This is a genomic window from Polynucleobacter sinensis (assembly GCF_001595985.1).
Classification (GTDB): Bacteria; Pseudomonadota; Gammaproteobacteria; order Burkholderiales; family Burkholderiaceae; genus Polynucleobacter; species Polynucleobacter sinensis.
The window spans coordinates 173,015-229,039 of sequence record NZ_LOJJ01000018.1 but is presented as its reverse complement, the minus strand read 5'-3'; the positions used below and the strand labels follow the sequence as shown (position 1 = coordinate 229,039).

64 protein-coding genes (2 of these 64 only partly in view) are annotated in these 56,025 nt (G+C 46.0%); 19 read left to right on the top strand and 45 right to left on the bottom strand.

Translation table 11 applies throughout. The features are described 5' to 3' along the window. From AOB49_RS11085 to AOB49_RS11070, 4 genes are all read right to left on the bottom strand, one after another. Positions 1-240, bottom strand: partial view of a Bug family tripartite tricarboxylate transporter substrate binding protein gene (locus AOB49_RS11085; protein WP_062311062.1) — the beginning only. Its footprint begins 735 nt before the window's first position; the window shows 240 of its 975 coding nt (coding positions 1-240); the start codon lies at positions 238-240; the stop codon falls past the left edge of the window. A gap of 2 nt (positions 241-242) precedes the next feature. After that, the gene (locus AOB49_RS11080; RefSeq protein ID WP_062311060.1) at positions 243-1,157 is read right to left on the bottom strand and encodes an alpha/beta fold hydrolase; all 915 of its coding nucleotides are present in this window, start codon (positions 1,155-1,157) and stop codon (positions 243-245) included. A 46-nt stretch (positions 1,158-1,203) separates the two neighbouring features. Then, positions 1,204-2,100 carry a fumarylacetoacetate hydrolase family protein gene (locus AOB49_RS11075; RefSeq protein WP_062311058.1) on the bottom strand — a complete coding sequence of 299 codons (897 nt, stop codon included), beginning with the start codon at positions 2,098-2,100 and terminating at the stop codon, positions 1,204-1,206. 167 nt (positions 2,101-2,267) lie between these two features. Continuing rightward, a complete protein-coding gene (locus AOB49_RS11070; RefSeq protein WP_062311056.1) occupies positions 2,268-4,019 on the bottom strand; it encodes an IlvD/Edd family dehydratase in 1,752 nt (583 codons plus the stop codon). Positions 4,020-4,189: 170 nt separating this feature from the next. Here AOB49_RS11070 and AOB49_RS11065 point away from each other — a divergent pair, with 170 nt between their 5' ends. Beyond that, the gene (locus AOB49_RS11065; protein ID WP_062311054.1) at positions 4,190-4,612 is read left to right on the top strand and encodes a VOC family protein; all 423 of its coding nucleotides are present in this window, start codon (positions 4,190-4,192) and stop codon (positions 4,610-4,612) included. A gap of 2 nt (positions 4,613-4,614) precedes the next feature. On the opposite strand, the gene AOB49_RS11060 is transcribed toward AOB49_RS11065, so the two are convergent. Together AOB49_RS11060 and AOB49_RS11055 are read right to left on the bottom strand one after the other, a co-directional pair. Then, entirely contained in the window at positions 4,615-5,808 is a 1,194-nt protein-coding gene (locus AOB49_RS11060; RefSeq protein ID WP_062311052.1) for a 50S ribosomal protein L11 methyltransferase, read from the bottom strand. Between the two features lie 3 nt (positions 5,809-5,811). Next, positions 5,812-6,363, bottom strand: a complete 552-nt coding sequence (locus AOB49_RS11055) for a carboxymuconolactone decarboxylase family protein (RefSeq protein ID WP_062311050.1) — start codon at positions 6,361-6,363, stop codon at positions 5,812-5,814. Between the two features lie 110 nt (positions 6,364-6,473). On the opposite strand from AOB49_RS11055, the gene AOB49_RS11050 reads away from it, so the two are divergent. Then, entirely contained in the window at positions 6,474-7,241 is a 768-nt protein-coding gene (locus tag AOB49_RS11050) for a sulfurtransferase (protein WP_062311048.1), read from the top strand. Here AOB49_RS11050 and AOB49_RS11045 read toward each other — a convergent pair. Next, complete coding sequence (locus AOB49_RS11045) at positions 7,238-7,540, bottom strand: antibiotic biosynthesis monooxygenase family protein (RefSeq protein WP_062311046.1); 303 nt, start codon at positions 7,538-7,540, stop codon at positions 7,238-7,240. The two genes, AOB49_RS11050 and AOB49_RS11045, sit on opposite strands and share 4 nt — an antisense overlap. Positions 7,541-7,702: 162 nt before the next feature. Here AOB49_RS11045 and AOB49_RS11040 point away from each other — a divergent pair, with 162 nt between their 5' ends. From AOB49_RS11040 to AOB49_RS11020, 5 genes are read left to right on the top strand one after another with little or no spacing between them, the layout of a single operon-like run. Continuing rightward, a complete protein-coding gene (locus AOB49_RS11040; protein WP_062311341.1) occupies positions 7,703-8,635 on the top strand; it encodes a Bug family tripartite tricarboxylate transporter substrate binding protein in 933 nt (310 codons plus the stop codon). 60 nt (positions 8,636-8,695) lie between these two features. Continuing rightward, a complete protein-coding gene (locus AOB49_RS11035; protein WP_062311044.1) occupies positions 8,696-10,069 on the top strand; it encodes an MmgE/PrpD family protein in 1,374 nt (457 codons plus the stop codon). A 21-nt stretch (positions 10,070-10,090) separates the two neighbouring features. After that, on the top strand, positions 10,091-11,068 hold the full coding sequence (locus tag AOB49_RS11030; protein WP_062311042.1) for a D-2-hydroxyacid dehydrogenase family protein: 978 nt from the start codon (positions 10,091-10,093) through the stop codon (positions 11,066-11,068). 19 nt (positions 11,069-11,087) lie between these two features. Next, positions 11,088-11,627 carry a chromate transporter gene (locus AOB49_RS11025; protein ID WP_062311040.1) on the top strand — a complete coding sequence of 180 codons (540 nt, stop codon included), beginning with the start codon at positions 11,088-11,090 and terminating at the stop codon, positions 11,625-11,627. Beyond that, entirely contained in the window at positions 11,624-12,145 is a 522-nt protein-coding gene (locus tag AOB49_RS11020; protein WP_062311038.1) for a chromate transporter, read from the top strand. The genes AOB49_RS11025 and AOB49_RS11020 overlap by 4 nt, the downstream gene beginning before the upstream one ends. Here the strand turns inward: AOB49_RS11020 and AOB49_RS11015 are convergent. From AOB49_RS11015 to AOB49_RS12110, 7 genes are all read right to left on the bottom strand, one after another. Beyond that, on the bottom strand, positions 12,142-13,641 hold the full coding sequence (locus AOB49_RS11015) for a tripartite tricarboxylate transporter permease (protein ID WP_062311036.1): 1,500 nt from the start codon (positions 13,639-13,641) through the stop codon (positions 12,142-12,144). The two genes, AOB49_RS11020 and AOB49_RS11015, sit on opposite strands and share 4 nt — an antisense overlap. A gap of 12 nt (positions 13,642-13,653) precedes the next feature. After that, a complete protein-coding gene (locus AOB49_RS11010) occupies positions 13,654-14,118 on the bottom strand; it encodes a tripartite tricarboxylate transporter TctB family protein (RefSeq protein WP_062311034.1) in 465 nt (154 codons plus the stop codon). After that, positions 14,115-15,095 carry a Bug family tripartite tricarboxylate transporter substrate binding protein gene (locus tag AOB49_RS11005; RefSeq protein WP_062311032.1) on the bottom strand — a complete coding sequence of 327 codons (981 nt, stop codon included), beginning with the start codon at positions 15,093-15,095 and terminating at the stop codon, positions 14,115-14,117. Before AOB49_RS11005 ends, AOB49_RS11010 begins: the two co-directional genes overlap by 4 nt. An 89-nt stretch (positions 15,096-15,184) precedes the next feature. Next, positions 15,185-15,562, bottom strand: coding sequence for a fluoride efflux transporter CrcB (crcB, locus tag AOB49_RS11000; RefSeq protein ID WP_062311030.1), 378 nt, complete (start codon positions 15,560-15,562; stop codon positions 15,185-15,187). A gap of 11 nt (positions 15,563-15,573) precedes the next feature. Continuing rightward, positions 15,574-16,350, bottom strand: coding sequence for a 4,5-DOPA-extradiol-dioxygenase (gene ygiD / locus AOB49_RS10995; RefSeq protein ID WP_062311028.1), 777 nt, complete (start codon positions 16,348-16,350; stop codon positions 15,574-15,576). A gap of 9 nt (positions 16,351-16,359) precedes the next feature. After that, a complete protein-coding gene (locus AOB49_RS12190; protein WP_172793433.1) occupies positions 16,360-16,497 on the bottom strand; it encodes a hypothetical protein in 138 nt (45 codons plus the stop codon). A gap of 44 nt (positions 16,498-16,541) precedes the next feature. Beyond that, the gene (locus AOB49_RS12110; protein ID WP_156471415.1) at positions 16,542-16,709 is read right to left on the bottom strand and encodes a hypothetical protein; all 168 of its coding nucleotides are present in this window, start codon (positions 16,707-16,709) and stop codon (positions 16,542-16,544) included. A gap of 28 nt (positions 16,710-16,737) precedes the next feature. On the opposite strand from AOB49_RS12110, the gene AOB49_RS10990 reads away from it, so the two are divergent. Together AOB49_RS10990 and AOB49_RS10985 are read left to right on the top strand one after the other, a co-directional pair. After that, entirely contained in the window at positions 16,738-17,400 is a 663-nt protein-coding gene (locus tag AOB49_RS10990; protein WP_062311026.1) for a site-2 protease family protein, read from the top strand. Between the two features lie 93 nt (positions 17,401-17,493). Further along, complete coding sequence (locus AOB49_RS10985) at positions 17,494-17,943, top strand: c-type cytochrome (protein WP_062311024.1); 450 nt, start codon at positions 17,494-17,496, stop codon at positions 17,941-17,943. Positions 17,944-17,953: 10 nt separating this feature from the next. Here AOB49_RS10985 and AOB49_RS10980 read toward each other — a convergent pair whose 3' ends face one another. Next, on the bottom strand, positions 17,954-18,637 hold the full coding sequence (locus tag AOB49_RS10980) for a cytochrome b/b6 domain-containing protein (RefSeq protein WP_062311022.1): 684 nt from the start codon (positions 18,635-18,637) through the stop codon (positions 17,954-17,956). A 42-nt stretch (positions 18,638-18,679) separates the two neighbouring features. Between AOB49_RS10980 and AOB49_RS10975 the strand changes: the two genes are divergently transcribed. Then, positions 18,680-19,885: an MFS transporter gene (locus tag AOB49_RS10975; protein WP_062311020.1), complete on the top strand. Its 1,206-nt coding sequence runs from the start codon at positions 18,680-18,682 to the stop codon at positions 19,883-19,885. Between the two features lie 7 nt (positions 19,886-19,892). Here AOB49_RS10975 and AOB49_RS10970 read toward each other — a convergent pair whose 3' ends face one another. Further along, positions 19,893-20,834, bottom strand: a complete 942-nt coding sequence (locus AOB49_RS10970; RefSeq protein ID WP_062311018.1) for a 3-hydroxyacyl-CoA dehydrogenase family protein — start codon at positions 20,832-20,834, stop codon at positions 19,893-19,895. 209 nt (positions 20,835-21,043) lie between these two features. Between AOB49_RS10970 and AOB49_RS10965 the strand changes: the two genes are divergently transcribed. From AOB49_RS10965 to AOB49_RS10950, 4 genes are all read left to right on the top strand, one after another. Beyond that, entirely contained in the window at positions 21,044-21,847 is an 804-nt protein-coding gene (locus AOB49_RS10965; protein WP_245640676.1) for a 2-hydroxyacid dehydrogenase, read from the top strand. 12 nt (positions 21,848-21,859) lie between these two features. Next, a complete protein-coding gene (locus AOB49_RS10960) occupies positions 21,860-22,786 on the top strand; it encodes a dihydrodipicolinate synthase family protein (protein ID WP_062311014.1) in 927 nt (308 codons plus the stop codon). A gap of 33 nt (positions 22,787-22,819) precedes the next feature. After that, complete coding sequence (locus AOB49_RS10955; protein ID WP_062311011.1) at positions 22,820-23,770, top strand: TAXI family TRAP transporter solute-binding subunit; 951 nt, start codon at positions 22,820-22,822, stop codon at positions 23,768-23,770. Between the two features lie 77 nt (positions 23,771-23,847). Next, positions 23,848-25,860 (top strand): TRAP transporter permease, encoded by a 2,013-nt coding sequence (locus tag AOB49_RS10950; RefSeq protein WP_062311009.1) that lies wholly within the window; start codon positions 23,848-23,850, stop codon positions 25,858-25,860. A 99-nt stretch (positions 25,861-25,959) separates the two neighbouring features. Here AOB49_RS10950 and AOB49_RS10945 read toward each other — a convergent pair whose 3' ends face one another. Beyond that, positions 25,960-27,093: a mandelate racemase/muconate lactonizing enzyme family protein gene (locus AOB49_RS10945; protein ID WP_062311007.1), complete on the bottom strand. Its 1,134-nt coding sequence runs from the start codon at positions 27,091-27,093 to the stop codon at positions 25,960-25,962. A gap of 199 nt (positions 27,094-27,292) precedes the next feature. Here AOB49_RS10945 and AOB49_RS10940 point away from each other — a divergent pair, with 199 nt between their 5' ends. Then, complete coding sequence (locus AOB49_RS10940) at positions 27,293-28,735, top strand: M23 family metallopeptidase (protein WP_245640675.1); 1,443 nt, start codon at positions 27,293-27,295, stop codon at positions 28,733-28,735. A gap of 44 nt (positions 28,736-28,779) precedes the next feature. Here AOB49_RS10940 and AOB49_RS10935 read toward each other — a convergent pair whose 3' ends face one another. Continuing rightward, positions 28,780-29,220, bottom strand: a complete 441-nt coding sequence (locus AOB49_RS10935; protein WP_062311005.1) for a universal stress protein — start codon at positions 29,218-29,220, stop codon at positions 28,780-28,782. 195 nt (positions 29,221-29,415) lie between these two features. Between AOB49_RS10935 and AOB49_RS10930 the strand changes: the two genes are divergently transcribed. Then, positions 29,416-31,053: a SulP family inorganic anion transporter gene (locus AOB49_RS10930; protein ID WP_062311003.1), complete on the top strand. Its 1,638-nt coding sequence runs from the start codon at positions 29,416-29,418 to the stop codon at positions 31,051-31,053. On the opposite strand, the gene AOB49_RS10925 is transcribed toward AOB49_RS10930, so the two are convergent. Then, positions 31,050-31,781: a sulfite exporter TauE/SafE family protein gene (locus tag AOB49_RS10925; protein ID WP_062311001.1), complete on the bottom strand. Its 732-nt coding sequence runs from the start codon at positions 31,779-31,781 to the stop codon at positions 31,050-31,052. The genes AOB49_RS10930 and AOB49_RS10925 overlap by 4 nt on opposite strands. Positions 31,782-31,861: 80 nt before the next feature. Here AOB49_RS10925 and AOB49_RS10920 point away from each other — a divergent pair, with 80 nt between their 5' ends. After that, positions 31,862-32,611, top strand: a complete 750-nt coding sequence (locus AOB49_RS10920) for a helix-turn-helix domain-containing protein (protein ID WP_062311000.1) — start codon at positions 31,862-31,864, stop codon at positions 32,609-32,611. 12 nt (positions 32,612-32,623) lie between these two features. On the opposite strand, the gene AOB49_RS10915 is transcribed toward AOB49_RS10920, so the two are convergent. The 10 genes from AOB49_RS10915 to AOB49_RS10870 form a co-directional block, all read right to left on the bottom strand. Further along, positions 32,624-32,884, bottom strand: coding sequence for a hypothetical protein (locus AOB49_RS10915; protein WP_062310998.1), 261 nt, complete (start codon positions 32,882-32,884; stop codon positions 32,624-32,626). Then, positions 32,881-33,084, bottom strand: a complete 204-nt coding sequence (locus AOB49_RS10910) for a FixH family protein (protein ID WP_062311337.1) — start codon at positions 33,082-33,084, stop codon at positions 32,881-32,883. The genes AOB49_RS10915 and AOB49_RS10910 overlap by 4 nt, the downstream gene beginning before the upstream one ends. A gap of 30 nt (positions 33,085-33,114) precedes the next feature. Beyond that, a complete protein-coding gene (ccoG, locus tag AOB49_RS10905) occupies positions 33,115-34,572 on the bottom strand; it encodes a cytochrome c oxidase accessory protein CcoG (protein WP_062310996.1) in 1,458 nt (485 codons plus the stop codon). Between the two features lie 3 nt (positions 34,573-34,575). After that, on the bottom strand, positions 34,576-35,499 hold the full coding sequence (gene ccoP / locus AOB49_RS10900) for a cytochrome-c oxidase, cbb3-type subunit III (RefSeq protein WP_062310995.1): 924 nt from the start codon (positions 35,497-35,499) through the stop codon (positions 34,576-34,578). Next, on the bottom strand, positions 35,496-35,663 hold the full coding sequence (locus tag AOB49_RS10895) for a cbb3-type cytochrome oxidase subunit 3 (RefSeq protein ID WP_062310993.1): 168 nt from the start codon (positions 35,661-35,663) through the stop codon (positions 35,496-35,498). The genes ccoP and AOB49_RS10895 overlap by 4 nt, the downstream gene beginning before the upstream one ends. A 19-nt stretch (positions 35,664-35,682) precedes the next feature. Continuing rightward, positions 35,683-36,330, bottom strand: coding sequence for a cytochrome-c oxidase, cbb3-type subunit II (gene ccoO / locus AOB49_RS10890; RefSeq protein ID WP_062310991.1), 648 nt, complete (start codon positions 36,328-36,330; stop codon positions 35,683-35,685). A 10-nt stretch (positions 36,331-36,340) separates the two neighbouring features. Next, positions 36,341-37,783, bottom strand: coding sequence for a cytochrome-c oxidase, cbb3-type subunit I (gene ccoN / locus AOB49_RS10885; RefSeq protein ID WP_062310989.1), 1,443 nt, complete (start codon positions 37,781-37,783; stop codon positions 36,341-36,343). Between the two features lie 168 nt (positions 37,784-37,951). Next, the gene (ccoS, locus tag AOB49_RS10880) at positions 37,952-38,131 is read right to left on the bottom strand and encodes a cbb3-type cytochrome oxidase assembly protein CcoS (protein ID WP_062310987.1); all 180 of its coding nucleotides are present in this window, start codon (positions 38,129-38,131) and stop codon (positions 37,952-37,954) included. 9 nt (positions 38,132-38,140) lie between these two features. Next, positions 38,141-40,564, bottom strand: coding sequence for a heavy metal translocating P-type ATPase (locus AOB49_RS10875; RefSeq protein ID WP_062310985.1), 2,424 nt, complete (start codon positions 40,562-40,564; stop codon positions 38,141-38,143). A 21-nt stretch (positions 40,565-40,585) separates the two neighbouring features. Continuing rightward, positions 40,586-41,830 carry an MFS transporter gene (locus tag AOB49_RS10870; protein WP_062310983.1) on the bottom strand — a complete coding sequence of 415 codons (1,245 nt, stop codon included), beginning with the start codon at positions 41,828-41,830 and terminating at the stop codon, positions 40,586-40,588. An 83-nt stretch (positions 41,831-41,913) separates the two neighbouring features. Here AOB49_RS10870 and AOB49_RS10865 point away from each other — a divergent pair, with 83 nt between their 5' ends. Then, a complete protein-coding gene (locus AOB49_RS10865; RefSeq protein WP_062310981.1) occupies positions 41,914-42,897 on the top strand; it encodes a Bug family tripartite tricarboxylate transporter substrate binding protein in 984 nt (327 codons plus the stop codon). An 8-nt stretch (positions 42,898-42,905) separates the two neighbouring features. On the opposite strand, the gene AOB49_RS10860 is transcribed toward AOB49_RS10865, so the two are convergent. Genes AOB49_RS10860 through AOB49_RS10840 form a run of 5 tightly spaced genes read right to left on the bottom strand, consistent with a single transcriptional unit; the run spans position 42,906 to position 47,672 of the window. Then, positions 42,906-43,232 carry an AtuA-related protein gene (locus tag AOB49_RS10860; protein WP_062310979.1) on the bottom strand — a complete coding sequence of 109 codons (327 nt, stop codon included), beginning with the start codon at positions 43,230-43,232 and terminating at the stop codon, positions 42,906-42,908. Beyond that, positions 43,229-44,596, bottom strand: coding sequence for an acyclic terpene utilization AtuA family protein (locus tag AOB49_RS10855; RefSeq protein WP_062310977.1), 1,368 nt, complete (start codon positions 44,594-44,596; stop codon positions 43,229-43,231). The genes AOB49_RS10860 and AOB49_RS10855 overlap by 4 nt, the downstream gene beginning before the upstream one ends. Positions 44,597-44,612: 16 nt before the next feature. Next, on the bottom strand, positions 44,613-45,368 hold the full coding sequence (locus tag AOB49_RS10850; protein WP_062310975.1) for a 2OG-Fe dioxygenase family protein: 756 nt from the start codon (positions 45,366-45,368) through the stop codon (positions 44,613-44,615). A 25-nt stretch (positions 45,369-45,393) separates the two neighbouring features. Next, on the bottom strand, positions 45,394-46,362 hold the full coding sequence (locus AOB49_RS10845; protein ID WP_062310973.1) for a Bug family tripartite tricarboxylate transporter substrate binding protein: 969 nt from the start codon (positions 46,360-46,362) through the stop codon (positions 45,394-45,396). Next, a complete protein-coding gene (locus tag AOB49_RS10840; RefSeq protein ID WP_062310971.1) occupies positions 46,359-47,672 on the bottom strand; it encodes a TAXI family TRAP transporter solute-binding subunit in 1,314 nt (437 codons plus the stop codon). The genes AOB49_RS10845 and AOB49_RS10840 overlap by 4 nt, the downstream gene beginning before the upstream one ends. A gap of 115 nt (positions 47,673-47,787) precedes the next feature. Between AOB49_RS10840 and AOB49_RS10835 the strand changes: the two genes are divergently transcribed. Continuing rightward, positions 47,788-48,549: an SDR family oxidoreductase gene (locus tag AOB49_RS10835; protein WP_062310969.1), complete on the top strand. Its 762-nt coding sequence runs from the start codon at positions 47,788-47,790 to the stop codon at positions 48,547-48,549. On the opposite strand, the gene ccmI is transcribed toward AOB49_RS10835, so the two are convergent. From ccmI to AOB49_RS10780, 11 genes are all read right to left on the bottom strand, one after another. Beyond that, complete coding sequence (gene ccmI / locus AOB49_RS10830) at positions 48,550-49,740, bottom strand: c-type cytochrome biogenesis protein CcmI (protein WP_062310967.1); 1,191 nt, start codon at positions 49,738-49,740, stop codon at positions 48,550-48,552. Next, entirely contained in the window at positions 49,733-50,236 is a 504-nt protein-coding gene (locus AOB49_RS10825) for a cytochrome c-type biogenesis protein CcmH (RefSeq protein WP_082784155.1), read from the bottom strand. Before AOB49_RS10825 ends, ccmI begins: the two co-directional genes overlap by 8 nt. Further along, a complete protein-coding gene (locus AOB49_RS10820; protein WP_062310965.1) occupies positions 50,233-50,757 on the bottom strand; it encodes a DsbE family thiol:disulfide interchange protein in 525 nt (174 codons plus the stop codon). Before AOB49_RS10820 ends, AOB49_RS10825 begins: the two co-directional genes overlap by 4 nt. Further along, positions 50,754-52,673 (bottom strand): heme lyase CcmF/NrfE family subunit, encoded by a 1,920-nt coding sequence (locus AOB49_RS10815; protein WP_062310964.1) that lies wholly within the window; start codon positions 52,671-52,673, stop codon positions 50,754-50,756. The genes AOB49_RS10820 and AOB49_RS10815 overlap by 4 nt, the downstream gene beginning before the upstream one ends. After that, the gene (gene ccmE, locus AOB49_RS10810) at positions 52,673-53,104 is read right to left on the bottom strand and encodes a cytochrome c maturation protein CcmE (protein ID WP_062310962.1); all 432 of its coding nucleotides are present in this window, start codon (positions 53,102-53,104) and stop codon (positions 52,673-52,675) included. Before ccmE ends, AOB49_RS10815 begins: the two co-directional genes overlap by 1 nt. After that, positions 53,104-53,259 (bottom strand): heme exporter protein CcmD, encoded by a 156-nt coding sequence (ccmD, locus tag AOB49_RS10805; protein ID WP_245640684.1) that lies wholly within the window; start codon positions 53,257-53,259, stop codon positions 53,104-53,106. The genes ccmE and ccmD overlap by 1 nt, the downstream gene beginning before the upstream one ends. 29 nt (positions 53,260-53,288) lie before the next feature. Further along, positions 53,289-54,059 carry a heme ABC transporter permease CcmC gene (gene ccmC / locus AOB49_RS10800; RefSeq protein ID WP_062310958.1) on the bottom strand — a complete coding sequence of 257 codons (771 nt, stop codon included), beginning with the start codon at positions 54,057-54,059 and terminating at the stop codon, positions 53,289-53,291. Beyond that, complete coding sequence (ccmB, locus tag AOB49_RS10795; RefSeq protein WP_062310956.1) at positions 54,056-54,721, bottom strand: heme exporter protein CcmB; 666 nt, start codon at positions 54,719-54,721, stop codon at positions 54,056-54,058. The genes ccmC and ccmB overlap by 4 nt, the downstream gene beginning before the upstream one ends. After that, positions 54,718-55,365, bottom strand: a complete 648-nt coding sequence (ccmA, locus tag AOB49_RS10790) for a cytochrome c biogenesis heme-transporting ATPase CcmA (RefSeq protein WP_062311333.1) — start codon at positions 55,363-55,365, stop codon at positions 54,718-54,720. The genes ccmB and ccmA overlap by 4 nt, the downstream gene beginning before the upstream one ends. 149 nt (positions 55,366-55,514) lie before the next feature. Next, complete coding sequence (locus tag AOB49_RS10785; protein ID WP_062310954.1) at positions 55,515-55,925, bottom strand: carboxypeptidase-like regulatory domain-containing protein; 411 nt, start codon at positions 55,923-55,925, stop codon at positions 55,515-55,517. A gap of 32 nt (positions 55,926-55,957) precedes the next feature. Further along, on the bottom strand, positions 55,958-56,025 hold the end of the coding sequence (locus AOB49_RS10780; protein WP_062310953.1) for a linear amide C-N hydrolase. Its footprint extends 1,042 nt past the window's final position; only the last 68 of its 1,110 coding nucleotides appear in the window; its start codon lies beyond the right edge, outside the window — the gene reads right to left on this strand; its stop codon occupies positions 55,958-55,960.

Genomic DNA, 56,025 nt, shown 5'->3' with positions numbered 1-56,025 from the left:
AGAATCCGTACCAATGGTTGAGCCTGCACCCGGCTTGTTTTCTACAACAAACTGCTGCCCCAAGGCGACTGACAGTTTTTGCCCCAAGATACGAGCAACAACATCAGTAAACCCTCCGGGACCAAAGGGAACAATCAATTTCACCGGCCGATCTGGGTAGTTAACTTGAGCGGATACTGGAGCGGCAATAAACCCAGCGATTGCCAAAACGCTAACGGCCCACTTCACAAATTTTTTCATGATTACCCCCTATAAACAGGCGCAGGCATTGTGAAGTAGCTATACAGAATCTGATAGACCATCATGTAGTTTTTTTGTTGAAAACTAGCATGGGAGATTCCAGCCATCACACTGAATTGCTTGTCTGAGTTTGGCAACAATTTATAAAAATCAATTAAGTCATCCATACCCGCAATACCGTCATACTCACCGCGCAAAATAATGGTTGGTACAGGGATTTTTTTAGGATCAACCAATGGCAACTTTGAGCACATATCCACATAAGTACCTGTTGGCATTGAATCATCTAGAGTCAAAATAGCATCAGCGAAAGACTCAATAGTAGCTTCATCAGCAGTACCAGGATGATCGCGATCAAAAATACTATGCACAAAAGCACGATCAATTGGACGACGATTTTTAGCAATGAACTCTGGTAATTTTTTCTTACGCTGCTCTAGAGTATGACTCCCCTCTCCAGTCCACACAAAAGCGTCTAAGGCTAACTTAGCAACTCGCTCAGGCTTGCGCTGTGTAAATAACGCTGCCTTCAAAGCGCCTGAGGAGATGCCGTACATCAGCAATGATTTAGAGCTGGTGTGATCAAGAATGTATTCACTTCCAGCGACCAAATCATCAGCACCGTTGCTGATATCAAAGTTGATATCGCGGTTTTTGTCTGAACGCCCATAACCCTCGTTATCCATGGTCCAGGTTTCAAAACCCTGATCCGCAAACCAATCCATCGCCGAAGAGAATGGGCGACCTGGAACATGAAGGTCAAACGTAGGCTGCGATGCCATGGATGATCCATGCACAAAGAAAATGGTTCCTAAAAACGGTTTATTGGGATTGGCCTTTTTTTGCCATAGAAATAAATTGATATCTCCACGTTTAATCCAATGCTCAGTACCACCAGTCCAAGTTACAGCCGTCATGAATATCTCCTAAATTGTTACTGTGTATATTGTTGTAATGATTAAATTATTCGCCTAAGACCATGGTGTTCTCCAGAACACCAACTCCATCTACCTCAAGGCGAACAACATCGCCAGCCTTGAGATATTTTGGCGGCTTAAATCCTAGACCCACTCCAGCCGGGGTGCCAGTAGCAATAATGTCGCCAGGATAAAGCGTAATACCCGCTGAAATAGTTTCAATCAACTTTGGAATATTAAATATCAAATCCTTGGAGTTAGAACTTTGTCTTAACTCTCCGTTAACAAAACATTTCACAGGAATATTCTGATGATCTAACTCGTCCGCAGTAACAACCCATGGACCCATTGGGCAGAACGTATCAAAACTCTTACCTAAAAACCACTGCTTATGTCTTTGCTGCCAATCACGTGCAGTAACATCATTGATGATCGTGTAAGCCCATACATGCTTCATTGCGTCTGCCTGGGAAATTCCCTTGCCGCCCTTACCAATGACGATAGTCAACTCAACCTCATAGTCGATATCCACTGAAACCTTTTTCGGGATGACAACCTTATCTTGAGTTCCAATGACGGACTCTGGGGGTTTGGTAAAAATAATCGGATCCTTAGGGATCTCATCACCGGGCTTAGATGTGCTGCTGTCATACCCGCTAGTGCCAAATTCTTTTGCATGCTCAAAATAATTTTTACCAACGCAGAAGATGTTTCTTCTTGGTCTAGGAATTGGAGCCAAAAGACGAATAGCAGAAATTTCATGAGTCGCAGATGCTTGAGTCGGCAACTTTCCGGCCAACTCTAAGCGCAAGAGTGCAACCACTCCATCCTCAGAAAGATCTGTATCCAACTGATATTCGTTGACACTTTTGCCATCAGCAGAAATCGCGCCGACCCGAGTCTTACTAGGGTCATTCAATAATTTAAATGCTGCATATTTCATAAAAAACAATCTCCACTCAGATGTAGTTATTTTGAGTTATGCGGACAAGATCATGTCCGCCTGCCAATTTTGGCAACACGGCAAACTTTACACCAAAACTTTATATTTGACCGTGACCCAGGCAAGAGGCCAAGTTGAACAGCGGTAGCCCTTTATCGGCCCTTTAATCAACGCTTTGGGGTTTTGCCAACCATCCTTACCGCCCTCAGAAAGTCAAAATCTACGCCTTTATCAGCTTGCGTAACCGTATCCAAAAACAACTTTAGATATCCGCGCTCTGCGGTAGGATGTATCACTGGGCTTTCTTGCATTCGCTTACTTAATTCTTCATCAGAGATTAACAAGTTTATTTCCCGATTTTTCACGCTCAAGCGGATGCGATCACCATTCTTGACGTATGCCAATGGGCCACCGATTGCAGCCTCAGGCGTGACGTGTAAAACGATAGTCCCAAAGGCAGTACCACTCATTCTGCCATCAGAGATACGCACAATATCCTTCACGCCAGCGCGTGCCAATTTCATCGGAATTGGAATATATCCAGCCTCGGGCATTCCAGGCGCACCCTTAGGGCCAATATTTTTCAATACCAAGATGTCGTCAGCACAGACATCCAAATCTGGACTATCGATCCGGCTAGCGAGATCCTCTGAATTCTCAAAAACAACTGCGCGCCCCTCATGCTCCATTAATGCCTCATTGGCTGCAGATTGCTTGATGATCGCGCCGCCAGGAGCTAAATTCCCATGCAATACAGCAATACTTCCGCGCGGATAAATGGGGTTATCCAATTTACGCACTACATCTTGCTTAAAGCTCGGCGGAGCGGCATCAATCTCCTCACCCAATGTGCGACCGGTTACCGTCATGGCATTGAGTTTTAACAAAGGCTTTAGCTCCCGCAGCAAAGTCGTCATCCCGCCTGCATCATGAAAATTTTCCATGTAATGGTCGCCTGATGGCTTCAAATCCACCAGAACCGGCGTTTCATCACCCATTCGATCCAAGGCATCGAGATCAATTTCCAAGCCCATCCTTCCAGCAATTGCAGCTAGATGAACAATGCCATTCGTAGACCCGCCAATCGCCAGCAAAACGCGCATAGCATTTTCAAAAGCATCGGCAGTCAACACCTGATCGATAGTTAAACCGTCTTTAGCCATTTGAACTGCACGCGCACCTGTCTCTTCAGCAACCCGAATGCGGTCGGCCGTTACTGCGGGAGGAGTAGCCCCGCCAGGAACGGTCATCCCCAAAGCCTCGGAGATACAAGCCATAGTGCTTGCAGTTCCCATCACAGAACAAGTGCCTACACTAGCCACCAATTGATCATTGACCTCATCCTTTTCGATTTCATCAATTTCGCCGGCACGAAACTTTCCCCAATAACGGCGACAATCTGTACAAGCACCAACCCGCTCACTTCGATGAGAGCCAGTCAACATTGAACCTGTGATTAATTGAATTGCGGGCAAGCCGGCTGAGGCTGCACCCATCATTTGCGCAGGCACAGTTTTGTCGCAACCACCAATCATCACGACCGCATCCATAGGTTGCGCTCGTAACATTTCCTCAGTATCCATCGACATTAAATTGCGCAAATACATACTAGTGGGCGCTGCAAAACTCTCATGAATGGAGATAGTCGGAAAATCCATCGGCAAACCACCGGCCAACATTACGCCTCGCTTAACAGCCTCTATGAGCTGTGGCATGTTCCCATGGCAAGGGTTATATGCACTACCCGTGTTAATAATTCCAATCACTGGGCGATCTAATGCGCTGTTCGTATAGCCCGCGCCCTTGATAAATGCCTTACGCAAAAACAAAGAGAAGCCTTTATCTCCATAACTGGTTAAGCCTTTACGTAAACCACTTTCAGGGGCTAGATTTTTCTCTTTACTTGTCTTGCTTGTCATAACTCAGTTTCTCAATTGATAGGAACTTCATGAAATGGCCTCGTTGCAGACCTCATTAATCCGTTTTCGACCAATTTTGTCTCGAGTCGGGATTATTTTTGATGCTTTCAATATACTAAACCTTGATCAAGCCAGCATTAATAGCCATCAACCATTTAGCAAGGATCCCGATGTCACAGATTCAACCATTTCATCTTGCCTTTCCAGTCAATGATTTAGAGGCAGCGCGTAGCTTCTATGGCACGGTATTAGGTTGCGAAGAGGGGCGCAGCTCCGATCAATGGATTGATTTTAATTTTTTTGGGCACCAGCTTGTAGCGCATTTAGCGCCTGAAGAATGCGGCAATATTGCGTCAAGCGAAGTAGACGACCATCAAGTGCCAGTAAGGCATTTTGGCGTGGTACTAACAATGCAAGATTGGAATGATTTAGCAGAACGTTTACGCAATGCGGGGCTTGAATTCATCATGGAGCCACAGGTTCGCTTTAAGGGCAAGGTTGGCGAACAGGCAACCATGTTCTTTTTAGACCCAGCTGGTAATGCCCTTGAATTCAAGGCATTTGAAGACCCCACTCAATTATTTGCCAAATAAAGTTAGTTCTGGATACCCAGTCGCCATAAGGAAGTAACCTCGGCAGCTCTTGCAAAATGGAGTGAGTCTGTTTGCTCATACACTTTATGGTGCTTAGGTTTGGTATCAATTCGATCCAACACCATCAGCCCCGCCTGCTCTATCCAGCTCAGCAATTCTTTTCGAGTACGCAACCCCAGATGCTCGGCCAAATCAGACAGAATCAGCCAGCCCTCACCTTGATCCAATAAATGACTCTTAAGGCCAGCTAAAAATCCTTTCAGCATTTGACTGTCGGGATCGTAGATAGCATGCTCCAGGGTGGAACTTGGCCTTGCAGGTAGCCATGGTGGATTACAGACAATCAGCGCAGCTCTATCTTGTGGGAATAAATTCGCCTTAAGGACTTGAATTTGTGAGGTGAGATTTAAGCGGTCAATATTTTCAATTGCACAGGCAAGCGCCCGATCATCTTGATCGGTAGCGATAATATGTTTAACCCCCCGCATTGCCAGGATCACCGACAGCACACCAGTGCCAACACCGATATCAAAAGCTAAAGACTGAAGATCCAAAGTCTTAGGTAATGGAGCGCTACAAACCAATTCTAGATATTCGCCGCGAATTGGGGAAAACACACCGTAATGAGGGTAAATAAAAATTGCCTCGCCCTCACTGTCGGCAAGCACAGGAACGCCGTTCTTGCGCCACTCATAGGCACTGATAACGCCCAATAACTCGCGCAAGGAAATGACATAGGGTGCGCTAACGGGACCGTATGCCTCAAGGCATGCAGTAGAGACATCAGGAGCTCGCCGCAAAGAAATACTGTGATCGGCATTACACCTTATCAACACCATACCCAATATTCGCGCCCGTTGAGACTGACTTAGGCGGTGCTTATTAAAGAGATCGACTGGTGCTTGCGCCTGGGACACATCGGAGGGTACGGCAACCCTCTTGTTTGCCCGCCTTGATTTTTTTGAGGGCCTATCAACTCGCCTGACTAAAGCCTGTAATAACTGACGAGCATTCTGAAAGTCACCCCTCCATAAGATTGCACTACCCTCACATGCCAGACGATAGGCGTCATCTGCAGTCATAGTGTCATCTGCAAGCACTACTTTTTTATGGGGCGCTATGCCATTTTCAGAATGCCAAATCGCTGAATGCGTTTGGCCACCCTCCTCCCAATGGATAGAGCTTGCTTTGATCATGAGTTATTCAGGGGGATGATCCTCAGGCGTGACGTCTAGCGCAATCAAGAATCGAGAAACCATATTGTATGCAGCAATCACGGTCACTAGCTCTACGGCATCTGTATTGCCCAATGCAGCCTGCAAACGTTTCATGAGATCTGGATCCACTTTAATGTTACGCGTCATCTGAAACGTCAGCGCAACCGTATCATTTTCCAGCTGACTAAATAATTCCGTTGGAAAATTGTTTTGCCCTATCAGCCTCAAACCTTCAACCTGCGCTTTAGTTCCCCCCGCCTTGATGAAGGGAGGCGCATGATGGAAAAACTCATATTCCGCACCATTAAGAACCGCCACACCACACATAGCGAGCTCGCGAAGCTTAGGGTCTAAAGACAGGTTATTTCGTATCTCGCCAATAAAATGATTCCATCCCTTGGCAATCGGAATGCTATGTAATAGCATTCGGTCCAGATTAATAAACTGCCCGCCCCGTCTTTGACGTATGGCCGCAACCAAATCCGCCGGCTCCTGCAGATCCATTGGTTGATAAGGAATGAGACGCTCAGACATAAAAGTACTCCTATCGCATGGTTTGATTACAAAATATCAAGATACCGATAAGATTATCACCCTATTGCCATCTTGCTCGATAATGAACCACTAGCCATCAAACAATAGCCATGAAGCCCATCCTTAATATAGCCGCCTACTTATTTGTCAGCCTTGATCAGCTCACGGAATTGCGAGCAAAAATGCTAGATGAATGTCATGCACGCCAGCTCAAGGGCACCATCTTGCTAACTGGGGAAGGCATTAATCTTTTTTTAGCTGGCAATGAGCATGAGTTGCGCGGCTTTTTAGACTGGCTTCGTGAAGATCCCCGCTTCAAATCCTTAGAGTCAAAAGATAGCTGGTCGGAAACGCAGCCCTTTAAAAAGATGCTCATTAAGATAAAGAGCGAAATTATTCGTATGAATCATCCAACCATCAGGCCAGAGGAGGGTCGCGCAAATTTTATTAGCCCCAAAAAATTGCAAGAGTGGCTCGATAGAGGGACGGATGATTTGGGACGTGAAGTAGTCATGATTGATACGCGCAATGCTTTTGAAGTGGATTACGGCACCTTTGAAAATGCACTGCATTTCAATATCAATAAATTTACAGAATTTCCGGAGGCAATCGCCGCCCGCAAAGAGGAGCTGGCAGATAAAACTTTGGTGAGCTTTTGTACTGGCGGAATTCGCTGTGAAAAATCTGGCCTATACATGCGCGAGATCGGCATGCAACACAGCTACCAACTTGAAGGCGGCATTCTGAAATATTTTGAGGAAGTGGGCTCCGCGCACTACACCGGAACCTGCTTTGTATTCGATGAACGCGAGGCCCTTGAGCCTAATCTAGACTCTATCCCTGTTGAGAACTCAATACGTAAAAAGCTAGCGACTTAAGCTGACTTCCCCACAAGGGTGAAGTGCTCAACAAATGGTGGCTTTACAAAAAATGGCCCCACGATAGCGCGCCACTCCGCAAAAGCTTCTGAACCTCGAAAATCTACCGTATGGTTTTCCAGGCTATCCCAATAAATCATCAGGAGAAAGCGGGCTGGGGTCTCCAGGCTGCGATTGACCTTAAAACCTCTAAACCCCTTTGATTTAGAAATCACCGTGTTCACGCCACGCAAAATGGCCTCCTCAAACTCAGCACCCTTAGCTGGGTCAATCTCAATGTCACAGTGTTCCAAAATCATATTGCTTCCTTCGCCAAATTTTTTTATCTATCAATAGTAGAATTCTATACAAATTCAGGATTTACATTAAAAATAACAAGGACTTGAGACATGAAGAAGCTTCAAAATAAATACCTCACGCGCGCTTTATCCCCGCTGCTCGCAGGACTATTTGGACTGCTGATGGCACCGTTGAGCATGGCTCAAACACCAGCCACTAACTATCCCACTAAACCCATCAAGCTTATTGCACCCGTTGCAGCCGGGGGTGGCTTAGATAATTTAGCCCGAAAAGTAGCTGAAAGACTATCTAAAAATCTAGGTCAATCCATCGTGGTTGAAAACATGGGTGGAGGCGGAGGCTCAATAGCATCTCAGGTCATCGCGAAAGCAGCTCCTGATGGCTACACTATTATGGTTTCATATGTGGGTACTCACGGCACCAATCCTGCTGTCCGCAAGCTTCCATATGACGCGATTAAAGACTTCACTGCAATTGGTATGATCGGCGCAACACCGAACACACTAGTGATCAACCAAGATTTGCCCATTAAAAACTTAAAAGAGTTTGTGGAATATGCCAAAAAGAATCCATCTAAGCTCAGTTATGGCTCTGCAGGTCCTGGCACACTGACCCATCTCGGAATGGAGCAATTTAAGTTAGCGGCGAATATTTTTATGGTGCACGTACCTTATCGCGGAATAGGTCCGGCCTATACCGATTTATTGGCAGGTCAAACTCAGGCAATGTTTCCAACCCTCTACGCTGCGATGCCTTACATTAAGTCAAATCGCGTGCGTGCCCTTGCTGTTACAGGCCAAAAACGTAGCTCAGCAGAACCCAATATCCCAACGTTTAAAGAACTTGGTTATAACGGCTTTGATGGCCAACAATGGTACGGCATTTCAGGGCCAGCAAATATGCCAGATGCAATTGTGAAGAAACTCAATGCAGAATTAAATAAGGTGCTTGCTACACCAGAGTTTGCGGAGCAAATGACAAGCGAGGCAATGACACTCATGCCAATGTCCCCAGAGCAATTTTCAACTTATATCAAAGAAGATATCGCTCGCTGGACGAAGGTTGCTAAAGACAGAAAAATTGAGATCGAATAATTCGACCCACTTATTTTGAACCATTAATAAACTACTTTTTGATATTACACAGGAAATCACATGTCTCACGCCATTCAAGCTGCCGCTGATCTAAACGCACCACCAGTCACAAAAATCTTGGCTGAATTTGTTACAAATCATCCAAGCCAAGGCTGGTCAGCTGAAGTGGATCACGAGGCACACCGCACATTCTTAAACTGGCTTGGTTGCGCAATTGGTGCAGCAAACCATGAAAGTGTTGAGTCTTCGCTATCAGCCATTAGAGAATTTCAACCAGCGCCACAAGCTAGCATATTAGGGCGTAAAGATAAAGTGGATATGGGTGGCGCAGCGCTGATTAATGGCATTAGCTCCCACACTTTTGACTTTGATGACACTCACTTAAAAACAGTTATTCATCCTGCCGGTCCGGTTGCATCAGCTATCTTGGCGCTTGGTGAGCACATGAATGTCAATGGACGTCAGATCATTGACTCACTCACACTGGGGATTGATGTTGCCTGCAGAGTAGGAAATGCCATGTATCCTGACCACTACCATCGCGGTTGGCACATCACAGGCTCAACTGGAATGCTTGGTTCAGCTGCAGCCTGCTCAAGACTTTTGGGTCTCGATCTGCAAAAAACCACCATGGCTCTTGGCATTGCAGCTTCACAGCCCGTGGGGATGCGCGAACAGTTCGGAACAATGACTAAGCCATTTCACCCAGGAGGCGCAGCTCGCGCAGGACAACTTTCAGCACTACTGGCAAAGCATGGCTTCACAGCAAGCCCTAAGGCATTAGAGGCTGGTCGAGGTTATATGCAAACCGTATCCACTAAATGTGACTGGTCAGAAATCGATCGCGAACTCGGTAAATCTTTTGAGATTTCCTTGAATACTTACAAGCCTTTTGCCTGCGGTATTGTGATTCACCCAGCGATTGATGCTTGCGCACAATTGCGCGCTCAAGGAGTAACGGCAGACGATGTAGAGCGTATTGAGTTGCGCGTGCACCCACTCGTTCTAGAATTAACTGGCAAGAAAACTCCTAAAGATGGCCTAGAAGGTAAATTTAGTGTCTACCACGGTTGTGCAGTAGGCCTGATCTTTGGGCAGGCAGGCGAAGGTGAATATGCCGATGACATTGTCAATCGTGCTGACGTTGTCGCACTACGCGCAAAAGTAAATGCCACTACTGACACTTCCATTAGTGAGGCTTCTGTAGATGTCAAGGCCATTCTGAAAAATGGCAAAGAAGTTCATATCTTTGTTAAGAATGCGATTGGCTCTGTAGAGAATCCAATGAGCGACGCGAACTTAGAGCAGAAATTTACCAGTCTCACTGAGCCAGTCATTGGCAAAGAAAAAACTCAGCAGTTGATTTCAGCATTGTGGAAGTTAGGTCAAGCACCTGACCTCAAGCACATCTTAAGTCTTTGCACTCCGAATTAATTTAACTACAAGCACCTAACAATGGCTCAAATACCAAACATTGTCATTCTTGGCGATTACGAGCGCTCTTTGCGGCGCTACTCCAAGTGGGACAAGCTCGATCAACTGGCGAATATCACCATTCACCACGAGCCATTGCAGGGTGAAGTTTTATACGAAGCGATCAAGGACGCAGATGCTATCGTCATTGTTCGCGATAGAACTCCATTTAATGAGACGCTAATTGCCCGCCTCCCTAAATTAAAATTCTTCATGTTTACCGGTGAGCGCAACGGGACCCTAGAAGCTCAATCTTTAGCTTCTAGAAATATTCCAATTGCCTGCACACCCAGCGGCCCCTCAAAAGAGAGTACCGCCGAATTAACTTGGGCCTTAATTTTGGGAGCATGCAAGAGATTGGTTGAGGAAAATAGGCTCATCTCATCTGGCGGCTGGCGCGATGACTTATCTGTTCTCCCTATGCTTGCCGGCGAAAGACTAGGCGTAATGGGATTGGGCTCAATTGGTAGTCGCGTAGCCAAAGTGGGCGCAGCTTTTGGAATGGAAGTGGTTGCCTGGAGTCCACGCATGACTCCTGAAAGAGCTGCTGCAGAAAATGCTATATCGGTTAGCTTAGAAGAGTTACTCAAGACATCAAAAGTCGTCACCATGCACTTAGTTGCAGGACCTGGAACCAAAGGGTTAATTAGCAAAAATGAGCTTGCTCTGATGCGCCCCGATTCAATTTTGGTCAATACTTCGCGCGCAGCATTAATTGATATGCCAGACCTTCAACAAGCGCTTAGCGCAGGAAGACCAAGGCAGGCTGCTATCGATGTATTTGATGTTGAACCATTACCGGTTGATAGCTCGCTGCGCAATACCACTAATCTGCTGGCAACACCGCATCTGGGCTTTGTTGCAGAACCTATTTTTCAGAACTTCTCTAACAAAATTACCGAAACACTAGAGGCCTGGCTATCCAATAAACCCATTCCGCACCCGTTTGTGTTGAAATAATTAAGCAGTCATTTCTCACTTGAAAAAACTAACTCCCCTCCAGATCTTTATCTGCTTTAGCAAAATTGGTTTATCAGGTTTTGGAGGAGTTCTCCCTTGGGCACGCCGAGGTCTCGTCGAAAAAGAAAAGCTGCTTACCTCAGAAGAATTTAGTGCAATCTTAGGTGTATGCCAGGTAATGCCCGGACCCAACGTCATTAATGTTGGAATCTGCGTAGGATCAAGATTTTGCGGGGCACGTGGAGCGCTTGCGGCAGTCGGTGGCTTGACTATTGGACCAATTCTTGTAGTCATTTTGCTTGCCATCCTCTATGACCACTATAGCTACCTAAAGTATGTGCAAGGCGCGCTGAAGGGCATAGCTGCAGTGGGGGTGGGGCTGATTGCCAGCACGGGATTTAAGATGCTGAAGGATGAGTTTCGTTACCCCCCAATGCTCCTCGTGGTTGCATTAACTATTTTGCTGGGGGTGTATTTCAATTTAGCGCTTGGGTGGGTACTTTTAAGTGTGGCGCCCGCTGCATTTTTCTTCGCCAGAAGAAAGGCTAAGAAGTCATGACCTTATTACTTAGCCTATTTATTAAGTTATCACTTTTTTCCTTTGTTGCTTATGGCGGAATTATTGCCGTACTACCATCCTTGTTTGACCTGACAGTCAATCAGGAGCACTGGATTAACGCAGACACTTTTGCTGATTTTTTTGCTATTGCGCAAGCCGCTCCAGGTCCGAATTTTATGACTGTCACCTTAATCGGTTGGCAGCTTTATGGCCTGGTCGGAGCAATTGTGGCCTCTATCGCTATTTGCTGGCCATCGTGCATTATGGTGTTTTATCTTGAGCGCTACATCACTGGCATCCAAGATCCGGAGAAGAAAAAGATTATTCAGTATGCTTCCGCATCGCTCGCGGTCGGACTTGTACTCGCATCATCTTGGAAGTTGATGGTGAACTTTAATGATCACTGGACAGCGACAGCACTTACTATCGCCGTTATCGCTGCCACTCAGATCTCTAAAATTCATCCGCTCTACCTGATAGCCCTTGGAGCTCTTCTTGGTGGAGTTGGGTTTATTTAAGCCGCTGCCTTGCGTGACCTAATCAGGCGAAGCGCATTTGGAATCACTAACAAGGCAATCGCAACTGCCATGAGCGTGCCAGATATTGGGCGAACAAAGAAAGTACTCCAATCACCCTGACTAATGGTCAGCGCCTGACGCATAGATTGCTCAGCCATAGGCCCAAGAATTAAACCAATAATCATTGGGGCCGCCGGAAAATCAAAACGACGCATTCCAAATCCGAGTAAGCCAAAGAAAAATAGCAAGCCCACATCAAACACGGAGTTGGATGAACCATAAACACCAGCAACCGAAATGACTACGATTCCAGCGTATAACCATTGTGGAGGAATTTTAAGGAGCTTGACCCATAGACCCACTAAAGGCAAGTTCAACACCAACAGAATGACGTTACCAATATAGAGGCTAGCAATCAGCGTCCACACTAAACCACTTTGTTGGGCAAATAATGTAGGACCCACCTGAATTCCATAAGACTCAAAGGCAGACAAAATAATCGCCGCTGTAGCAGATGTGGGAATGCCAAGAGTTAATAATGGCATTAGCACACCAGCGGCGGAGGCATTGTTTGCAGCCTCCGGACCAGCAACACCCTCGATTGCACCATGTCCAAATTCTTCAGGCTTTTTGGAGAGCTTCTTTTCAGCAAAATACGATAGCAAGGTTGGCAACTCTGCGCCACCAGCAGGCATGGCCCCGATCGGGAAGCCCAACAAACTCCCCCGAATCCAGGCCTTCCACGATCTCGAAAAATCCTCTTTTGATAGCCAGAGACTTCCGGAAACTGCTAGAACCTCAGTCTTCTTGTTTTCTTTTCCTTGCCACGCTAAGTAAAGCGCCTCACCAATAGCAAATAAACCAACCGCCACAATGGTTACTTCAATGCCATCCAAAAACTCTGGTTGCCCAAAAGTAAAGCGCGGCTGTCCAGTTTGCAAATCAATGCCGATTAGACCAAAGAGAAGGCCAGCTACCAAGCTAATGAGGCCGCGTAAAGCAGAGCTTCCCAATACAGCAGAAACCGTTACTAAAGCGAGCACCATGAGACTAAAGTATTCTGCTGGGCCAAATGCCAAGGCAGCATCTACCACCCAGGGAGCAAAAAAGGTTAGCGCAATAGTGCCGATTGTTCCCGCAACAAAACTCCCAATTGCAGCGGTAGCTAAGGCCGGACCCGCCCTACCGCGACGAGCCATCTTATTTCCCTCTAGGGAGGTTACGATCGTAGCCGACTCCCCCGGGGTATTTAAAAGAATTGAAGTGGTAGAACCGCCATACATCGCTCCGTAATAAATACCAGCGAATAAAACAAAAATGGCGGTTGCAGGAACTTTAAAAGTCAAAGGAAGCAGCAAGGCAATTGTCAAAGCTGGGCCAATGCCAGGTAGCACCCCGACCAAAGTACCTACCAAACAACCGAGAAATCCATACAACAAGGTCATTGGTTGTAAGGCAACAGCAAAACCCTGCATGAGGGAATCAAATGAGCTCATATGGATCTTTACTTAAAAACTAAAATTAACGAGTGGGCCTAAATCAACACCCAAGAGCGCTGAGAATAAAGTCCAAAATGCACCAGCAATAGCGGTAACCATTAATACCGTTTTCACATTGAACTTTGCATCAAACGCCATTGAAACTCCAAGCCCACATAAAGAGGCAGAAATTAAAAAGCCAATCAATTTAGCGAGCAAAATAAATGCTAGCCCACCACCGAGCAGATAAATAACACGTCTTGATCCACCGGGCAATGGACGCTCTTCCTCTTGGTGCACACAATCAGGAGCCTTACGGCTAATCGTAGAAAGTAAATAGAAAACACCCAATAAAGAAAGCAATGCAACCAAAATGGAGGGGGCTAAAACTGGCCCAACCTCCGAATACATTGTTGATTCTGGAATACTAAAGACCTGCCAGATAGCCACCCCACAAAAGACCAGTAAAAAACTGGCAACTAGACGGGTACTCATGCAAGACCTAATTCTTTGAGTACAGTTTCGGTTTCTGTAATATATTTTTTCAGTTGCACATCGAATGCAGCGCCCGCTACAAATGCATCTGTCCACTTGCGCTTGTCTAATGTCTCAAGCCAGCCTTTTGTGCCATGCAACTTCGTTGCCAACTCCACAAGAGCTGCCTTTTGAGCCGCATTGATTCCGGGGGCGCCAAAAATGCCACGCCAATTTGCTGCTGTGACATTGACACCAAGTTCTCTCAGAGTGGGGACATCCACACCGGGAATGCGCTTTGTTCCGGACACCGCAATCGCGCGCATCTTTCCAGCCTTAATTTGCTCAGCAAACTCAGAGTAGCCGGAGATACCCGCAACCACTTGACCGCCAAGAATAGCGGCGTTTGCTGGGCCACCGCCCGCGAAAGCCACATAAGCAGCGTCTCTTGGATTTTTACCAAGCGCCTTAATGATGAGACCTAAAAGTTGATGATCTGTACCGCCGGCGCTTCCACCTGCAACTGAGACCGATTTTGGATTGGCCTTAATTGCCTCTTCAAACTCTTTCCAGGTTTTAATTTTTCCATCAGCAGGCACAACAATAATTCCTGCCTCTTCAGTCAAACAAGCAATCGGCGTGACATCAGCCATAGTTACTGGACTCTTATTGGTAATGGCCGCACCAACCATTACTGAGCCGCCAACCATCAAGGCATTCGCCTGTCCTTTACGTTGATTGACAAAGCGAGGTAGGCCAACCATACCACCCGCTCCACCCACGTTCTCAAACTGAAAAGAGCCAACTAAACCCGCTTCTTTTGCAGCCATCTCAATCGCTCTTCCAGTGCTATCCCAGCCGCCACCTGGAGCCGCTGGAATAAACATATTGATTGACTCAAATAAAGGCTTGCTTTGCGCAAAAGCGAAAGAAGGCACGCTATTTACTAGGGTGAATGCAGAACCATATGCCAAAAAGTCTCTACGAGATGTCTTCATTTTTTATCCTTTATTTACTCAATTTGATACTGCTTGATACTTGTTTTGCTAACTATACCGAAATCCCCTGCCCAGAACCAAAACCTAAGTTAACGGAGCGACTGAAAGGTCCAAATTCCTAAAATAGTTAATGCTAAAGAACCAATGAGGTGCAAAAGGGCGGTACCAAGAGCCCACCCCAATTCGCCACGCTGAATAAACGCAACCACCTCCGCTGAAAAACTAGAGAAAGTGGTCAATCCACCCAAAAAACCAGTAATCACAAATAATTTCCATTCCGGAGACAGGCTGGGATTATTTCCGAAAAAGGCAACTGCAAGACCAATCAAATAACCACCCACCATGTTGGCAATGAAAGTTCCTAATGGGAGAGTCGAAGTAATTCCAACGGTTGCTAAATTAAACCCGGCACGTAATAAAGCGCCTAAGCCTGCGCCGAAAAAAATAGCAAAAATAGAGAGCCACATAATCACATTCGCTAAACAGAAAAGCTCAACATACTGATGGAGCCCATTTCCATGCCATCAACCAATACATTGGGCTGCGCGCCCTCCTCTTGCAGAGCAAGAATATAAAGCGCAGGCCAATAGTGCTCAGGCGTGGGAATAGATAAATGCGCAGATTCACCAAACTTCTCCCAGTGAATCAATGTCTCATGGTGATTTGCCTTCATCTCAGAAACAAAAAACTGATTGAACTCTTGAGCCCAAGGATAAGGTTGTGAACCATCCCCCCAGCGAATGGTTCGCAAGTTATGCACAACATTACCGCTGCCCAATATCAAGATATTTTCATCACGCAAGGGTTTCAGTTGTTTAGCAAGCGTGTAATGTTCGGCTGCACTTAAAGAGCCATCTAAGCTCAGTTGCACTACCGGAACATCCGCATTGGGGTACATATACTTGAGAATGGACCAGGCACCATGATCAATGCCCCACTCATTTTCCTCAAGCACTACCGGAACATTCAGAAGCTCTTTCACGCGATCCGCAAGCGCAGGGGATCCTGGCGCAGGGTACTGAATATCAAACAAGGCCTGGGGAAATCCACCAAAATCATGGATCGTTTTAGGCTTGGGCATTGCCGTAACCCACACACCTCGAGTAACCCAATGGGCCGAGATGACCAAAATGGCATCAGGACGTTTTAGTGACTTGCCAAGAGCACTCCAAGCCGCTGTGTAGCGATTGGGCTCAATAGCGTACATCGGACTGCCATGGCCAGTAAATACTGCAGGTTGGCGATGGCTAGTCATCGGAGATTATTAGCCGAATACGTAACCAGTGTGAGCAGCAACCAATGCAAACAAAATGGCCAAGCTAGTAGCAGCCGCCAACATCACGATCAAAGTGATGATTTTTTTATTAACTTCTTCTTTTGACTCGTTATGCCATTCGTTCATGCTAAATCCTCATTAAATACATTAATTGATGGTGTAATTATCCACTATCGGCCGCGACCAGCCTTACGCATCATGCCTTTCCCGCCACCAAAGCCTGCCTGAGGTCGACCCCCGGGGCCTGATGGGCCTTTTGGAGCAGGCGGGCGTGCTGGAGGTTTAGCAATTACTGGCTTAGCCGGGGTTTTTGGTTCGGGTTTCTTATCGTCAGTCACTTTTTACTCCTATAGATATCATATTGCCATGATTACTGACTATTCTATCCAAGCTGTCGCTATAAATGCGATTCCATTGATTTTTGCCATTACTATCCATGAAGCAGCACATGGTTATGCCGCCCGAAAATTCGGCGACAACACTGCCTACATGCTTGGCAGGGTCAGCCTTAATCCCGCTAAGCACATCGATCCCGTCGGGACCATTCTCATCCCCCTACTGCTCATTTTGAGCGGATCGCCTTTTTTAGTCGGTTACGCCAAACCCGTACCCGTCAACTTCGGGCGCCTTCGAAACCCTCGGATTGACTCCATTTGGGTGGCTTTGGCTGGCCCTGGATCGAATTTCGTCCAAGCCTTGCTATGGCTGACCTTGCTGATTGCTCTCGTTGGGCTAGGTATCAATGAAAAGTTCCTGATTTCGATGTCCCAAGCTGGAATCACCTGGAACCTTGGCCTACTCGTTTTTAACCTATTTCCCCTGCCGCCCTTGGATGGAGGCCGGATACTGAGCAGTCTATTGCCAACACGTCAATCTATCGCGCTGGGGAAATTGGAGCCATGGGGTTTTTTTATCGTCCTAGGACTGGTATTTACTGGAATTATTGGTAGCCTCTGGATGACCCCACTTATGTCCTTTTTTGAATGGTTAATTCTGGTGCTGACCAGTCCGTTAAGGATGATCTTCTGAGCGCATTTCTAATTAGCAAAAAATATTAATCGAGAGTATGCTGGGCCTAGTTAACCCCATCCCTAGCATGAACTGAAATCATTGGAGCCCCTCATGAAACTCAAACATTTTGCTTTAATTGCCCTTGCACCAACATTATTAGTGAGCGGAATTGCCTATGCGCAATTTAAAAAGCCTGAAGATGCAATCAAGTACCGTCAAAGCGCATTTACCGTAATGGCTAATTCCTTCGGAAAGATTGGCGCAGTAGTAAAAGGTGAAGCGCCATTTAATAAAGATGATGTCGCCAAAAATGCAGCTGTTGTTTCAATCCTATCAACACTTCCTTGGCAGGCATTTGGTGCAGGCACTGAAGGCGGTAACGCGCTACCCGGTGTTTGGTCCGATAACGCTAAATTCAAATCTGCTGCAGAGAAAATGCAAGTCGCTGTAGCTAACCTCAATACCGCTGCGCAGTCCGGCGATCAAGAGGCAATTAAAAAGGCATTCGGTGCCGCTGGCGCAACCTGTAAAGGTTGCCATGATGACTTTAAGAAAAAGTAATCAAAATAAATTAGCGGGTAATGAAGTAACCCAACACCACCGCAATCAAGCTTAGCAGCAATAAAGCTAAGCCACGTTGCAAACCTCCATCCTTGGAGGCTTGGCCCAAGTCGACAGGCGAATATTCCGCCTCCTCGCTTGGGTCAATTTCTTTATCACCCTTCAACATAGGTGTAATCAAATCTTTGCCCCGCCATTTTTGATAGTAGAAGATTGCACATAAATGTAGTGCAATTAATATCAATAACACTTTTTCATTGAAATGATGCACGGATGTCAACAGGGCAACAGTGTCGTTTGAAACATATTTTGCAAATGGCCCCTCGAAGGCAATATCGTCATTTGCAAATAAACCAGTTACCGCCTGCACTCCAACAGATACAAGTAGACCCACCACAGACAGCGCGCCCATAGGATTATGGCCTAAGGTAGCTTTTGATTTTCCAGATAAATAATTGAGCAATTCCCGGGGACTTGGGATGAAATTAACAAAGCGAGCATGATGAGATCCAACAATCCCCCAGCAAATTCTGAAAATAATTAAAGCGAGAACACAGTATCCAATTTGAGCATGTAAGCTCATAGCATTACCACCGATCTTCACGGTAATAAAGCTGGCAATGATGCAAAGCACCAAAAGCCAATGGAAGAGACGAATCGGTAAGTCCCAAATACGAATAATCAATTTTTTCATTCCACAAGGATAAATCAGTAGCCCATTACACTAACGTTATTCATGAAAACAAGCCAAGCCTTCAGAACCCTATTGCTTTATCGCATAGGAGCTACCTTAAGCTACCAAATGATGATGGTTGCGGTGGGGTGGCATTTATACGAGATCACCCATAGCGTGGTTTCACTGGGTCTCATTGGGTTGGCAGAGTTAATCCCTTATTTCATTCTGGCACTGTATGCCGGCTATGCGGTAGATCACCACTCACGCAAGATCATTGCAGCGATTTCATGCTTATTACACGTCGCCGTTGGCTTATTTCTGATGGCAATCGCTTTAAATTGGCTCAGCCCACCAGTACCACTCATCTACACTGCTGTTGCTTTCTTGGGGCTTGCTCGCGCTCTATTACGTCCGTCGTACCAGGCTATTTTCGGCCAACTGATCCCCAGAGACCAAATGACCCGGTATACAGCCTATGCGTCTTCTGCATTTCAAATTTGCGTAGTTGCTGGCCCTGGCTTGGGGGGCTTGATGATTGGATTTGCCGGACTGGAGTGGACCTATGCTTTGGTTGCCCTGAGCGGTGCAGTTGGTTTGTATGGCATCACCTTCATTCAAATTCAACATCAAAAAAATACTACGCTTAACACCCATTTCTTAACCAGTCTTCTTGAGGGCATTCATTACGTCCGCAAGCATGAACTCATTCTTGGGATCATGGCGCTAGATATGTTCGCAGTACTATTTGGTGGCGCAGTATCCATACTGCCCGCGTTTGTAAAAGAAGTGCTCGACGCTGGCCCTGAGACTCTGGGTATTTTGCGCGCAGCCCCAGCAGCAGGAGCAGTCATTACCGGTATTTATCTTGCTCAGCGTCCACTATTAACCGATTCTGGAAAGCATTTATTTCTCTCGGTGGGAGGCTTTGGTCTAGCAATCATTGCCTTTGGTCTTTCCCAGAATTTATGGCTATGCGCACTCTTTCTTTTTGTTTCCGGCTGCTGCGACTCGATATCAGTTGTCATCCGCAGCAGCATTATGCAATTAACAACACCCGATCATATGCGCGGCAGAGTCAGCGCAATCAATGGCATTTTTATTGGCTCTTCAAATGAATTGGGCGCTCTTGAATCTGGCATTGCCGCAAGCCTGATGGGGCTCATCCCATCGATTGTCTTTGGTGGTGCAGCAACCATCGGGGTGGTGCTCTTAACCTACAAACTCGCGCCACACCTGCGAAAACTACACCTCAAAGATCTTGCTTAATTACTGACTACTCGATTTTAGGCAAGTCTTTTTGAATGATTTTTAATCCCTCGCGCAATGCCTCTTGATAGCGCTCACGCTCAGCCTGAATTGTCTCCGCAGTCCAAGAATAAAAACCCTCGCCAGTCTTCATTCCAAATTTTCCACTCGCAATTCGATCGCTCAGGCATTTAGCAATAGTAGAAGAGTTATTCAGCGTGGGATAAATCGTTGCACCCCCAGCGCCATGCACCTCAAGCCCAGCATGGTCCCTTTGCATTGCTGGTCCTGCCGCAATGTAACGAAAACCAAAACCAAAACGAACCGCTTTATCAATATCTTCCAAGCTAGCAATACCCGCATCGACCATGGCAAAAGCCTCTCTCGATAATGCATGTTGCAAGCGATTTGCCAAAAACCCTGGTAAGTCTTTTTTAACTGTTACTGGGACCATGCCACAAGCAGTCATCAACCTAGAAAGACTCTCGGCGACCATTGGTGAAGTTTTTTCGCCATAAACCACTTCTACGCAAGGAATCAAATGAGCAGGCATAAAAAAATGTAACCCAATCATTCGCGCAGCTGTTTTTAAACCACTCGCAATTTGACTGATGGGGAAACTGGTACTGTTACTTGCTAAGACCGCTTCAGGTTTTGCATATTGCTCGAGCTTGGCAAATAATTCCTGCTTGATATCCAAGCGCTCTGGAACACACTCAATCACAAGATCGATATCCGACCAATCAACTTCCTCAAGAGTGCCGGCTAAAGATAGTAAATGTAGGCGATGCTCGTACCCCAAATCTATCATCGTGTTGGCAAAATAATCTGGCAAAAGTGCACGACGCTCCGTAGTTGGCTCGACCACCTGCACAGCGCATCCACCGCGCGCGCAAACGGCTGCCACATCAGCGCCCATAGTTCCGCCACCGACAATAACTACCTTAGTTTCAGCTGGGGTAAACAACATCGAATCTCTCCTTCGTGGGCAAGATAAGGATTACAAATCCTCATACAATGCTTTCATTATTCCAATAAAAATGTAAGAGAGACATGATCCCAGTCAATTCGGTGCTACAGGTCGGCCAATTCCCTGAAATTATGCAAAGGGAAATTCAACTACGACTGGCAACTACAGTACTTTTAGACCCTCAAGGCAGGGTACCCGAAGGAAATTTCATGGCAATTTTGACGCGTTCAAATACTACGCTGCCAGAAAGCCTATTCGAGCAATTGCCCAATGTCAGGATGGTGGCTACTTGCGGGGTTGGTTATGACAATTTACCCCTCCCCCTCCTCAAAAAGCGTGGAATTAAAGCTAGCAACACCCCTGGCGTCTTAAATGATGCGGTATGTGAATTGGCGATTGGTATGTTATTTGGGCTTCTAAGACGTATTCCGCAAGCACATGCATTCGTTAAAAGCGCTGCATGGTCTCAGGCTCCTTTTGCCATCACCACTACACTGGCTGGCAAACGGATTGGTATTGCAGGCATGGGTAGAATTGGGCAGGATCTCGCCAAACGCCTTGAGTCCTTTAAGGTTGAAATAGCCTATACCGGACCCTCCCAAAAAAATATTCCCTACAAGTACTTCCCCGATATTCTGTCATTGGCTAAAGCTAGCGACATACTCGTTCTTGCCTGTCCCGCAAATCCCGATACGGAAAGAATGATTAACGCAGCCGTACTCGATGCATTAGGACCAGAGGGATATTTGATTAATATCGCTCGTGGCAGTGTTGTTAATGAAGCCGACTTATTAGTTGCACTGCAGCAAAAGAAAATTGCTGGAGCAGCGCTAGATGTGTTCGAAAATGAACCCAATCCAAACGCTGATTTCTTAAATATTGATAATGTATTGTTAACGCCGCATATTGGAAGTGCCACTTCAGAAACCAGGCAACTAATGACAAATTTAGCAATCGATAACTTGGAAGCTTTTTATAATCAACAGCCACTTCTGACCGAAGTAAAAAATTAAATTGGAGTAAGCATGACCATCACCCTTCACCCCTCAACTTTGCCAGCAGTATTGTCGCCAGTATTAACACCGTTTAATCAGGATGGCAGTCCAGATGCAAAAAAATTACTAAAACAATGTCAATGGCTAGAAGCTAATGGTGTGGGTCAAGCCATTTTTGGCACGAACTCTGAAGCAAATTCAATGTCTGCACCGCAGAAGATGGGTACATTAACCGCGCTAGTTGAAGGAGGCCTCAATCCAGCCCATATGATGCCTGGTACTGGAGCTACTTCTATCGATGCTACTGTCAGCATGACTCGCCATGCAGTTCAGCACAAATGTGCCGGAGTGCTCATGCTGCCACCGTTCTACTATAAAGACGTCACTGATGATGGCCTCTTTGCTTATTTCTCGGAAGTTATCCAAAAAGTAGGAAGCGCAGATTTACAGGTTTACATTTACAACATCCCACCGGTCACCAAAATCAACTTAAGCCTTTCCTTATTGGAGCGCCTCACTAAAGAGTATCCAAAAACGGTTGTTGGTATGAAAGATAGCTCTGGGGACTGGGCTTACACAGAGTCCGTCATTAAATTACTGGCCCCATCCGGCTTCCGTGTTTATGCCGGTAGTGAAGTGTTCCTAATGCGCACATTACGCGCTGGCGGGGTTGGCTGCATCTCCGCAACTGCTAACGTAAACCCTAGGGCAATCGCTGAATTAGCCAAACATTGGAAAGAAGCTGACGCAGATCAACGCCAACAAGAACTAGATCAAGTACGCTCAATTTTTGCTCAGTATCAAATGATTGCTGGCATGAAGACCGCAGTAGCACACTACAGCAAAGATGCGGAGTGGTTACGCGTTCGCCCACCACTGATGCAGTTGAGCAAGGAACAGCAAGAAAAGTTGTTGAGCGAGCTAGAAAAGATTCATTTCAGTATGCCGGGCCTTTGATTTATTTAACTAGATACACAACAGGAGAAAAAAATGAAACTGTTTAAAGTGATCGCTATCTCACTTGGATTAATGTGGGGGGTAGCACAAGCGCAAAATATCTCTATCGCTACCGGTGGCACCGGAGGCGTTTACTACCCTATGGGTGGCGGACTTGCATCAGTACTGTCTAGCAAGGTTCCCGGAATGGCAGCAACAGCGGAAGTTACTGGTGGCTCTGTAGATAACCTCAATTTAATTGGTACCGGTAAGCCTTATGTTGGTTTTTCTATGGCCGACGCTGCTAAGGATGCTAAAGATGGTGAAGGTAAATTTGCCAATAAGAAGGTGGACTTACGCACCCTCTTAGTGCTTTACCCAAACCTCATGCACGTAGTGACCGTCGACTCAACTGGTATCAAGTCGATGAAAGATCTCAAAGGCAAGCGCGTTAGCACTGGCGCACCTGGTAGCGCGACTGAAGTCATGGCCTTTCGCCTACTAGAGGCAGCTGGTCTTGATAAAGACAAAGATGTTAAACGTGAGCGCTTGAGCGTTGCTGAATCTGTCAATGCTGTAAAAGATCGCAAAATTGATGCCTTCTTCTGGGTTGGTGGCTTACCAACTGCGGCTGTAACCGATCTTGCTAATAGCCCTGGAATGAAAATTGTGATGGTAGACACTACCGACGAAGTACCCATCATGAATAAAAAATATGGCAACCTGTATTTCCCCACAGTGATTCCAAAAGCAACCTATAGCGGAATGGCTAAAGACAATAAAGTGGCTGCGGTTGCTAACATCTTGGTAGTTAATGCCAATATGCCTGATGCAGAAGCCTACAAAATTGTTAAGGCAGTATTTGACAATAAGTTAGAGCTAGTTCGCACTCATCAAGAGTATATGAACGTGACTCTAGAGAATCAGAAGCAAAAATCAACGCCTATTGAATTTCATGCTGGCGCCTTGAAATTCTTCAAAGAAAAGAACGTTAAAGTAAATTAAGCAGTCAATCAAAGAGAGTGGATTCCACTCTCTTTGATTTTGCATCACCGAATTAATCAATATAAATAGGTAGAGCCATGACACAAGCTGTTATTGATAATGAAACCCAGGAAAAATTGGATGCCTTCATCAAGCAGGAAGAGGGTGACTCCAATGATTACAAGGGTCTACTAGCGAAATTCATTACCCTGGTAGCGGTTGGCATGTCTCTGTTTCACCTGTATGCCGCATATTCGATTGTTCCGACCCAACAGCTCCGCGTCATTCACGTTGCCTTAGTTTTATTTCTAGTTTTCCTTAGCTTTCCCATCGCCAGTCGCTTTAAAAACCGCCTCATGTGGTGGGATGTGATCTGCGCGATTGGATCTGTCTATATTGCGTATTACATCCTGAGCGGTGGAGATGATTTATTTGATAGAAACACTGCGCCCAACCCTACTGATGTCATGGTGGGTATTGGCCTAATTCTTCTCATCCTTGAAAGCGTCAGAAGAACCAATGGGATGATTTTGGTCGGAGTTACAGTACTCTTCTTACTGTACGCCCTATTTGGTAACTATCTACCCGCACCTTGGACTCATAAAGGTTACGATTTAGATCGCCTAGTAGGTTATATGTACATGACGCTTGAGGGCATCTATGGAACGGCTGTTGATGTCTCGGCAACCCTCATTATCTTATTCACAATCTTTGGTGCCTTCTTGCAATTTACTGGGGCCGGAAAATTCTTTATCGATTTTTCATTTGCTGCCATGGGCGGCAAATCATCCGGTGTTGGTAGAACTATTGTGATGTCTTCCTTCTTATTAGGCGGCCCATCTGGATCAGGCGTAGCAACTACCGTGACTGTTGGATCAGTTGCCGCCCCCATGCTTGATAAGGTGGGTTACGAGAAAAATGCCGCTGGCGGGCTCTTGGCGGCCGGAGGACTTGGTGCAATCATTTCACCACCCGTCCTTGGCGCTGCTGCATTCCTTATTGCAGACTTCTTAAAAATCTCCTATCTGGATGTCTTGCTCATGGCAACCATCCCAACCATTCTTTTCTATCTTGGCTTATTTGTCATGGTAGAAATCGATGTCCGTAAATATGGAATGAAAAATATTCATTTCCAAGCAGCAGAAACAGCATGGCAGCTCACCAAAAAATATTGGTTTCATTTCTTCTCCCTGATATCAATCGTCGTATTTATGCTGCTCGGCTTCTCACCAGTAATGTCTGTGTTTTGGGCAACTGTAGTCTCAGCCCTCTCCAGCATGCTGCGTAAAGATACTGCCATCATTTCTTGGGACTGGTTTAAGGGAAAAGAACCTATTCTCTCTGGTCTTTACAACTCCAACCTAACAAAAGCATTAGCTTCGGGCTCCACAGGCGTTCTGGCGATTGCTGCTACCTGTGCTGGTGCAGGCTTGATTGTTGGTACGGTCACATTAACCGGCCTTGGCTTAAAGTTCAGTTCGATTGTGATTCAGTATGCTGGTGGCTCACTCTTGCTAACTGCAATTTTTACTGCACTCGTAGTTTGGGTGGTTGGCCTTGCAGTTCCAGTCACCGCCTCCTACATTATTTGTGCCGTGATTGCAGCACCAGCCCTCATTAATTTGGGAGTGCCTGCTTTTGCAGCCCATATGTTTATCTTCTATTACGCAGTGCTTTCAGAGGTATCTCCACCCACAGCACTTTCACCATTTGCCGCAGCTGCAATTTGTAAAGGCAATCCCTACAAGACCACTTTGCAAACTTGGAAATATGTAGCGCCAGCTATTCTTGTACCGTTTATGTTTGTTCTAGATAAGTCCGGTGTAAGTCTGCTATTGATGGGCTCAACATCCGCATTAGAGCAAGCAGATTGGATGCAGATTGCTTGGATTTCATTCACAGCAGTCGTAGGGATCATCTGTCTAGCAGGCGGTCTTCAAGGCTGGTTCATTGAGAAAACCAAAACCTTCGAACGCATCATCATGGTCATCTCTGGGGTTGCGCTTGCCTACCCTTCTACCGAGGCCGATCTAGTGGGATTCATTGGTTTTGGTCTGGTGCTGATTACCCAATCTATCACCCACTTTAGACTGAATCCAAAATCTTCATAAGAATTATTGGCTTGTTTAAGATCATAAAAAATCCCGCGTTATGTGCGGGATTTTTTATTGCCAAAGAAGTTGTGTACTTGAACCGCGCGCTAAATTGAACTACGCAATCTTCGTCCAGGCAGCCTTACCGGCATATTTTTTGATCGCAACTTCATCAAACTCAAATCCTAGGCCCGGGGTTTTATGCAAAATCAAATCCCCGTTTTTAAACGTCAGCTGCTTATTGATCAGCCTACGGAAGTTCAAGACCTGATCATCCAAGAAAAATTCCACAAAGCGTGCATTAGGCGTAGCAGCTACTAGGGGAGCATGCAAATCATGCATCCAGTGCGGACAAACAATAACCCCCTTTAAATCGGCGTATGCAGATATACGACGCCATTCAGTAATACCTCCACACACCGCAGCATCGGATTGCAAAATAGCGGCGCCACCTGCGTCAATTAACTCCCTAAAACGCCAGCGCCCTGCCTCCATTTCGCCAGTTGCCACATTAATCTTGGTTTGCCGAGCCAATGCAGCATGTAGATCAATCGCGTCAGGAGAAAAGGGTTCCTCTATCCAGTATGGGTTATACGCCTCAAATCGGCGGACATATTCCAGCGCCGTAGGTAAATCTCTCCAAGCATTATTGGCATCCAGAGTCAGCAAAACATCCTCGCCAACTGCCTTACGTGCCGCTTTTACACGCGCCTCTTCATCCTTTGGTGATAGGCGCCCTACCTTCATTTTGACAGCCTTAAAACCCTGTTTTACGTAGGATTCCATTTCTTTACCGAGCTTAGCGGGCGTCTTACCATCCAAGTAATATCCGCCACTCGCATAAGCAGGCACGCGATCATCTACTACGGAGCCTAAATACTGATGCAGAGGTAATCGCGCTGCGCGGGCATTTAAGTCCCACAGTGCCGTATCTAAAATCGAAATGCCACGCATGACGGCGCCAGTGCGTCCTTGCAAAATAGATTCGTTATACATCTCAATCCACAAACCCTCACTGCGATGACTGTTTTGACCAATCAATTTGGGGGCCAGTAATTGTTCGACAGCAATCTTGGCAATATCTCCACCAGCACTGCCAACATAACAAAAACCAATACCTTCATTTCCATCTTTGCCACGCACCTTTACTAAACAGTAATGGCGCTCGGAGACGGTGCGGGTAGAAAAAGAGGTGATCTTATCCAGAGGTACTGCTACTGCTGCAACGGATACTGACTCAATGATCGGCATGAGATCTCCTATATTCAAAAAATTATTGTATCTACAATTTTATTCAAATGCCCCTCATTAGTACCGGGGGAATAATGCCTCACGTACAGCACTTGTTAACCAGGTCAGGACCACATAGATCTCAGAGCCATGATTGCTGCAGCACAGCACAAAAATTCAAATATCCAGCCTTAAAACAACAATATTGGATAATTGATGAGTGAAAAAAATTGTTCGTAAACCACCCCGCTCCTTTTTGCCGGGGATGCACATAGTTATAGGCATCGCTTTATTTGGCCTGATTCAATTGCCAGGTATCCATCTTGCCTCAAATGCTTTTGGGCAACAGGCCAATAAAACACCTCAGGTACGCGCCAAAACAGTTGCAAAGAGTAATAAACAAGCAGGAGTAAAACTAAACAATAGCTCCCTTAATCAATCCTCCAAAGGTATGAGTCTTAATCCCGAGCTTTTTAAACGCATCGAGGGTGAGTACAGCAGCGATAGTGGAGCAAATTTGGATTACCGTATACAGCGCGGCTGTATGAAAAGAAGTTTTACTGAAGACAATCTACCCACCAATATTGGGGTCAGTGACCGCAGTTTTAATGATTTTTTCAAAGCGCAAACCAAAGGATTTTTTGATCGCTTACGGGGCAGCTGCATCCCCTATGCGCTTGCCCTTGGAACTCGCAATCGCTTTGAATCCCTAAGCATCATGAATGGCCCGATACAAGACGCTAAAACAGAAATTTGGACATTCACCCCATCGGCAGCTGGCGGATTTTTAATTCAACAAGACTATCTCAAAGATGAATCCAAGCGTTTCACCGAAATCCAACTACCACTACGTGACGTGCTGTATGACCCCAAAAAAGTTGGGGATCAATTGCCTGTGGAATTGGTTTGGGAACTCAATTCCGTCATTAAGCAAATTTATCCAGAAGAAAATAATTCTCTAGAGAATACCAATAGCATTGTCCGTCTCATTGTCGATTTTGGTGACAAAGAGCGCTGGGCGCAAATTTGGGCCGCTGAAATTATTGAGCCTGATTCTCAAGAGGTATTTGCTAGTGCATTTTGGATTGAGCGTAGCGGTCTTCCAGGGGCCTTTTATACCGCCAACGGCGAATCGATTGAGCGTACGTTTTGGACCAACCCATTGAGCTATCGACGGATCTCACGCGGGGTAGGTAGTGTGCGTGCCTCAAGCAAAAAAGCAGTCCCAACTAAAAATAATCCTGCAACGATCCCAAAACAACGTTACCGAACCCATATGGGCATTGACTATTCAGCGCCCACCGGAACCCCCGTCTTTAGCGTAGCTACAGGCAAAGTAGTACATCTTGGCTATAGCGGAGCCTTTGGCAATCTGATTGTTCTGGAGCACCCTGGAAATTACCGCACCTACTACGCTCATTTAAGTAACTACAACGTGGAATTGGATGTAGGCAATGAAGTGCGACGAGGGCTTGAAATTGGGTATGTCGGGTCTACTGGCCGCTCTACTGGCCCCCATCTTCACTTTGAATTACGAAAAGATGGCATCTACGTAGACCCTTATGGATCAAAAACTCAGCTCGATTTATGGAATATGCGCGATAGTGATAGCGGACTTCTCACCAGAGAAATTCTCCTGCTTGGCACGCCGCCTAAAAACTAAAAAGGGATCCGAATAGATCCCTTTAAACGAAGTTGGCTGAGGACTTAGCCGAGCACCAAAACTGGTAATTTTGAGTGCACAATCACTTCGTGTGTTTCGCTACCCAGCAAAACACTCTTCAGGCCAGTACGCTTGTGTGATGCCATCACAATAACATCAGCCTTGGCTTTCTTGGCACCCTCTAGGATCCCTTCTGACAGATTGCTATCGGCAATATGTAGAGTTTTAGCTTTAATGCTGGCGCCTAATGCGGTAGCCGCTTTTTTGAATACATCAGCAGCAAATGCATCGCATGCTTTCTTGTGCTCTTTTTGAGAAATTCCATAACCCATTGTGCTATCCGAATACACAATTGGTGGCATTGGATCTGAAACATAAACTAAAGTCACTGCAGCGCCATCAGCTTTAGCGATTTCAGCCACTTTCTTCAAAGACTTTTTACTTACATCTGACCCATCAACGGGCACTAATAAATGCTTGAACATATTGACTCCTGTTTATAAATTAAACCCAAATACCTACTACTCCATCATAATGCTTATTATTCACCTAAAAAGTGTAAAAGGAAAACTTAATTGCTCAAGTATTGCACAGCATATTTCCATATCTTCAAGGGTCGGCTAAGTAGACCTGCTTGGCTAGCCCTACAGTGGTTTAGGCTCTAGAATTATCCTTAACGCATGTTTTTTTACCCAAAACTACTCCACTCCTTCAAAGGCTACAACCGCGCCTTCTTTACCCGAGATATTTTGGCCGGCATTACAGTGGGGGTGGTTGCTCTCCCCCTTGCCATGGCGTTTGCAATCGCCAGCGGGCTAAAACCGGAAACCGGCATCTTTACCGCAATTATCGCCGGCGCCCTCATCTCTGTTTTTGGCGGAAGTCGCGTCCAAATCGGGGGGCCAGCAGGCGCCTTTATTGTGATTGTTTACGGCATAGTGGAACGCTATGGGGTGGGTAATTTATTGCTTGCTACCGCCATGTCTGGAATCTTTTTATTCCTCATGGGCTTATTGCGACTAGGCACCTTAATTCGCTTTATCCCCGTCGCAGTGATCATCGGATTCACAAATGGCATTGCCGTGCTGATTGGCTTATCTCAGATTAAAGAATTTTTTGGCCTGCAGATCGCAAAAATGCCTGCGGAGTTCTTCCAATTAATTCATGCGCTGTATGCAGCAATGGACACCGTCAATCCTTTTGCGCTAACCTTATCGATGGGTAGCCTCGCATTTCTCATACTGTGGAGAGTTTTTCAAAAGCGGCTTGGGCATCTAAGTCAAATACCCGGCACAGTAATTGCTATGGTGATAGCCACAGTGCTTACAGCGGTATTCAATTTACCAGTTGAGACAATTGGCAGCCGCTTTGGCGGAATACCCTCAAGTCTTCCCAGTTTTCAATGGATTCCAATTACCTGGGAAACCGCTCAGTTCATGATTGCACCAGCGATCACCCTGGCACTTCTCGGCGCAATTGAATCACTCTTGTGCGCCCGTATCGCCGATGGGTTGATTCATGATCGTCACGACTCCAACCAAGAATTAATGGCGCAGGGTGTTGCAAACTTCATTACACCCTTTTTTGGAGGAATGCCAGCAACCGGCACTATTGCAAGAACTGTCACCAATATTCAAAGCGGGGGAAATACCCCGATTGCCGGGATTGTTCACTCGATCGTGCTGCTTGCCATTATTTTATTTGGCGCCCCACTCGCTAAAAATATTCCCCTAGCATGTCTAGCTGCTATTTTAATGTTTGTTGCATGGAATATGGGTGAATGGAGGAAATTTTTAGATTTAAAACAATTCCGATTACCCTATCGCCTGACAATGCTTAGCGTCTTTCTGCTGACTATCATGCTTGACCTCACGGTTGCCATTCAGGTAGGCTTACTTTTGGCGTTCATCACTTTCATCTATCGAATTTCAAGTTTGTCGCGTTATGAAGCCGCTAATGCAAATGATTTTCCAAGTCTAATAAATCAACAAGGAAAAATTTCCGCTCTTCGAATTTATGGAGCAATTTTCTTTGGCGCTGTGCAGTTACTAGAAAAGATTGAAAATGAGTTGCCCTCTGAAAAACTCCTTCTCGACTTTAAAAATGTGATTTATATAGATAGCTCTGGCATGGATGCCATACTTGAACTTGAGCGGGCATGCAAGGTAAGGGGTGTTGCTCTTGTTATTTGTGGATTGGCACATCAACCCTATGAAATGGCAGTGCGTAGCGGCTTGCTAGAGCAGCTACCAGATGACTGTATTTACCCAAACCTACAAGAGGCTATTTTTAGCGCAGTCGACAAAGATCTGCCCTAAGAAATACAAAAGCCCCCTTTTAACAACGCATCAGGTAAATACCAGGCACGATACAGGCCAAATACACCCGCAGAAAATAACAGACCAGCAGCAATATAGCGCACCCAAGGATACCGTCCAAATTGGGTAAGCGCTGCTGAAAATTTAGAGATCAATAATAGATTCGGCAGTGTTCCCAAACCAAACGCCAACATCAGAGCAGCCCCCGTCCATGGATCACCCGATAAAAAGGCAAGAGGTAGAACGCTATACACCAGGCCGCAAGGCACCAAACCCCACAGCATGCCACTAAACCAGCGTGAAGAATGCCCTGCAAAACGGCCTAGATATTTTGCCCAATAAGTAGCCATACGCGCGCCCAACCACTTTCCGACCAATAGCGAACTTTTATTTTGCTGCCGCAATAAACGGACACCCATGAAGAGCAACATGAGAGCGGTAAAAGCGAACAACGGTCTCTGAATTGGAACGATATCTTGCTGCCAAATACTCGCACCTAGCCAAGCAGCCAGCGCACCTAATAAAACATATGTAGTTAGGCGACCAAAGTGCATCAGCAATTGCAAATAAAACAATTGCACCCTGCTCTGCAAGACAATCACAGAGTCAGGACGACCCTCTCTGGGGCGCTCGATAGCGGCAGCGATTCCGCCGCACATCAAAGCGCAGTGCCAACCACTTACCAATGCGCCCATGAATATGGCCAACACTAGGCTGACGGTTAACATCCAAGCATCCAGCTGTATAAGGAATTAACAAAACTATGCATATCCTAGTAGAATAAACTCATCTGCTAAATAGATTGAATATGAATTTCACCAGCTCGGATGCCCCAAGCAGCAAATGCTCAGTATGTGTACTGGGTCAGTTTTGCCTGCCAGTAGGTATCAGCTCTACTGATATTGCCAAGATTGACACCCTCGTGAAGGATAGGGTCCGCCTACAAAAAGGGGAAAGCCTGTATCGCCACGGAGACCCCTTAAATGCAGTGTATAGCGTTAGATTTGGAACGCTTAAGACTGAGTACGGCCTAGAAGATGGACGGCAGCAGGTCATCGGATTTCATCTCCCTGGAGAGATCTTGGGGCTTGATGGCATTGGCGAGGGTCAGTATCAATCAGAAGCGATTGCGCTTGAAGATAGTGAAGTCTGCATTATTCGCTACGAGGCATTTGAGGATTTAGCACGCCAAATTCCAGTTCTACAACAACAATTTCATCGCATCCTCAGTAGAGAACTCACTCAAGATCAGCGTCACCTACTTTCTTTAGGAAGTTTGCGCGCTGAAGAGCGTTTAGCGGCTTTCTTGCTGAATCTTTCCCAGCGACTCGCGGCTCGCGGTTACTTGAATAATGAATTTGATTTACGCATGAGCCGTGTAGAGATTGGCAGCTACCTTGGAATTCAAATCGAAACGGTCAGCCGTATGCTGTCCCGCTTTGCTGAATCTGGCCTCATTCAAATTAAGCAGCGCCATATTAAGCTGATCGATATGGATGGCCTTTATGAATTAGCTAGCATTCCCAATCCAAATCGTGCTGTCCAGATCAAAACATAGTCGCCTCAGTTTTTAGATCAATCCTCGATCAGAGCCTTTGCTTCCTTCAGTATCAATACCTGGAAGAATGTAAGCGGTAAGCGCACTTGAGAACGAACAAAATATCCAGATTACAAAAAACCCCAGAGTATAGATTCCCTCATCTGAGATATTAGGATGATGTCCAAAGAAAAGAAGTTCAGCTGGATGAACAATAGTAAAGAGCAAACCCTCAGCCAAGATGGATACCAAAAAGGATGGCCACATAATCCAGATGAATAGACGGTACTTCATTTGCGATCTCGCTCAACTTTGATCTGCTCCACCTTCAAGCCGCGCTTGATAACTCCATCTCGAACTGGCTTGTCTGCGTATAAATTAACAGCAAGGTAAATAGTAATCATGCAGCCGATAGCCGCCACCGCAGGCCCACTAATGAGCAACCATGGCCAAAGCTGCTTAAACCAAGGTTTATTTAGCTGTTGTTCTGTCATATTCATCCTCTCCATCTTTCGCTATTGAGCTTAGCGGGGAATAATAAAGCTTGATTTTTCATCGCGCACTCGAATGACTGGCTTATCGCCCGACATCTCATCCGCGGACACATCAAAATGAATCGGGTAATTGCCCGGCTCATTTTCACCAATATTTGTACTTACCTTAATTGGTAAGAGTTGATTGCTTGCCGGCGCCACCTCAATCTCAGATATCTCTCTACCTTGAGAATCCAAAATCCTCAAATTTGAAAGACCTGATGCCTTGATATGCACTTTCATAGGGTTCTCGGAGGCATTCATAATCTGAATACGATAAATATTTTCAATACGAGCACCATCGACCTCACGGGCCAAAGCACCCCGGTCGCGCATGACATCCACCCGCAGGGGATTACGCGTTGCCAAAGATACTAAAAAAGCACCCGTAAGCACTGTGATAAAAGCGGTGTATATCAATACCCTTGGGCGCAGGATATGCCGTATCGCGCTTTGATTCGATTCCTTATCCTCGATTGCTCTCTCGGTGGTGTACCTAATCAATCCCTTTGGATAGTTCACTTTTTCCATCACCTGATTGCAGGCATCAATGCAGGCCCCACAACCAATACACATGTACTGCAAACCATCCCGGATATCGATTCCCGTTGGACAAACTTGAACACAAATACTGCAGTCAACGCAATCACCTAGCCCAAGACTTGCATGATCGGCAGACTTACTCCGACTACCCCTTGGCTCCCCGCGAACCTTATCGTAAGTCACTAGGAATGTATCCTTATCCACCATCACACTCTGAAAGCGAGCATAGGGACACATATACTTGCAAACCTGTTCACGCATGAATCCCGCGTTACCCCAAGTAGCAAAACTATAGAAGCAAAGCCAAAACAGTTGCCATGGGCCAAGAGATAAATGCAAGATGGCTATACCTAAAGTTTCAATAGGCGTGAAGTAACCAATAAAAGTAAAGCCAGTCCAAAAAGCAATCACCAGCCATAAAAAATGCTTCGTGATTTTTAAGCGCCATTTGCGAAAACTCCAAGGCCACTCCTCGCCATCTAGGCGAATACGCGCAAATCGATCGCCCTCCACCTTGCGCTCAATCCACATAAAGATTTCGGTATAGACTGTTTGTGGGCAGGCATACCCACAAAATAAGCGACCAGCGACCGCTGTAAAGAGAAAAAGCGCTAAGGCGGAAAGAATTAATAGCAGCGTCAGATAGATGACATCTTGCGGCCACAACACCAAGCCAAAAATATAAAACTTACGCTGAATTAAATCAAAGAGTACCGCTTGACGACCATTCCAACTTACCCAAGGAAGGCCATAAAAAAGTAACTGTGTGGCAAATACCAAAATAAAACGCCAGCGGGCAAATAGGCCGCTGACTGAGCGAGGGTAAATCTTTCGCCGGACCTCGTAAAGAGATTCCTCAATCACATCTATAGGAATAGGTTTCCCAACCGGCGAATTTTCTGACACTAATTATTTAGCTTGAGTAGATTTATTATTGGATAAACCCCAAACATAGGCTGTCAAGAGATGAATTTTCTCAGGACTGAGCACCTTATCTTGAGCGGGCATCATCGCCATACGACCTTTAGTGATGGTCTCTACAATCGTCGCCTCTGAGCCACCGTACAACCAAGTTTTATCAGTCAAATTAGGGGCACCTAAAGCAATATTACCCTTACCGTCTGCACCGTGGCAAGCTACGCAGTTTGCTTTGTACACCTCTGCACCACGCGCAGCTTTCAGATCGTCTGCAGGTAAGCCAGAGAGGCTACGAACATAGTTGGCCACATCCACAATTTGCTTGCTATCTAGCTGTGGAAATGGAGGCATGACACCTGCACGGCCATTAATTAAGGTGGTCTTAATATTTTCAGGTGAGCCGCCGTACAACCAATCACCATCAGTCAGATTAGGGAAGCCTTTAGCGCCGCCAGCATCTGAGCCATGGCACTGTGCACAGGAATTCAAGAAGAGACGCTGACCCATTTCACGAGCCTTAGGATCTGCAGCCACTTGCTCAATATCCATCTTGATATATTTTGCGTACACAGGCTTTAATTCATCATTCGCGGTCGTCATGGAACTCATGAGGGCGCCATCTGTGCTGTAGCCCAGGACGCCAGGATAAGATCCAAGGCCCGGATACAAAACAAGATATACCAGACCAAAGATGCAAGAAAGCAAGAACATCCACATCCACCAACGTGGCAATGGATTATTTAGTTCGCGCAAATCACCATCCCATACATGGCCTGTATCAGCCACTTCGCCATCAGGCTTAAGCTTTACCTTTACCTTTAACTGGGAAAACAACAGCCATACGCACCAAATAATACCGACCAGCGTTACTAAGGCGATATAGGTACTCCAACCGGCACCAAGAAAGTCACTCATGATTTGTCCTTACTAAATTCATCGGGAAGATCGAACGGAAGTTCGGCGGACTCTTGATTGGCTGCCTGTCTTTTTGAGGACCAGGCCCACCAAACAATTCCTAAAAATACAACTAAGCCAAGTACAGAAGAGATGGCAGAGAGGTAGGGCGCGATATTTTGCATAAGATTTATCCGCTAAAAATTACTTAGCAACAACCTCATCAACCACAATGTAGCGACGATTCACACCCAAACCTTGTAAATACGCAATCAACGCATCCTCTTCAGTCTTACCTTCGAGCTCTTTTGGCGCATTCGCAATTTGCTCATCGGTATAAGGAACACCTAGGCGACGCATTGCCGTCATATGGGAAGCGATCGTATCTGCCGCTGCTGGCTTTTGTAGATAGGGGTAGCCTGGCATATTGGACTCGGGAACGACATCGCGAGGATTCCGCAAGTGAATGCGATGCCAGTCATCGGAGTAACGACCGCCAACGCGAGCTAAATCGGGACCAGTACGCTTACTACCCCATAAGAATGGATGATCAAATACTGACTCACCAGCTAGGGAGTAAGGACCATAGCGCTCAACCTCAGAACGCAAAGTACGAATCTGCTGAGAATGGCAACCTAAGCAACCTTCGCGCTGATAAATATCGCGCCCAGCTAAACGTAAGGCCGAGTATGGCTCCACGCCAGGGCTAGGCTCTGTAGTGGAGTGTTGGAAAAATAAAGGAATGATCTGCACCAAACCAGCAACCGCAACAGCTGCGATGGTTGCAATGATTAGCCAACCAACGTTACGCTCAAGCGTTTCGTGGGAAAAAAATCGACGTTGTTCTGACATGTTCTTATCCTTAATGAGCAGCTACTGACGTTTGTGGAATTGCAGCGTCAATGAATTTTTTACCAATCACTGTCTTGTATACGTTGTAAGCCATCACGAACATACCACTCAAGTAGCACAGACCGCCTAACAAACGAATTACATAAAATGGGTAGGTTGCTTTGACAGACTCGACGAAGCTATAAGTCAATGTGCCATCTGGTTCGAAGGCTCTCCACATCAAGCCCTGCATTACTCCGGCAATCCACATAGCGGCGATGTAAATCACCACGCCAATAGTGGCGATCCAGAAATGCAATTCAATTAACTTTGTGCTGTACATATCACGCTGACCCACTAAACGTGGAATCAGGTAGTACAAGGAGCCAATCGTAATCATGGCAACCCAACCCAACGCACCTGAATGCACGTGCCCAATAGTCCAGTCTGTGTAATGCGACAAGCTATTCACAGTTTTAATTGACATCATTGAGCCTTCGAAAGTTGACATACCGTAGAAGGACAATGCGACAACCAAGAACTTCAAGATTGGATCACGACGCAATTTATGCCACGCGCCAGACAACGTCATGATGCCGTTGATCATGCCACCCCATGATGGAGCTAGCAAAATCAAAGAGAACACCATTCCTAAAGACTGAGTCCAATCTGGCAACGCTGTGTGTTGTAGGTGGTGAGGACCAGCCCACATATACGTAAAGTTCAATGCCCAGAAGTGGACGATCGATAAACGATATGAATAGATTGGGCGCTCAGCTTGCTTAGGAATGAAGTAGTACATCATGCCCAAGAAACTGGTGGTCAAGAAGAAGCCCACTGCGTTATGGCCATACCACCACTGAATCATCGCATCTTGCGTACCCGCATAAGCAGAGTAAGACTTGAAGAGGCTTGCTGGCATCTCAATATTGTTAACAATATGCAAAATCGCAATCGTCAAAATATAGGCACCAAAAAACCAGTTAGAAACGTAGATATGTTTAGTCTTACGTTTGATCACGGTGCCAAAAAATACCACTGCGTAAGCAACCCAAACTACTGTAATTAAAATATCAATTGGCCACTCTAATTCTGCATACTCTTTAGAAGTAGTGATGCCTAATGGCAAAGTGACTGCAGCTAAAACGATGACTGCCTGCCAACCCCAAAAAGTAAACGCTGCCAACTTGTCGCAAAAGAGTCGGACCTGACAGGTGCGCTGCACGATGTAATAAGAGGTCGCAAATAAGGCAGAACCGCCAAAAGCAAAAATCACCGCATTGGTATGCAAAGGACGCAAGCGACCGTAGCTGAGCCAAGGAATATTAAAAGTAATTTCAGGCCATATGAGCTGCGCAGCGAGGATAACCCCCACGAGCATGCCCACAATCCCCCAAAGTACCGTAACAATGGCAAATTGGCTGACGACCTTATAGTTGAAGGTATCTTGATTGTTCCCCACGGTAATTCCCATGGTTTCTCCTTTTAGTGACCAAACAGCGACATAATCCAAATAGACTCGAACCATTATCAAAGTAAGGTACTTCGGGCGTTTTGATCTACATCAAAAAGGATGTGGACATTTGCAATCTTTAAAGCCCTATTAAAGATCTAGACACTTCCATATTTATGAAAAATATGACTATTTTTGAGAGTAGTCACTAACTTTTTGAGGTTTTGGAGTGTCATCATCCATCAAAATTGCCTCCCCTGGACCATTCAAATCGTCAAATTGACCACTCTTGACCGACCAGTACAAAATCCAGGCCAAAAGGCCTACCAAAATCAGTGATAAAGGGATTAAAAGAAATAAGCTCTCCATAGCTCTAGTCTAGGCCTTTCTCAGGCGCCAGGCATTTAATGTGACAGCCAGCGAAGAAAGAGACATCCCAATGCCAGCTAACCAAGGGTTCATCCAACCCATCATGGCCGCCGGAATTGCTAAGAGGTTATAAATAAGCGCCCAAATCAGGTTTTCCTTAATGATGAGCTGAGTTTTATCTGCCAATAGCAATGTTTTAGCCAGTGGCGCCAGTGAGCTGGCCGTCAAAATCGCATCAGCGCCAGCGGTTGCCAGAGGAGCTCCAGCACCAACAGCAATAGAAACATCAGCCCGAGCAAGCAAAGGGGCGTCGTTGATACCATCACCAATCGCCCACACAAATCGACCCTCTTTTTGAAGGCGCTCAATATAGTCGTACTTTTCTTCGGGGGAGCAGCCCCCTTTGTAACTGCCAATCCCCACCCTACTTGCCCACCACGAAACCGTAACCGGATCATCACCCGATACCAAATGAACAGTGATCTTTCTGGAGTATGCGGCTGCCAATAAATCCTTTAGACCATCTCTTGGAGTATCTAGGAAAATGAAACTCGCTATTAAGCCTTTGTCGTCAGCCAAATGAACTTGGCCATATTGACCCTCATGGATATTTTGCTTGGCACCTACCCAAGAGGCACTTCCCAAGCGATAGACACCGGAGCTCAAACCCTTACCCAAAATATTGACAGTAGGATTTTGTAATCCAATGAGCGACAGATTATCAGCCTGCGCGGCGCGTAATAAAGATAGTGCAAGGGGATGCTTTTGACCAGACTCCATCGAAGCCGCGAGAGTCAACACCTTTTCACGAGAAAATTCTGGGCGCGCAACCACAACATCCTGAAGCTCTGGCTGACCCATAGTGAGCGTGCCTGTTTTATCCAAGACTAAATCTGTTGCCTTTACCAAACCCTCTAATACATGGCCACGCACAATCAATAAACCCAATTTAGTTACCGCACCTTGCGCTGCGGCCATTGCAGTTGGAACGGCGAGCGATAAGGCACAAGGACAACTAGCCACCAAAATAGACACCAAAACTGTCCAAGCTTTACTAGAGTCAACATACAGCCAAATTCCTGAAGAAATAAATGCGCTTAACAATAAAAAGCCTACAAAGTATCCAGCCCACTTTTCAGCAAGACTCACCATCAAAGGCTTTGCTTGTAACGCACGGTCCAATAAAGATGCAATACCAGCGATACGGGTAGACTGGCCAACCGCATCAATCCTCATTAGTAATGGATTCAAGATATTATGCGTACCCGCATAGAGTCGATCACCTATTTTTTTATCTACCGGCTTTGATTCGCCCGTCAGTAAAGACTCATCTAACGCACTTTCAACCTCAATCAATTCACCATCTGCAGGAACAATTTCGCCTGGTGATACACGCAAAATGTCACCGGGATTGCAATTGACAACGGGGACAATCTCTAACTCTTGGGATGATGGGTAGTGCGGCAAGCGCTCGCATGTTGCGGGCAATTGCTTTGCTAATGCTTCAGCACCACCTTGCGCATCTTGCCTCGCTAATAATTCGATATAGCGCGCAGCCAAAATAAATGCGACAAACATAGTGATGGAGTCAAAGTAACCATGTCCTGACCCAGTTACCAGATTAATTGTCCCAGCAAAAAAGGCAAGAGCTAAAGCCAGCGCAATCGGAACATCCATCCCCAACATATGTGACTTGCGAAAAGAAATCACGCTGCGCCATGCAGCTTGAAAGATTGGTCCCGCCGAATAGACCATTACCGGAACTGTTAGGGCCCAGCTAGTCCAACCCAAAAGCAAGTCATACTCCGCTGTAATATCGCTATCGCCAACATAGGATGGCCACGCATACATCATCACCTGCATCATCCCCAGCATGGCAACGCCAAGCCTAGTAAGCAACTGACGACGCTCTTTCTTTGATCTCTCTAGGGAAAGCGATGGTTCAAAAGGCCAAGCCTCATATCCGATCCTCTCTACCTCGAAGAGTAAACGCGCTAAGCTCGTGTTTTCCGGAGAATATTTTGCGGTGAGTTTTTGGCTAACGTAATTAATCTGAACGTCTTTAACGCCCGGGATTCTTCTTAAGTGCTGCTCACACAACCACACACAAGCAGCACATCGAATTTTTTCAAGACGCAAGGTAGTTTGTAAATCGCCCTCCTCTCCACTGGGGCGGGTATATCTACTGCGCAATGACGGATCATCATATGGCTGTAGACTTTTGGGGATCTCGTTAGCTAGAAGATAGTCAGCTGGCTTGTCACTAGACTGAGCGCGACGCGCATAAAAAACCTCTAGACCTTCACCGTGAATCGTTTGCGCAATTGCCAAGCAACCTGCGCAACAAAATTTTCTAGGCTCGCCACCTAACTCCGCTTCAAAAGAATCGCCTGGCAGAATAAAACTACCGCAGTGATAGCAACTATTATTCATTGAAGATATAGTCATGAATACTTAAGGATTTCTTTTAAGCGTCTTATTCACCCAGCCGTTGCGGCGCTCATAAAACACAAATACCACACCCCAAATTACGACAGCTGCGTAAGCCCAGACCCAAGAGATTTGAGTGGCGCGTGAACCCGTAAGATCTAAAACAAATCCAAAAATAGCGGGGCCCAATAGGCCGCCTCCAAACCCCATTAATGAGTGCAAGCCCATTGCCGCACCCTTGATATTTTCCTGAGCGCTAATCACCAAACCTGCAGTGAGGGTAGCTGAATCAGCCATGATGAATAAGGTATGCCCAATAGCCAATGTGACTACAAGCCACCAAGATTGACCCGTTGACATGGCTAGCGCAACCCCAAAGATTGCGCTAGCAATCATGACAAAACAAATCCACTTCTGCCTACCAACTCTTAAGGCAATTTCATTACCTAAGATAGATGATGGAACACCAAAGAAATTAATGACGCCCGCTAGAGTGGTTGCAGTTAATAAAAAAGGTTCGCCAGAAACAATTGCACAAAAACCAAAAAACGCCACAATCCAACTACGTGATGCAAATAACTCGATGGAATGAACTGTATAGCCAAAAATAAATCCAGAGGCGGTCTTATCTTGCAGGACTAGTCGCCATTTATCCAAAGGGAAGATATCGCGTAAGCGAATTTGAATGGGGCCATGCCATTTTTCATGGTCTAGTTTGGGAATGAAGAATAGGACGATGAGTGAGGCGGTAAAAGGGCCCATTGCGATCAAACCAAAAACATATCGCCACCCTAGCTCGCTGAGTATCCACCCAGAACATAGATATGAAAATCCAGTACCAATTCCAAAAAAAGCAGTGTAAAAAGCAATGTGCCGAGTCAATTCACCGGATTGAATTCGATCGGAAAGAATCTTTAGGCCCGGCATATAAGTACCGGCTAATCCTGCTCCATTCAAAGCCATAAATATCAAAGCTGTCCAGAAGTTATGTGCCAAGAGACCCATACCCAATAAGCCAAATGTAGCTGATAGACCGCCAAAGATGTAGACTTTTTTTGCATCAACGCGATCAGTCAATGCAGTGGCTAAAGGAACCATCAACATATAACCAAAGAAAAAAGCGCTAGCTATTAAGCCAGATTGCAAATTGCTCAGTTGCCACTCATCTTGCAGTGCAGTAAGCACCACGGCGTAACATGCAAATCCAAGCAGGGCGCAAGTTTGCGCCATGAGCATCAGGGGTGTATAGCCGGTAGATTTAAATCGCATAGGATCTTACTAAATTCAATACCCCATTCTACCCGCCCAATAAACACGATACACTAGGAAAAACATCACGGAGAGCCCTACCCATGAAGCAAATACAACCTCAAAGTAACTTACTTAAATTCGCCCTCATAGCACTACTGGCCTGCGCCAACTTGTCAGCATTTGCTCAGACATACCCCAACAAGCCCATCAAAGCGATTGTCCCCTTCGCTCCGGGAAGTGCGACAGATCAAATTGGTCGTGCGTTTGCAGCCAAAATGACTGAGACCTTGGGTCAACCGGTTGTCATTGAAAACCGTCCTGGAGCAAATGGCATGATAGGAGCTGAAGTGGTCGCCAAAGCACCTGCAGATGGCTATACCCTACTCTTTGGAACCAATAGCACAAATGCTGCATTAAAAAGCTTGGTAAAGAATTTGCCATACAACCAAGATACCGCATTTACTCCTATTGGTTATTTCGGCTCAGTGCCGCTGATCGTGGCTATTAATAATGAAGTGCCAGCAAAATCACTCAATGGATTTGTTTCTTTAGCTAAAGCAGATCCGGGGAAAATTACATTTGCTTACGCCAGCACCTCGCAGCGCGTATCTTCAGAAATGTTGGCAAGCGTTGCTGGAATTAAGATGACCGGAGTCTCCTATAAGAGCGGTCCAAATGCGATGACTGATTTGATTGGCGGTCAAGTCAATATGTTTACCGCTGACTTTGCAGTAACCCTGCCACAAGTTCAGGCCGGCAAAATTCGTGGTCTGGCAGTAACCTCTCTCAAGCGCTCTCCAGCAATTCCAGAGCTACCTACAGTCAACGAGGCTCTAGGTATTAAGAATTATGAGTTGATTGCGTTCTTTGCGGCATTTGGACCTGCCGGACTTCCTAAAGATGTTGTCACCAAGTTAAACAAAGCAATTAATGAAGCGGCGAAATCAAAAGATTTAGTTGAGCGGTTTTCTGCAATGGGCTTTGAAAGCCAACCAGGCACTCCCGAGATGCTAGACAAGAAAATTAAACTAGAAACCGCAAAATGGGCAAAGGCGATTAAAGAAGCGGGGATGGAACCAGAATAAGTAACGCTTTATGAATTAACTTCAATATCCATGGCAAGCAACCAGTACGACAAACTCTTGCCATGGGCATCCAAGTTCAGGGAGAGGTTGACGCCTCCATCCAAAACATCATCAATCACAAAGTTCATCGCAAATAGTTGCGGCAATACAAACCGCTCAATCAAGCCAGGCACTCGAAAACCAAAATGCTTAGCCACTCGCTCTACCGTTAATTCACGCAGAAGCAGCTCAAAGTCTTCAGGGCGATAGGCAATAACACTGATGTTTGATCGATTACCCTTATCGCCAGTACGTGCATGCGCTAATTGATATAAAGGAATCAATTTTTGGGTCATTGAACCCCCTGATAAAATACATAGGAAGCCCGAATATATTCCCGTGGAATTAAACAAACCAAAGTATTTAAGCGCGGACGAATGCTCGTCCGAACACCTCCACCGCCAGCGGGCCCGCAGGTATATAAAGCCGTAACTTCTCTACAAACTCGATTTGCCTCTGATTTCATCTGATGGGCGGCAGCCACTCTCAAGCGAATATCTTCAAACCCACCTTCAGCGGTAAATTGCGGCCCCTTACCAAGGTCGCTTGAAAATACGCTAGACGATCCAATGAAATCGACTCGCAACTCCAGAAATGGGGATAAACGCTCTCGAATAATCTGAGCCGCTAGTTGCGCCCTCTGATAGGCATTATGTCCTGCATAAGAAATTTCAGCTTCAGCAAGCCAGCCACCATCAATGCAAATATTAGCCTTTAGATTTTCCGGCCTTGGGTGGCCAAGGACACCAGAAAAAGCAACTCTGTTAGCTCCTAAATCATCTAACTGGATTTGACTGATATCCGCCACCACATCTGGCGTTAAGTATTGAGCGGGGTTATGTACTTCATACAAAAGCTGCTCGGTCACCGTCATTCGATTGACCACACCGCCTGTATTACTCGGCTTGGTGATGCAGCCATTTCCGTTTTCATCAAACTCAACAATGGGAAAGCCGACATTGGCTAAATCAGGAACATCTTTCATGCCGGGGTCGGAAAAATAACCTCCCGTTACCTGCGCGCCGCATTCTAGTAAATGACCAGCCATTGTTGCAGAGCCTAGGAAATTCCAATCATCCCATGACCTTTTAAAATGGGCCATTAAGGGCCCCACAGTCAAGGCTGGATCAGCAACACGACCAGTGATCACGACCTGCGCACCAGCTTGCAATGCATCAGCAATCTCGCGCGCACCAAGATAGACGTTGGCGCTAACCAACTGGCTATTTTTGAGAGAATCTAAATACGCTTGACTTAATCGACTCTCAATCACATCGCGCATGTCTGCAGACGAAATATCATCACCCTGAACAATGGCAATTTTTAAAGGTGGTAAATTTTTTTCTCGTGCAATTTGCGCAACACATTCAGCGGCGGCGGCTGGGTTAGCCGCTCCAAAATTACCCACAATGGGTATGCCATTTTGTACGCAGTCACTCAAAATGGGTTCGAGCATCTCCCTTAAAAGTGGCTCATAGCCTTTAGTTTGATCTTGCTGGCGCTCCAATTGCGCCAAAGCCAAGGTTCGCTCAGCCAGACTTTCAAAAATAAGGCAGGCTGGCCCTCCCTTTTTTAATATCTCCGCAACTAGTGGCTTAGCTACATCTACGCGATCACCAGAAAATCCTGCAGCACAAGCAACACGATATATATTGGCCATAGTAATCTCGATAGATCTATTGCTGGCTGTGGCTTGGCGAATCCTGAAAGCCATTTGAGCGATAGGTTAAAACCAAAGTATCGCGGTATCCATGCAAACCAGTAGGCTGTATTGGAGTAGATTCATGAATCATCCTAGCATCGTTCATTAACAGCAAAGACCAAGGCTGACTCAATGTAAATCTAAGACCTGCAGAACCGGTCGCATCAAAGATACGCGTCTCACCACCTTTGATGCCCACTCGATTCAATAAAAAGACGGCAACAAAATCCACTCCATCCCGATGAGCACCCTCAGGCGTTGGACGACCGATGCCATCAGTTGTATCAATCCTAAATTGATGCGCCTCGACAAACCAAGTCTTGGCGGGCTGAACACTATTTAGGATGCGCGCAACCCCCAATAGAAGGGTCTGCCAGATAGGGCTTTTGGTCAACTCTGACTGAGAAGGCTCAAACCATCTTTCAATACCACCATGCAAGGCGTTGTAGTCTACCGACTGCCAATGTGCGCGATGGGGCACCATCACCAGAGAGTCATTTTGAATTTCGTAACTGACATGCCGACGAAAACGATACCTACCGCCATCCTTTAAATATGGATCACGTGGTAAGCCTTCCCAGAATTGATTTAACTCCATCAACCCGGGCACAGTAACTCCAGCCATTTTCGCAACGCCCTCAGCAGAGACAATGGCAAAGCCATCATCTCTCAAAGCTTGGGGCAACAATTCAACCGAAGTTATCGGTGGCGAGAAGCTGGATTGAGTCATCTGGCGATCTGAGCTTGAGTGATACTCAATCTAACTGCGCCCCAGAAGCCTTCACAATCTTCGCCCATTTAACCAACTCTTCCTTCAGGAGGGCGCCTAATTTTGCAGGAGGAACTGGATTCAATTCTAAACCTTGGGCACTCAACTTCTCCCTAACATCAGCACGACTCATTACCTTGCTCATAGCTGCCTGAATTTTTTTCACTACCTCTGAATTAACACCAGCAGGAGCAAAGAGGGCAACCCATACTTCACCAACGCAATCTGGATAAGTCTCAGCAATGGTTGGAATTTCTGGTGCTGCGCTAGAGCGTTTCGCGGAACTAATCGCAAGCGCTTGCAGCTTGCCAGCTTTAATGTAATTCAAAGCAGAAGGTAGGCTTGCAAATGCAAGCGGAACCTGACCGCCCAACACATCATTGATTGCAGGTGCAACTCCCTTGTAAGGGATATGCTGCATTTCTATACCCGCACTAGTGTTCAGCATTGCACCTAGTAAATGACTAATGGTGCCATTTCCGGCAGATGCATACGATAACTCTCCAGGCCTCTTCTTGGCTGCCGCAATAACATCAGCCAAGGTCTTATAAGGTGAACCCGGGGGTGATACTAAAACATAGGGTGTCGCACCAATGTAATACAGTGGAATAAAATCGTTGACCGGATCAAATCCAGGATTTTTATATAAAGATGGGTTAATTGCCTGAGCGCTATTGATCGTCAGAAGCAAAGTGTATCCATCCTTCGCTGAGCGTGCCACACCTTGAGTGCCAATATTTCCGCCAGCCCCCGGCTTGTTCTCCACTACCACGGATCCGTCTAGCGCCTCACCAAAAGCGGGCGCAATTAATCTAGCCACAATATCGTTAGTTCCTCCAGCTGCCTGAGGAACCACCATGGAAACTGGTTTTGAAGGATAAGGTTGTGCAAACAGCCCCATAGATGCACATCCCGCAATCAAGAAAAAACCAAACTGAATTACAACCTTCTTCATACCTTCTCCTGAGATACTAAGCTCAAACGCCCGCGGACTTCGCCGACATGACCCTTTAAATCATACAACTCTTTAGCATCGAGCATGGAGACTTTCATGCCTGCAACTCGTCGCTCAATATTTTCTAGCTCCTTAAAATTCTTAGCCCTCAACTCGGGATACGCAGCATTCCTCTCAATCACCTTCAGCTCCTCGTAAACCTGGGATAACTTGAGACGCAATAGCAAATTCTTCAAAGTGGGGATATATGTAAAGAGTGGGATTAAAATCACCAATAAAGGGATCACGATTTTTGCAAATCGACCAATCCATACAGCAGTCCAGAAAGGAAGATGTCGATGCAAGAATGAAGGTCCATCCTTTAGATAAATCTCAGCGTCTACATGCAAAGGAAAATCTAAGCCCACTCCCGATGGAAACTCTCCTGGTTTTTGCAAATATGAGTATGACTTCAGAATGTCGTATGTGTCTCCCAATAAGAGCGTTACTAGAGCCGGACTTATATCATCCTTACCCACCAAAGTAGCCGTAGCAGCCAATACCTGTATGTCGCGCTTTGGCAGATCATAGGCAATACTCACAACGCCACGAGGCACAGTGACCTTCGAGAGGTAAGGCAAATGATGCAGGTATGCCTCTACCTGATGAAAGTCCATCAAACGAATTTCGGGTGTTTCATAAAAGCTTTTCATGATTGGCGCTTCAGCAGCGCTCACCAAAAATACAGCATCTAACTCCCCACTCTTAAACTTTGCCAATGCTTCATCTGGTTTTAGCTTCTGAGCGTAAAAGTCATTGATACTTAAGTCACTCACACGCAACAGCTCGGAAGTCAAAATGAGAGTTCCACTACCTTCATTTCCAATAGAGACGCGCTTGCCTTTGAGTTGGCTTAATAAATGCAATTGCCCGCCTTCATTTTTGAATGCAGACTCTCGATACCAAACCCAAACTGGCTCATAAAACACACCGGCGATTGCCACTAGCTGAGGGTATTTCGAGACATCGGCTACTCCACCCTGAATCATCGCAAAATCAACCCCAGAATCTGGGTCATTGAGCAGCGCCAAGTTATCGCTAGTACCACCTGTGGTGCGCAACTTCAGTGATACCCCCTCTTCAGCCAACTCACTCTGGAGTCTTTCTCCAAACTTCTGATAAAGGCCGGTTGGAAACCCCGTTGCCAACTCTATGGACCTAGGAGGGGGTGGAACCAATACCCACAAGGTAGCAAAGAGAATCGCGACCAAGATAAAAAAGGCCGCCAAAACAGCCCAAGGATTGTAGATATTTCTGCGTATGAAGTTCATAGGAATTCTTTTCTTTTTAGCATTATGCCCCGAGCCAAAAGATAGGATGTCGAATCAATTCACCACTCCATTATTCGAGATAAGATGATGCTTTGCATAGAATAATCTACTCATCATGAATTCAACCCTCAATAAAGTAGCACTTGTCACGGGAGCGGGAACGGGAATCGGCAAAGCGGCGGCTAAAGCCCTCATGCAGGGTGGATTTAAAGTAGTCCTGACTGGCAGAAATATGGGGAAATTATCCTCGGCCATCCAAGAGATTGATGGAAGCACCAAGGACTGCCTACCAATTACGTGTGATGTTGGCAACCCAGAGCAAGTCAAACAACTATTTACCCAAATCAAAGATCATTTTGGCCGCATCGATGTACTTTTTAACAATGCCGGCATGGGAGCGCCAGCCATTCCAATGGAAGATTTAAGTTACGAGCAATGGATGAATGTTGTTAATGCCAACTTATGCGGTGCTTTTTTATGCTCCCAAGAGGCCATTCGAATGATGAAAACGCAGTCGCCGCAAGGGGGCAGAATTATTAATAATGGCTCAATCTCGGCACATGCACCACGTCCAATGTCTGCGCCCTACACTGCTACCAAACACGCCATCACTGGGCTCACCAAATCCATTGCCCTGGATGGTCGACCATTTAATATCGCCTGCGGTCAGATTGACATTGGAAATGCAGGCACTGAAATGACCATACCTATGGCTGCCGGAATACGTCAGGCAGATGGCTCCAATAAGGCGGAGCCACTCATGGATGTTGATCACGTTGGACAAGCAGTTCTGCATATGGCCCAACTACCTCTGGAGAGCAACATCCTATTCATGACCATTATGGCGACCAATATGCCATATGTTGGACGCGGGTAATTAAGGCCTTACTTGGTTAATTAAGAACTGAACATCACTTGCGCCCACTTTAATAATTTGAGGCGCTGAAATTAAATCGCCGGATTCTGGCATAGCCATCCCCGTCTTGGAGATACGAATTTCAATCGAAACTTCAGGTAGCTGTGAAAGCAAGCTATTTGGATTCATCGCAAGAGCATCATTCAAAACAAAATTCATTGGGAATGAAGTCACTGGGGTTTTTAAAACGGCAACAGGCATGCGTTCACCAGGCTTACGTGCGATCACCATTAAGACATCGCCAGACTTTAAGCGAGACTTTAACTCTGGGGCAACATCAACCCGCCCACTGACATCTTTACCGTGAATGACTGAAGGAGTATTTGGAGATAAACCACCTTTAGATCTAGCCTCAGCAATCGAAGCGGCAATTGCTCGCGCTTCATCAGTTTCAGGTGGCAATTGCTTGGCCAACCGTTCCCATGATTTAACTGCCGACTTATAGTCCTGAGCATTGAACGATGCCGTACCTAAAAGCCATAGGGCTAGTAAATTATTGGGATCCAGACTAAGTGCTTTATTTAGCAAATGCACAGGCTTACCAGAGAAATTTCCATTAGCATTGGCGGCTAACACATCAGCATAGTCAGCCAATAGCTGTGGGTCTGAGTCAATGAAAGATCCGGCGCGCTCGTAGGCCTTCTGTGCTTCAACATTGCGCCCCAAAATTCGATAGGAGCGCGCTAACATTGCCCAGCCCTTGAGATTATCTGGCTCAGCCTCCATCTTGGCAGCAAACTCAGAAACCATTTTTTCAACCGCTTCTTGGGTCACGGGTTTTTGAGCCTCTTGCTCAGTTATCTTAGAGGCACTCCCTAAAACAAAATAAAGCCCGGCAGATAGCATTACAACAAAAATACCAATCCCCACAATAGTCATTTTGGGAGATCTAGATACAGCTAAATCATCTGCCTCATCCGTATCCTGAAAAAGGCGTTGCCGCATTTCAGCATGAGCCTGCTCATAGCTTGCAGCATCTATCAACCCCGAGTTGCGCTCAAGCTCGAGCTTATCCAACTCTTCCTTATAAATGGTGGCGTTCATTTGACGGCGCGATGTGGCTAACTCTTTTGCAGGAAAAAAGAGTGGGCGTAACAATAAAGCCAAAACCAAGACAAGCAATAGAAGTGCGGAAATCAAAAAGCTAGTCATGTGCGCTTTCTCTTGAATTAGATGCGGCAGTCTTTAGAAGTGCATCAATGCGACGATTATCTTCATCGGAAAGTGTCGCACTAGGAATGCTCTGATTTCTGCGACGTAAATAAACTAACAGCCCGACAATACCCGCGAGCAAAATAATAAAAGGTCCTACCCATAAAAACCAAGTGATCGGCTTAACAGGTGGACGGTACAAAACAAAATCACCGTATCGCTCAACCATAAAAGATCGAATTTGCTCGTCAGTCTTACCTTCTTGAATGAGGTTTCGGATTTCTCTGCGTAAATCGTTTGCTAAATCAGAACGTGAACCCGCCAGGGATTCATTTTGACAAACAAGGCAACGCATTTCCTCTGAGATGGCAATGAGGCGCTGCTCCATTACTGGATCATCGGCCAACGGGGCAGCATCCTTCGCCAAGGAAAGGGAAAAAGAGCTAGCGGCCAAATAGACCATCAGAATGGAAGCAAGAGCTCGCTTAAAACTCATTTCAGCTCAGCCAATAATGGAATGATTTTACGATTGAGCAAATCCATCGTAATTGGACCAATATGTTTAAACCGAATCACACCAAGCTTATCAATCACATAGGTTTCTGGTACGCCGTACACACCATAATCAATTCCAACTCGGCCGTTTGCATCAAATGCAGATAGTAAATAAGGGTTGCCTTGACGATCTAACATGGCTAAAGCAGCGTCACGCTGATCTTTGTAATTTAGCCCAATAATAGGGGCTAAATTTAATCTACCCATTTCCACCAGCACTGGATGCTCTTCTCGGCAGGCAACGCACCATGATGCCCAAACATTTAATACCCAAGTCTGCCCCTTCATAGTTTGCGGAGAAAAGGTTTTTTGAGGATTTTGTAGTTGAGACAATTCAAAAGCAGGAGCTGGTTTATCAATCAATGGTGAAGGCACTTCATGCGGGTCACGATTTAATCCAACCGCTAAAAATCCAACGAGGACAATAAAGAGCAGAAGGGGAATCAAAAACTTTGCCTTCATAGGGTGCCTCTCTTCAATTTCATACGATAGCGTTTATCAGACATTGCCAAAACACCACCTAGAGCCATTAACAAACAACCACCCCAAATCCAGTCCACAAACGGTTTGTAATAAACCCTTACAGCCCAGGCCTTATCAGCCAGCTCTTCACCTAGAGAAACATAAATATCGCGAGTCAGACCTACATCAATTGCAGCCTCAGTCATAGGCATGGTAGAAGAAAAGTAGCTACGCTTTTCAGGATACAGGGTTGCCTCAATCTGACCATTGCGCATCAGCAAGAAGTTGCCCTGCATCGCATTGTAATTAGGGCCTGGAACGGCAGAAACACCTTCTAAACGAATTTCATATCCACCCACACTGACACTCTCACCAGCCGACATGCGAACATCTTTTTCTTCTTGGAATGCTCCAACCATGGTAACGCCAATAACAAAAATGGCGATACCGAGATGAGCAACTTGCATTCCGATAAATGAGCGCGTCAACTTGCCCGATCCGACCTGACGAATGACTTGCATCACTCCCGAAACGATAACCCAAAATGCTAAGGCAAAACCGATACTACTCAACCAAGAAAAATCACCCATCATCCAGGGAATCAGCGCGGCAGCAATAACTGCAACCAAAGCAGCAAGCCACAAGCGCTTAATCACTATGAATAAATCGCTACCCTTCCAGTTAGTCCAAGGACCAATACCCATCAAGACCAACAAAGGAATCATGATTGGTACGAATACGCTATTAAAGTATGGCGGGCCCACAGAAATCTTCCCGAGATGAAGAGCGTCAATCAATAAGGGATAGAGCGTTCCAAGCAAGACTGAAGCAGCGGAAACCACCAAGAAAACGTTTCCGAGCAAAATAAAAGTTTCACGAGATGTGAGGCTAAATTTTCCACCGATCGAACTCTTCGGAGCGCGCCACGCATATAACACCAATGATGATCCAACCACAAGCGCTAAAAAGATCAGAATAAAAATACCGCGCTTTGGATCGGTTGCAAAAGCATGTACCGATGTGAGAACACCAGATCTCACTAAGAAAGTCCCGAGGAGGGATAAAGAAAAAGCCGAGATTGCCAAAAGCACAGTCCAACTCTTAAACCCACCCCGTTTCTCTGTCACAGCCAAGGAATGCAATAAGGCGGTGCCTACAAGCCAAGGTATAAATGAGGCATTTTCAACGGGATCCCAAAACCACCAACCACCCCAACCTAATTCGTAATAAGCCCACCACGAACCAAGAGCAATACCTAAAGTTAAAAATATCCAAGCCGCCGTTGTCCAAGGGCGCGACCAACGTGCCCAAGCCGCATCAAGCCTGCCGGACAGCAATGAGGCAATAGCGAATGCGAATGCTACTGAAAATCCTACATAGCCCATGTATAGCATTGGAGGATGAAACACTAAACCAGGATCTTGCAAAAGCGGATTAAGCGAGCGGCCATCTTGTGCCGCCGGTAATAATCTTTCAAATGGGCTTGAGGTAGTCAGCACAAATAAGAGCAAGCCTGTAATTACCAGCCCCAATACACCTATAACGCGCGCCACCATAAATTCATCAAGAGACTTAGATAACTGCGCCACCAAAAAAGTCCAGGTCGATAACAAGAAAACCCACAACAAAAGCGATCCCTCGTGACCACCCCAAACCGCGCCAAGGCGATACACAACCGGAAGTTGAGAATTCGAATGCTCTGCCACATATAAGACAGAAAAATCATTCACATAAAAACTCCACGCTAAGGTCGCAAAAGAAATTGCGAGCAACATGAACACTGTTTGGGCAGCTGGCCGCGCCAACACCAACCATTCACGCCTACCTTGATGCGCACCAATCAAGGGTAGGATGCCTTGAACCAGGGCGACGCATAAAGCCAAAATTAATGCATAGTGCCCAAACTCAGGAATCATTATTTACTTCCATTTTTTTGAGCCTGCTCTAAAGCATGCTTTGCCTCAGGGGGCATATAGTTTTCATCGTGCTTAGCCAACACCTCGCTAGCAATAAATTGCCCATTAGGATCAAGACGGCCCTGAATTACCGCTCCCTTCCCCTCCTTAAATAAATCCGGAAGGATGCCGGTATAGGCCACAGAAATATCTTTTGCCATATCAGTAATGACAAAGTACACGGTTAGTCCATCGCGCTTCAAGGTCCCATCCTTAACCATGCCGCCAATACGGAAGACTTGACCATTGGGCGCCTTGCCCGCAGCAACCTCACTAGGCGTCACATATAACGCGATATTGCTATTGAGAGCATTCAGAATTAAAACTGCGGCCAAAGCGATGGCGATGAGTGCACCGATAATAATCGCGGCCCGCTTATGTCTGGGCTTCATTACTTTACTCCTTGAGTAAAACGCTCCGCCAAAACTTCTTGACGCAGTCTTCGTACAATTGCCCTGTGACGGGCCTTAATCATTAAAGGCTCCAGTAGCAACACAAGCGTGCAGACTCCAAAACTACACCATACGTACAGAGCGTATCCGCCCATAGCGAAAAATTCAGCCGGACTATTCCACATTAGCTTTTGATCTCATTTAATTGCCTCACCCAATCAGTATGAGCCTCTCGCTCAAGAATGATTGCACGGACGCGCATTAACCCTACTGCAATTGAGTACATCCAAAAGCATAAAGCCATTAGTAGCATTCCCCAAAGCATAGTCTGCGCCATCGCTGGAGCCTTGGTAAGGGATACAGATGCACCCTGGTGTAAGGTATTCCACCATTTGACAGAAAAATAAATAATCGGAATATTGACAACGCCAACCAATGCCAGAATCGCTCCAGCCTTATCAGCCCTACGTGCATTATCGATTGAGGCCTGTAAGGCAATAAAGCCTAAATATAAAAATAGGAGAATCAGTTCTGAGGTTAAGCGTGCATCCCACACCCACCAAGCACCCCACATTGGTTTACCCCAAAATGCGCCCGTCCATAAAGACAAGAATGCCATCCAAGCGCCAATAGGTGCAAGTGCCTGCGCCATCATTGCCGATAAACGCGTATTAAAAACCAGGCCAAGTCCCGCCCAAGTAGCCATCACCAAATAAATAAACATGGACATCCAGGACGCTGGAACATGAATAAAAATGATTCGGTAACCTTGTCCCTGAACAGCATCTACTGGGGCAACAAAAAAACTTACCCACAAACCAGCAAGCCCAAAAATTGCAGAGAGCACCCAGAACCAAGGAATCATTTTTCCAGCCAAAGGATAAAAAGTACTGGGGCTTGAAAATTTAAACCAGTTCAATACAACAGATGTCGAAGAATTATTTACATTACTCATTCAATAGCAATCTTTACAGCGCTAGCGCTAACCCAAGGCACAAATGCTACCGCCAAAATGAATAAAGCGCCTAACAGAGAAAAATGTCCCGAAATATCTAAGCCAACACTATTGGCATATACCGCCCCTGCACCAAAAATAAGGACTGGAATATAGAGCGGCAAAATCAAGAGGCTCATTAGAACACTACCTCCTCTAATGCCCAAGGTTAATGCGGCGCCAATAGAGCCCAACAATGATAGAACGGGGGTGCCAAGTAGCAGTGTTCCCATTAAAACTTTGAGAGAATTCACATCCAAATCAAACTGGATACCGATGATTGGTGCCAATAAAACTAGTGGCAGACCACATACCAACCAATGGGCAACGATTTTGCCAAAAACCAGCATCGAAAATAGGTTGGGCGATAAGATAAGTTGTTCTAAGGTCCCATCAGCATAGTCTGCTGCGAACATGCGCTGCAGACCAAGCAAGGTTGAGAGTAAGGCAGCAACCCAAATTACCCCTGGTGCAATTTTTCTCAATAAAACCGTATCGGCACCGATTCCCAATGGAAACAAACTGGTTACCAGCACAAAGAAAAACACTGCCGTTAAGACCTCGCTCTTGCGACGCATCACAAGCAATAAATCTCGTTGCACAATCGCAATAAAGGCGCTCATAGATCAAGAACCTTTAAGCCCGGAATGCTTAATGATTGATGGCTGGTTAATATCGCCAAGCCATTGCGTGCCAAATGATCAATAATCAATCTTTGCAAGTCTTGAACTGACTGGGTATCTAGAGCATTAAAAGGCTCATCCAAAATCCAGACTTGTGCGTCACGAGTAATCATTCGAGCAATCAAAACCCGTTTCTTTTGCCCGGCAGATAAGCAGCTCACCGGAAGATTTTCTCGGCCCCTTAGGCCAGATTGCCATAATGCCGATAGAGCAGCCTCACCATCAGATTGAATGCCATCTATCGCAGCGTACATTTGTAGATTCTCTAAAGCTGTCAGGTCATCCTTCAAAGCATCCCGATGCCCCATGAAGAAAAGCGCGCGATGGTAATTCTTAATATCCTCTTGAATGAGCTTTTCATCCCAAAGAATATCGCCAGTCTCGGGCAAGGAGAGGCCCGCCAGCAAACGCAACAAACTAGTCTTGCCCACACCATTCTCACCACGCACATGCAAACATTCACCAGATAACACTCGCATATTGAGATTAACGAATAACTCTCGCTCTCCCCGCGAACAAGCAATCGCACGAGCCTCGAGCATCGACTGCGAGAACTTGGAGGTGGGAGAAAGAATAGCTGTCATGAGAAAAATGGCTTGAATCAAACCACTTCAGGCTATGTCCCACAGCCTTTAGAGGCCATCAAACTTCCTAAAGCAGTTTTAAAAGAATAAATTTCTTTTAATTCAAATGGTTAGAAGATTATAGTTCGTCTTGGAGCTAGATCCAATTCCTACCTCCAAAAGATCGAAATCTTCTGATTTCCACCTGGATTGATGCTCACAGCCTTCTTTTGCACCACCCCCTGGTAGGAGGCCTCAATCAAGTGGTTGCCAGCGGGTAAATTGATGAGAATATACGGCCCTTCTGCAATGGCATTGAAGATAACTTGATTGCCTTCATTCAAAACCTTGACCTGGGCACCAAAAATCCAAACGCCCCTACCGCCATCAAGCTGGGATAACTCAAGCAAAATCGGCCATTGCTTAGATTCCGCCAAAATTGCTTGAGACTCCTCTTCACCTACTCCGCCTGAGATATAAGAAATTCCCTGGGAGTATTTTGTATCTGGGATTTGCGCCTGAACAAAAGAAAATGCTCCAACACAAAGGCTAGCAATTAAAAATTTTATGCATGAGCTCATTGACCAATCCTCAGACTAATTAAGAAGCGTGACTAATTAATGGCGATATAAGATTGAGGCTTATTCACATCGTAGTATTTTATTTGCTTAGCATTCACGT

Bases quoted from the DNA above. Each gene is read 5' to 3' on its own strand.
- AOB49_RS11080 (WP_062311060.1), bottom strand. From the start codon at position 1,157: ATGACGGCTGTAACTTGGACTGGTGGTACTGAGCATTGGATTAAACGT.
- AOB49_RS11075 (WP_062311058.1), bottom strand. From the start codon at position 2,100: ATGAAATATGCAGCATTTAAATTATTGAATGACCCTAGTAAGACTCGG.
- AOB49_RS11070 (WP_062311056.1), bottom strand. From the start codon at position 4,019: ATGACAAGCAAGACAAGTAAAGAGAAAAATCTAGCCCCTGAAAGTGGT.
- AOB49_RS11065 (WP_062311054.1), top strand. From the start codon at position 4,190: ATGTCACAGATTCAACCATTTCATCTTGCCTTTCCAGTCAATGATTTA.
- AOB49_RS11060 (WP_062311052.1), bottom strand. From the start codon at position 5,808: ATGATCAAAGCAAGCTCTATCCATTGGGAGGAGGGTGGCCAAACGCAT.
- AOB49_RS11055 (WP_062311050.1), bottom strand. From the start codon at position 6,363: ATGTCTGAGCGTCTCATTCCTTATCAACCAATGGATCTGCAGGAGCCG.
- AOB49_RS11050 (WP_062311048.1), top strand. From the start codon at position 6,474: ATGAAGCCCATCCTTAATATAGCCGCCTACTTATTTGTCAGCCTTGAT.
- AOB49_RS11045 (WP_062311046.1), bottom strand. From the start codon at position 7,540: ATGATTTTGGAACACTGTGACATTGAGATTGACCCAGCTAAGGGTGCT.
- AOB49_RS11040 (WP_062311341.1), top strand. From the start codon at position 7,703: ATGGCACCGTTGAGCATGGCTCAAACACCAGCCACTAACTATCCCACT.
- AOB49_RS11035 (WP_062311044.1), top strand. From the start codon at position 8,696: ATGTCTCACGCCATTCAAGCTGCCGCTGATCTAAACGCACCACCAGTC.
- AOB49_RS11030 (WP_062311042.1), top strand. From the start codon at position 10,091: ATGGCTCAAATACCAAACATTGTCATTCTTGGCGATTACGAGCGCTCT.
- AOB49_RS11020 (WP_062311038.1), top strand. From the start codon at position 11,624: ATGACCTTATTACTTAGCCTATTTATTAAGTTATCACTTTTTTCCTTT.
- AOB49_RS11015 (WP_062311036.1), bottom strand. From the start codon at position 13,641: ATGAGCTCATTTGATTCCCTCATGCAGGGTTTTGCTGTTGCCTTACAA.
- AOB49_RS11010 (WP_062311034.1), bottom strand. From the start codon at position 14,118: ATGAGTACCCGTCTAGTTGCCAGTTTTTTACTGGTCTTTTGTGGGGTG.
- AOB49_RS11005 (WP_062311032.1), bottom strand. From the start codon at position 15,095: ATGAAGACATCTCGTAGAGACTTTTTGGCATATGGTTCTGCATTCACC.
- crcB (WP_062311030.1), bottom strand. From the start codon at position 15,562: ATGTGGCTCTCTATTTTTGCTATTTTTTTCGGCGCAGGCTTAGGCGCT.
- ygiD (WP_062311028.1), bottom strand. From the start codon at position 16,350: ATGACTAGCCATCGCCAACCTGCAGTATTTACTGGCCATGGCAGTCCG.
- AOB49_RS12190 (WP_172793433.1), bottom strand. From the start codon at position 16,497: ATGAACGAATGGCATAACGAGTCAAAAGAAGAAGTTAATAAAAAAATC.
- AOB49_RS10990 (WP_062311026.1), top strand. From the start codon at position 16,738: ATGATTACTGACTATTCTATCCAAGCTGTCGCTATAAATGCGATTCCA.
- AOB49_RS10985 (WP_062311024.1), top strand. From the start codon at position 17,494: ATGAAACTCAAACATTTTGCTTTAATTGCCCTTGCACCAACATTATTA.
- AOB49_RS10980 (WP_062311022.1), bottom strand. From the start codon at position 18,637: ATGAAAAAATTGATTATTCGTATTTGGGACTTACCGATTCGTCTCTTC.
- AOB49_RS10975 (WP_062311020.1), top strand. From the start codon at position 18,680: ATGAAAACAAGCCAAGCCTTCAGAACCCTATTGCTTTATCGCATAGGA.
- AOB49_RS10970 (WP_062311018.1), bottom strand. From the start codon at position 20,834: ATGTTGTTTACCCCAGCTGAAACTAAGGTAGTTATTGTCGGTGGCGGA.
- AOB49_RS10965 (WP_245640676.1), top strand. From the start codon at position 21,044: ATGGCAATTTTGACGCGTTCAAATACTACGCTGCCAGAAAGCCTATTC.
- AOB49_RS10960 (WP_062311014.1), top strand. From the start codon at position 21,860: ATGACCATCACCCTTCACCCCTCAACTTTGCCAGCAGTATTGTCGCCA.
- AOB49_RS10955 (WP_062311011.1), top strand. From the start codon at position 22,820: ATGAAACTGTTTAAAGTGATCGCTATCTCACTTGGATTAATGTGGGGG.
- AOB49_RS10950 (WP_062311009.1), top strand. From the start codon at position 23,848: ATGACACAAGCTGTTATTGATAATGAAACCCAGGAAAAATTGGATGCC.
- AOB49_RS10945 (WP_062311007.1), bottom strand. From the start codon at position 27,093: ATGCCGATCATTGAGTCAGTATCCGTTGCAGCAGTAGCAGTACCTCTG.
- AOB49_RS10935 (WP_062311005.1), bottom strand. From the start codon at position 29,220: ATGTTCAAGCATTTATTAGTGCCCGTTGATGGGTCAGATGTAAGTAAA.
- AOB49_RS10930 (WP_062311003.1), top strand. From the start codon at position 29,416: ATGTTTTTTTACCCAAAACTACTCCACTCCTTCAAAGGCTACAACCGC.
- AOB49_RS10925 (WP_062311001.1), bottom strand. From the start codon at position 31,781: ATGTTAACCGTCAGCCTAGTGTTGGCCATATTCATGGGCGCATTGGTA.
- AOB49_RS10920 (WP_062311000.1), top strand. From the start codon at position 31,862: ATGAATTTCACCAGCTCGGATGCCCCAAGCAGCAAATGCTCAGTATGT.
- AOB49_RS10915 (WP_062310998.1), bottom strand. From the start codon at position 32,884: ATGAAGTACCGTCTATTCATCTGGATTATGTGGCCATCCTTTTTGGTA.
- AOB49_RS10910 (WP_062311337.1), bottom strand. From the start codon at position 33,084: ATGACAGAACAACAGCTAAATAAACCTTGGTTTAAGCAGCTTTGGCCA.
- ccoP (WP_062310995.1), bottom strand. From the start codon at position 35,499: ATGAGTGACTTTCTTGGTGCCGGTTGGAGTACCTATATCGCCTTAGTA.
- AOB49_RS10895 (WP_062310993.1), bottom strand. From the start codon at position 35,663: ATGCAAAATATCGCGCCCTACCTCTCTGCCATCTCTTCTGTACTTGGC.
- ccoO (WP_062310991.1), bottom strand. From the start codon at position 36,330: ATGTCAGAACAACGTCGATTTTTTTCCCACGAAACGCTTGAGCGTAAC.
- ccoN (WP_062310989.1), bottom strand. From the start codon at position 37,783: ATGGGAATTACCGTGGGGAACAATCAAGATACCTTCAACTATAAGGTC.
- ccoS (WP_062310987.1), bottom strand. From the start codon at position 38,131: ATGGAGAGCTTATTTCTTTTAATCCCTTTATCACTGATTTTGGTAGGC.
- AOB49_RS10875 (WP_062310985.1), bottom strand. From the start codon at position 40,564: ATGAATAATAGTTGCTATCACTGCGGTAGTTTTATTCTGCCAGGCGAT.
- AOB49_RS10870 (WP_062310983.1), bottom strand. From the start codon at position 41,830: ATGCGATTTAAATCTACCGGCTATACACCCCTGATGCTCATGGCGCAA.
- AOB49_RS10865 (WP_062310981.1), top strand. From the start codon at position 41,914: ATGAAGCAAATACAACCTCAAAGTAACTTACTTAAATTCGCCCTCATA.
- AOB49_RS10860 (WP_062310979.1), bottom strand. From the start codon at position 43,232: ATGACCCAAAAATTGATTCCTTTATATCAATTAGCGCATGCACGTACT.
- AOB49_RS10855 (WP_062310977.1), bottom strand. From the start codon at position 44,596: ATGGCCAATATATATCGTGTTGCTTGTGCTGCAGGATTTTCTGGTGAT.
- AOB49_RS10850 (WP_062310975.1), bottom strand. From the start codon at position 45,368: ATGACTCAATCCAGCTTCTCGCCACCGATAACTTCGGTTGAATTGTTG.
- AOB49_RS10845 (WP_062310973.1), bottom strand. From the start codon at position 46,362: ATGAAGAAGGTTGTAATTCAGTTTGGTTTTTTCTTGATTGCGGGATGT.
- AOB49_RS10840 (WP_062310971.1), bottom strand. From the start codon at position 47,672: ATGAACTTCATACGCAGAAATATCTACAATCCTTGGGCTGTTTTGGCG.
- AOB49_RS10835 (WP_062310969.1), top strand. From the start codon at position 47,788: ATGAATTCAACCCTCAATAAAGTAGCACTTGTCACGGGAGCGGGAACG.
- ccmI (WP_062310967.1), bottom strand. From the start codon at position 49,740: ATGACTAGCTTTTTGATTTCCGCACTTCTATTGCTTGTCTTGGTTTTG.
- AOB49_RS10825 (WP_082784155.1), bottom strand. From the start codon at position 50,236: ATGAGTTTTAAGCGAGCTCTTGCTTCCATTCTGATGGTCTATTTGGCC.
- AOB49_RS10820 (WP_062310965.1), bottom strand. From the start codon at position 50,757: ATGAAGGCAAAGTTTTTGATTCCCCTTCTGCTCTTTATTGTCCTCGTT.
- AOB49_RS10815 (WP_062310964.1), bottom strand. From the start codon at position 52,673: ATGATTCCTGAGTTTGGGCACTATGCATTAATTTTGGCTTTATGCGTC.
- ccmE (WP_062310962.1), bottom strand. From the start codon at position 53,104: ATGAAGCCCAGACATAAGCGGGCCGCGATTATTATCGGTGCACTCATC.
- ccmD (WP_245640684.1), bottom strand. From the start codon at position 53,259: ATGGGCGGATACGCTCTGTACGTATGGTGTAGTTTTGGAGTCTGCACG.
- ccmC (WP_062310958.1), bottom strand. From the start codon at position 54,059: ATGAGTAATGTAAATAATTCTTCGACATCTGTTGTATTGAACTGGTTT.
- ccmB (WP_062310956.1), bottom strand. From the start codon at position 54,721: ATGAGCGCCTTTATTGCGATTGTGCAACGAGATTTATTGCTTGTGATG.
- ccmA (WP_062311333.1), bottom strand. From the start codon at position 55,365: ATGACAGCTATTCTTTCTCCCACCTCCAAGTTCTCGCAGTCGATGCTC.
- AOB49_RS10785 (WP_062310954.1), bottom strand. From the start codon at position 55,925: ATGAGCTCATGCATAAAATTTTTAATTGCTAGCCTTTGTGTTGGAGCA.